Origin of the sequence: Skermanella aerolata KACC 11604, assembly GCF_000936425.1 — a bacterium.
Taxonomy (GTDB): domain Bacteria; phylum Pseudomonadota; class Alphaproteobacteria; order Azospirillales; family Azospirillaceae; genus Skermanella; species Skermanella aerolata.
This window is the reverse complement of sequence record NZ_AVFK01000007.1, coordinates 226906-269705: the sequence shown is the minus strand read 5'-3', so window position 1 is coordinate 269705 and position 42800 is coordinate 226906. Positions and strand designations below refer to the sequence as shown.

Annotated in this window: 42 protein-coding genes and 1 tRNA gene; 12 read left to right on the top strand and 31 right to left on the bottom strand. The window is 65.8% G+C overall.

Annotation, left to right across the window (positions count from 1 at the left end; translation table 11 throughout):
* From N826_RS12000 to miaB, 12 genes are all read right to left on the bottom strand, one after another.
* The coding region (locus N826_RS12000) for an IF-2-associated domain-containing protein (RefSeq protein ID WP_044428933.1) at nucleotides 1-675 on the bottom strand (675 nt) is incomplete at its 3' end.
* A 10-nt stretch (nucleotides 676-685) separates the two neighbouring features.
* Complete coding sequence (locus N826_RS11995) at nucleotides 686-1429, bottom strand: RNA-binding protein (protein ID WP_084720679.1); 744 nt, start codon at nucleotides 1427-1429, stop codon at nucleotides 686-688.
* Nucleotides 1430-1519: 90 nt separating this feature from the next.
* Complete coding sequence (nusA, locus tag N826_RS11990) at nucleotides 1520-3037, bottom strand: transcription termination factor NusA (RefSeq protein WP_044428932.1); 1518 nt, start codon at nucleotides 3035-3037, stop codon at nucleotides 1520-1522.
* Between the two features lie 60 nt (nucleotides 3038-3097).
* The gene (rimP, locus tag N826_RS11985; protein ID WP_044428931.1) at nucleotides 3098-3583 is read right to left on the bottom strand and encodes a ribosome maturation factor RimP; all 486 of its coding nucleotides are present in this window, start codon (nucleotides 3581-3583) and stop codon (nucleotides 3098-3100) included.
* A 284-nt stretch (nucleotides 3584-3867) separates the two neighbouring features.
* A complete protein-coding gene (gene trmB / locus N826_RS11980; protein WP_244619482.1) occupies nucleotides 3868-4605 on the bottom strand; it encodes a tRNA (guanosine(46)-N7)-methyltransferase TrmB in 738 nt (245 codons plus the stop codon).
* Nucleotides 4598-5767, bottom strand: a complete 1170-nt coding sequence (gene metK / locus N826_RS11975) for a methionine adenosyltransferase (protein ID WP_044428929.1) — start codon at nucleotides 5765-5767, stop codon at nucleotides 4598-4600. The genes trmB and metK overlap by 8 nt, the downstream gene beginning before the upstream one ends.
* A gap of 276 nt (nucleotides 5768-6043) precedes the next feature.
* On the bottom strand, nucleotides 6044-6523 hold the full coding sequence (locus tag N826_RS11970; RefSeq protein WP_044428927.1) for a helix-turn-helix domain-containing protein: 480 nt from the start codon (nucleotides 6521-6523) through the stop codon (nucleotides 6044-6046).
* 113 nt (nucleotides 6524-6636) lie between these two features.
* Nucleotides 6637-8253: an apolipoprotein N-acyltransferase gene (gene lnt, locus N826_RS11965; RefSeq protein WP_084720677.1), complete on the bottom strand. Its 1617-nt coding sequence runs from the start codon at nucleotides 8251-8253 to the stop codon at nucleotides 6637-6639.
* 42 nt (nucleotides 8254-8295) lie between these two features.
* Nucleotides 8296-9207: a hemolysin family protein gene (locus tag N826_RS11960; protein WP_044429065.1), complete on the bottom strand. Its 912-nt coding sequence runs from the start codon at nucleotides 9205-9207 to the stop codon at nucleotides 8296-8298.
* Between the two features lie 2 nt (nucleotides 9208-9209).
* Nucleotides 9210-9824 (bottom strand): rRNA maturation RNase YbeY, encoded by a 615-nt coding sequence (gene ybeY / locus N826_RS11955; RefSeq protein WP_044428924.1) that lies wholly within the window; start codon nucleotides 9822-9824, stop codon nucleotides 9210-9212.
* Nucleotides 9821-10870 (bottom strand): PhoH family protein, encoded by a 1050-nt coding sequence (locus tag N826_RS11950; RefSeq protein WP_044428923.1) that lies wholly within the window; start codon nucleotides 10868-10870, stop codon nucleotides 9821-9823. Before N826_RS11950 ends, ybeY begins: the two co-directional genes overlap by 4 nt.
* Nucleotides 10867-12264: a tRNA (N6-isopentenyl adenosine(37)-C2)-methylthiotransferase MiaB gene (gene miaB / locus N826_RS11945; protein WP_044429064.1), complete on the bottom strand. Its 1398-nt coding sequence runs from the start codon at nucleotides 12262-12264 to the stop codon at nucleotides 10867-10869. The genes N826_RS11950 and miaB overlap by 4 nt, the downstream gene beginning before the upstream one ends.
* A gap of 269 nt (nucleotides 12265-12533) precedes the next feature.
* Between miaB and N826_RS11940 the strand changes: the two genes are divergently transcribed.
* From N826_RS11940 to N826_RS42995, 3 genes are all read left to right on the top strand, one after another.
* Nucleotides 12534-14054: a helicase HerA-like domain-containing protein gene (locus N826_RS11940; RefSeq protein WP_044428922.1), complete on the top strand. Its 1521-nt coding sequence runs from the start codon at nucleotides 12534-12536 to the stop codon at nucleotides 14052-14054.
* 33 nt (nucleotides 14055-14087) lie between these two features.
* A complete protein-coding gene (locus N826_RS11935; RefSeq protein ID WP_044428920.1) occupies nucleotides 14088-15347 on the top strand; it encodes an MFS transporter in 1260 nt (419 codons plus the stop codon).
* 107 nt (nucleotides 15348-15454) lie between these two features.
* Nucleotides 15455-15607 carry a hypothetical protein gene (locus tag N826_RS42995; protein ID WP_157599338.1) on the top strand — a complete coding sequence of 51 codons (153 nt, stop codon included), beginning with the start codon at nucleotides 15455-15457 and terminating at the stop codon, nucleotides 15605-15607.
* Nucleotides 15608-15617: 10 nt separating this feature from the next.
* Here the strand turns inward: N826_RS42995 and N826_RS11930 are convergent, their stop codons facing one another.
* The 10 genes from N826_RS11930 to ccmD form a co-directional block, all read right to left on the bottom strand.
* Nucleotides 15618-16307 (bottom strand): ABC transporter permease, encoded by a 690-nt coding sequence (locus N826_RS11930; RefSeq protein WP_044428914.1) that lies wholly within the window; start codon nucleotides 16305-16307, stop codon nucleotides 15618-15620.
* Between the two features lie 4 nt (nucleotides 16308-16311).
* Entirely contained in the window at nucleotides 16312-17016 is a 705-nt protein-coding gene (locus N826_RS11925; protein ID WP_044428912.1) for an ABC transporter permease, read from the bottom strand.
* Nucleotides 17017-17055: 39 nt separating this feature from the next.
* Complete coding sequence (locus N826_RS11920) at nucleotides 17056-17904, bottom strand: transporter substrate-binding domain-containing protein (RefSeq protein WP_044428910.1); 849 nt, start codon at nucleotides 17902-17904, stop codon at nucleotides 17056-17058.
* Between the two features lie 58 nt (nucleotides 17905-17962).
* Nucleotides 17963-18772 (bottom strand): ABC transporter ATP-binding protein, encoded by an 810-nt coding sequence (locus N826_RS11915; protein ID WP_044428908.1) that lies wholly within the window; start codon nucleotides 18770-18772, stop codon nucleotides 17963-17965.
* Between the two features lie 147 nt (nucleotides 18773-18919).
* Nucleotides 18920-20347 (bottom strand): c-type cytochrome biogenesis protein CcmI, encoded by a 1428-nt coding sequence (ccmI, locus tag N826_RS11910; protein ID WP_044428906.1) that lies wholly within the window; start codon nucleotides 20345-20347, stop codon nucleotides 18920-18922.
* A gap of 4 nt (nucleotides 20348-20351) precedes the next feature.
* Entirely contained in the window at nucleotides 20352-20831 is a 480-nt protein-coding gene (locus N826_RS11905) for a cytochrome c-type biogenesis protein (RefSeq protein ID WP_044428905.1), read from the bottom strand.
* Complete coding sequence (locus tag N826_RS11900; RefSeq protein ID WP_044428903.1) at nucleotides 20828-21358, bottom strand: DsbE family thiol:disulfide interchange protein; 531 nt, start codon at nucleotides 21356-21358, stop codon at nucleotides 20828-20830. Before N826_RS11900 ends, N826_RS11905 begins: the two co-directional genes overlap by 4 nt.
* 27 nt (nucleotides 21359-21385) lie before the next feature.
* Nucleotides 21386-23374 (bottom strand): heme lyase CcmF/NrfE family subunit, encoded by a 1989-nt coding sequence (locus N826_RS11895; RefSeq protein ID WP_044428902.1) that lies wholly within the window; start codon nucleotides 23372-23374, stop codon nucleotides 21386-21388.
* 4 nt (nucleotides 23375-23378) lie between these two features.
* On the bottom strand, nucleotides 23379-23876 hold the full coding sequence (gene ccmE / locus N826_RS11890) for a cytochrome c maturation protein CcmE (RefSeq protein WP_044428901.1): 498 nt from the start codon (nucleotides 23874-23876) through the stop codon (nucleotides 23379-23381).
* Nucleotides 23873-24103: a heme exporter protein CcmD gene (gene ccmD, locus N826_RS11885; protein ID WP_044428900.1), complete on the bottom strand. Its 231-nt coding sequence runs from the start codon at nucleotides 24101-24103 to the stop codon at nucleotides 23873-23875. Before ccmD ends, ccmE begins: the two co-directional genes overlap by 4 nt.
* Before the next feature lie 397 nt (nucleotides 24104-24500).
* On the opposite strand from ccmD, the gene N826_RS11880 reads away from it, so the two are divergent.
* Nucleotides 24501-25547, top strand: a complete 1047-nt coding sequence (locus tag N826_RS11880) for an SDR family oxidoreductase (RefSeq protein ID WP_044428898.1) — start codon at nucleotides 24501-24503, stop codon at nucleotides 25545-25547.
* A 45-nt stretch (nucleotides 25548-25592) separates the two neighbouring features.
* On the opposite strand, the gene N826_RS11875 is transcribed toward N826_RS11880, so the two are convergent.
* On the bottom strand, nucleotides 25593-26312 hold the full coding sequence (locus tag N826_RS11875) for a heme ABC transporter permease (RefSeq protein ID WP_044428897.1): 720 nt from the start codon (nucleotides 26310-26312) through the stop codon (nucleotides 25593-25595).
* 326 nt (nucleotides 26313-26638) lie between these two features.
* Here N826_RS11875 and N826_RS11870 point away from each other — a divergent pair, with 326 nt between their 5' ends.
* Nucleotides 26639-27760, top strand: a complete 1122-nt coding sequence (locus N826_RS11870) for a porin (RefSeq protein WP_044428895.1) — start codon at nucleotides 26639-26641, stop codon at nucleotides 27758-27760.
* An 87-nt stretch (nucleotides 27761-27847) separates the two neighbouring features.
* Here N826_RS11870 and N826_RS11865 read toward each other — a convergent pair whose 3' ends face one another.
* A complete protein-coding gene (locus N826_RS11865) occupies nucleotides 27848-28285 on the bottom strand; it encodes a PAS domain-containing protein (protein WP_147040343.1) in 438 nt (145 codons plus the stop codon).
* A gap of 625 nt (nucleotides 28286-28910) precedes the next feature.
* Here N826_RS11865 and N826_RS44745 point away from each other — a divergent pair.
* A complete protein-coding gene (locus N826_RS44745; protein ID WP_211099262.1) occupies nucleotides 28911-29138 on the top strand; it encodes an IS1096 element passenger TnpR family protein in 228 nt (75 codons plus the stop codon).
* 34 nt (nucleotides 29139-29172) lie between these two features.
* On the opposite strand, the gene N826_RS11855 is transcribed toward N826_RS44745, so the two are convergent.
* Nucleotides 29173-29248 (bottom strand) — tRNA-Ala (locus N826_RS11855).
* 222 nt (nucleotides 29249-29470) lie between these two features.
* Here N826_RS11855 and N826_RS11850 point away from each other — a divergent pair.
* The 4 genes from N826_RS11850 to N826_RS11835 are packed head-to-tail and all read left to right on the top strand — an operon-like array spanning nucleotide 29471 to nucleotide 32016.
* Nucleotides 29471-29755, top strand: a complete 285-nt coding sequence (locus N826_RS11850; protein WP_044428892.1) for a YggT family protein — start codon at nucleotides 29471-29473, stop codon at nucleotides 29753-29755.
* Nucleotides 29755-30075, top strand: coding sequence for a DUF167 family protein (locus N826_RS11845; RefSeq protein ID WP_044428890.1), 321 nt, complete (start codon nucleotides 29755-29757; stop codon nucleotides 30073-30075). Before N826_RS11850 ends, N826_RS11845 begins: the two co-directional genes overlap by 1 nt.
* 40 nt (nucleotides 30076-30115) lie before the next feature.
* A complete protein-coding gene (gene folD, locus N826_RS11840; RefSeq protein WP_044429063.1) occupies nucleotides 30116-31015 on the top strand; it encodes a bifunctional methylenetetrahydrofolate dehydrogenase/methenyltetrahydrofolate cyclohydrolase FolD in 900 nt (299 codons plus the stop codon).
* Nucleotides 31012-32016 (top strand): magnesium transporter CorA family protein, encoded by a 1005-nt coding sequence (locus N826_RS11835; protein WP_044428888.1) that lies wholly within the window; start codon nucleotides 31012-31014, stop codon nucleotides 32014-32016. Before folD ends, N826_RS11835 begins: the two co-directional genes overlap by 4 nt.
* A 217-nt stretch (nucleotides 32017-32233) precedes the next feature.
* Here the strand turns inward: N826_RS11835 and N826_RS11830 are convergent, their stop codons facing one another.
* Nucleotides 32234-33004 (bottom strand): SDR family oxidoreductase, encoded by a 771-nt coding sequence (locus N826_RS11830; RefSeq protein WP_044428886.1) that lies wholly within the window; start codon nucleotides 33002-33004, stop codon nucleotides 32234-32236.
* A 213-nt stretch (nucleotides 33005-33217) separates the two neighbouring features.
* Between N826_RS11830 and N826_RS11825 the strand changes: the two genes are divergently transcribed.
* Both N826_RS11825 and N826_RS11820 read left to right on the top strand, forming a co-directional pair.
* A complete protein-coding gene (locus N826_RS11825; RefSeq protein ID WP_308518232.1) occupies nucleotides 33218-34690 on the top strand; it encodes a sigma-54-dependent transcriptional regulator in 1473 nt (490 codons plus the stop codon).
* A gap of 379 nt (nucleotides 34691-35069) precedes the next feature.
* Complete coding sequence (locus N826_RS11820) at nucleotides 35070-35279, top strand: cold-shock protein (protein WP_044428881.1); 210 nt, start codon at nucleotides 35070-35072, stop codon at nucleotides 35277-35279.
* Nucleotides 35280-35413: 134 nt separating this feature from the next.
* Here N826_RS11820 and N826_RS11815 read toward each other — a convergent pair whose 3' ends face one another.
* Genes N826_RS11815 through N826_RS11795 form a run of 5 tightly spaced genes read right to left on the bottom strand, consistent with a single transcriptional unit; the run spans nucleotide 35414 to nucleotide 42786 of the window.
* Entirely contained in the window at nucleotides 35414-38704 is a 3291-nt protein-coding gene (locus N826_RS11815; RefSeq protein ID WP_044428878.1) for a response regulator, read from the bottom strand.
* Between the two features lie 43 nt (nucleotides 38705-38747).
* Nucleotides 38748-39755: a metal ABC transporter permease gene (locus N826_RS11810; protein WP_147040341.1), complete on the bottom strand. Its 1008-nt coding sequence runs from the start codon at nucleotides 39753-39755 to the stop codon at nucleotides 38748-38750.
* Between the two features lie 10 nt (nucleotides 39756-39765).
* Nucleotides 39766-40971, bottom strand: a complete 1206-nt coding sequence (locus tag N826_RS11805; protein ID WP_044428875.1) for a metal ABC transporter permease — start codon at nucleotides 40969-40971, stop codon at nucleotides 39766-39768.
* A gap of 1 nt (nucleotide 40972) precedes the next feature.
* A complete protein-coding gene (locus tag N826_RS11800; protein WP_044429056.1) occupies nucleotides 40973-41791 on the bottom strand; it encodes a metal ABC transporter ATP-binding protein in 819 nt (272 codons plus the stop codon).
* Between the two features lie 5 nt (nucleotides 41792-41796).
* Nucleotides 41797-42786, bottom strand: a complete 990-nt coding sequence (locus N826_RS11795) for a metal ABC transporter solute-binding protein, Zn/Mn family (protein WP_052831091.1) — start codon at nucleotides 42784-42786, stop codon at nucleotides 41797-41799.
* Between the last annotated feature and the right edge of the window lie 14 nt (nucleotides 42787-42800).

Genomic DNA, 42800 nt, shown 5'->3' with positions numbered 1-42800 from the left:
GGGACCCCGGCGGCGGTCGTCGTCGCCGGACCGGGAGGCCGGGGCATCGCCGTCGGCCCGTGCCGGGCCACGGCCCGCCGGTGCCGCCGGACGCCTTGCGGCCTCGGCTTCCTTGCGCTTGGCTTCCTCTTCCTGACGCTTGCGCTCCGCCTCTTCGGCGATGGCGCGCTCTTCGTCCTGGATGCGCTTCAGCTCTTCCACTTCGCGCTGGCGCAGCGCCTCGGCGGTGAGTTCCGGCTCGGGAGCTTCCGCGTCCTCGATGACCGGCGGCTCTTCCTCGATCACGACGGCGCTGGCCAGCTCGGCTTCCATCTGGCGCCGTTCCTCGTCGGAACGGATCGCGTCCTGGAGCGCCTTGAGACGCGATTCGCGCTCTTCCTTGGTGAGCTGGCGCACCGCGGGCTGCCCGCGCTGGCCGCGTCCGCCGCCCGACCCCTTCGAAGGCAGGCCTTCGGCGGCACGGCGCGCGGCGGCGCCGCCGTCGGCGACACCGGGTGCTGCACCCTTCTCGATGGTCCGCTTGCGCTTGACCTCGACGGTCACGGTCTTCGACCGGCCATGGGAAAAGCTTTGCCGGACGGAACTGTCGGCAGCGGGTTTGTTCTTCAGTTCGAGCTTACCCTTACCGGAGAGGCTCAGAACTTTCTTGCGGTCCTGGTCGTTACTGTCAGTCATCTGTGTCCGACTAGCTCGTCGTTAAATCTGTTGCCCGGCCGGCCGATGCCGGACCGCAATTTCCATCACCCGAGATACTCTGGCGAAGACCCGCATACCGCCGGCAATCCTCCAGAAAGCGCTTGGCCAACCGGCCCGGCGCCAGCATCGCATGCACCGCATGGTCGCGACCGAAGGCGTGTCCCAAGTCCCCGGTGTCGAACAGGTCGATCACCGGAGCTTCGCCCGCCAGAGCCCTGACCTTCGCGCGTCCATCGTCGGCACCGTCGGATGCCGCGAGCAGGACGCCCGCCTTGCCGTGCTTCAAAGCCTCGCGGACCTTTTCGAACCCGGCCACTGCGATACCGGCGCGTCGCGCCAGACCGATCGTGTCCAGGCAGCGGCGCTTCAGAAGCGCTTCCACCAGATCGGGGAGGTTCCGATCGACCCTGACGGAGCGGCGGGCCGCTCTGCCGAAGGCGCTCTTCTTGAACGCCTTGATCAGGACGTTCCGATCCGCGGTAACCCAAAGCCCCCGACCCGGCAAGTCGCCTTCCAGATCCGGCACCACGAAGCCTTCCGGCGAAATGGCGTAACGGATCATGCCGGAACGGTCCTGGACCGTTCCGGTGACGATGCAGCGCCTGAGGGGGCTGCGGCGGCCGCCGATCGCCTCTTCCTCCAGGGCCTCGAGACCGGTGGTACCGGGATCGGGGTCCTGCTGGAAGGCGAATGGTTCCGGAGGCGGAGGTATATGGGTGTTCAGCGATATCATCCCTTGCTGGGTCGATCCTTGGTTGGAGGCTAAGTCGTTCGGGCCGAGGTGTGTCTCGGTTGGTGTCTAATATGGTCCGTCCGGTGACGCTTACTTGTCCTGTCCGGTATCGGCGCTTTCGGTGGCGCCTTCCTCGGTGAACCAGTGGGCACGGGCAGCCATGATAATTTCGTTGGCCTCGTCGAGGCTCATCGCGTCCTTGCCGAGGATCTCGCGAAGCTCGTCGCCGGCCAAGTCGGCAAGGTCGTCCAGCGTCTTGACGCCGTTCTCACCCAGCTTGACCAGCATGACCGGGGAGAAACCCTCGATCCCGGCGATCTCTTCCGAGACCCCCAGAGCCTGGCGGCGTTCCGTTAGTTCGCTGTTCTGCTGATCCAGGAACAGCCGGGCGCGGTCGCGAAGCTCTTCGGCGACGTCTTCGTCGAAGCCTTCGATCTCGGCCAGTTCATGGATCTCGGCGAAGGCAATTTCCTCGACCGAGGAGAAACCTTCGGCAACCAGCAGGTGGGCGATCACGTCGTCGACGTCGAGAGCGTCGATGAAGAGCTGCGAGCGGGTCTTGAATTCCTCGGACCGGCGCTCGGACTCTTCGTTCTCAGTCATGATGTCGATGTCCCAGCCGGTAAGCTGGCTGGCGAGCCGGACGTTCTGACCGCGGCGGCCGATCGCCAGACTCAATTGGTCATCGGGAACCACGACTTCAATGCGCTTGCTCTCTTCGTCCATCACGACCTTAGCGACCTCGGCCGGAGCCAGGGCATTCACCACGAAAGTCGCCGGGTCCTGGGACCACGGAATGATGTCGATTTTTTCACCCTGAAGCTCGCCGACGACGGCCTGGACGCGGCTGCCGCGCATGCCGACGCAGGCGCCGACCGGATCGATCGAGCTGTCGTGGCTCAGCACCGCGATCTTCGCGCGGGAGCCGGGGTCGCGGGCGACCGACTTGATCTCGATGATGCCGTCGTAGATCTCGGGCACTTCCTGGGAGAACAGCTTCGCCATGAAGGTGGGATGGGTGCGCGACAGGAAGATCTGCGGACCCCGGGCTTCCGCCCGTACGTCGTAGATGTACGCCCGTACGCGGTCGCCGTTCTTGAAGTGCTCGCGCGGCAGAAGCTCGTCGCGGCGCAGGATCGCTTCGGCGCGGCCCAGATCGACCGTGACGTTGCCGTATTCCACGCGCTTGACCAGACCGTTGACGACTTCGCCGATGCGGTCCTTGTATTCCTTGAACTGGCGCTGCCGCTCGGCTTCGCGGACCTTCTGGACGATGACCTGCTTGGCGGTCTGGGCGGCGATCCGGCCGAAATCGATCGGCGGCAGTTCGTCCGTCAGGAACTCGCCCAGGGCCGCGTCCTTCTTCATCCGCTGCGCTTCGCGCAGGGTGAGCTGGGTCACCTCGTTCTCGACGGTTTCGACCACTTCAAGATAGCGCATCAGGTGGATGTCGCCGGTCTTGCGGTCGATGCGCGCCCGGATGTCGTGCTCGTGCCCGTACTTGGAGCGGCCAGCCTTCTGAATCGCCTGCTCCATCGCTTCCAGGACTTCGTCCCGGTCGATGTTCTTTTCGCGGGCGACCGCATCGGCTACTTGTAGCAGTTCCATTCCAGAAGTCCCTGGCGTTCGTTTAGGTTCTAGACATCGAGACGTGAGGCGAAAAGCCGGCTACTGCTGCGCTGCCGTAGCGGCGATCAGCTCGTCGGTCAGGAGCAGCTTGGCACGCTGCACGGCATCGAAGGGGACGGAAGCCGGACCGGTGTCGGTATCGATCCGCACCGCCCCGTTTTCGACACCCTTCAGGATACCGCGAAACCTTTTGCGGCCGTCGAGCGGGAAGCGCGTCTCGATGCGCGCCTCGAAGCCGGCGAACCGTTCGAAATCCTTCAGCCGGGTCAACGGCCGGTCGATCCCCGGCGAGCTGATTTCCAGCGTGTAGGCGGAAGAGATCGGGTCTTCGACATCCAGCAGGGCCGAAACGGCACGGCTGATGTCTGCGCAATCCTCCACCGTCATCGCGGCATCGTCCTTCCGCTCGGCCATCACCTGCAAGGTGGGCTTTTGCGTGCCCGACACCTGCACCCGCACGATCTCGTAGCCCATGGCTTCGACCGAGGGGGCGATGATCTTTTGTATCCGATCGGTTGCGTCCATACCACCTGACTTGAAACAACGCCCCGGGTTTCGGAAACCCGGTGCGGAAAACGAGAAGAGCGAAATAAAAAAAGTGGGCCAGTGGCCCACCCGGATGCGAGCCGGCATGGCCCGTTTTGGCGGGACCGCCGGATCGTATGGGATCACGGAAGGGAATATAGCGAAGTTGCGGCACGTCGCAAGGATTTTCCACAATCTATTGCCAGACGTGTCCCGTGGACGGGTCTTCCCCTCCGCCTGCATTCCGGCGGGAACGGCAGGGGAGAGGAGTACCGGGACGCGCCTTACCCTGGAATGCGGGCCTTACGCCTGAAGCGCAGAAACACGGGGTTGCGCCCTGCTTCCACGCCTTTCTGCTCGTAGCGCGACTGCGGCCAATCGTCTGGACGGCTACGCCAGTCTTCCGGCGTGCGGGCCAGCCACTCGAAGTCGGGATGAAGCCAGGTATGCTCCAGCATCCACATGGCGACGCCCATGACATCGCTGGCCATCCGCAGTTCCGCGCCGTCCTTGAGAACGCGGGAGAGCCGCGCCAGATTTTCCGGGCCGATGAAGCGCCGCTTGTGGTGGCGGGGTTTCGGCCAGGGGTCGGGAAACAGCACGAAAGCCCTGCCGACTGAGGCCTCGGGCAGAGCGTCGAGCAGCGGGCGGGCGTCTTCGGCCAGGATGCGGATGTTGCGCTGACCGCCGGTATCGATGTGTTCCAGCAGGTTGGCCACGCCGTTCAGGAACGGTTCGCAGCCGATCATGCCGATATCGGGATTGGCTGCCGCGTGCGCCGCCAGATGCTCGCCGCTGCCGAAGCCGATCTCGACCCACAGGTCGCGCATCGGCTGTTCGAACAGACCGGCAGGGTCCAGGTGCGCGCCCTTGTCCGGCGGCTCGATCGCCAGCCGGGGCAGCAGGGTCTCCAGCAGGTCGGTCTTATAAACGCGAAGTCTACGGCCGCGTCGGCGGCCGTAGACTTTTTCCGGCAGATCGGTCGGCGCATCCTTGCGCGGACCAGGAGGACGATCAGGCAAAGGCGGACCGCAGATCCGTGACCAGATCCGTCCTCTCCCACGAGAAACCGCCGTCAGCTTCCGGCGCGCGGCCGAAATGGCCATAGGCGGAGGTGCGGGCATAGATCGGCTTGTTGAGACCGAGATGCTCGCGGATGCCACGCGGGCTCAGGTTGACCAGTTCCTGGAGGACCTTGGACAGGCGCTCCTCGTCCACCTTGCCGGTGTCGTAGGTGTCGATGTAGACGGCCAACGGGCGGGAGACGCCGATGGCATAGGCCAGCTGGATGGTGCAGCGCTCCGCCAGTTCGGCGGCGACCACGTTCTTGGCGAGATACCGGGCGGCATAGGCGGCCGAGCGGTCGACCTTGGTCGGGTCCTTGCCGGAGAAGGCGCCGCCGCCGTGGGGTGCCGCACCGCCGTAGGTGTCGACGATGATCTTGCGTCCGGTCAGGCCGGCGTCGCCATCGGGACCGCCGATCACGAAACGGCCGGTCGGGTTGACGTAGATGAACTCCGCCTCCGGCAGCCAGCCCTGCGGCAGCACGTTGACAATATGGGGCAGGACGATCTCGCGCACCTTATCGGTGTCGATCGAGGCGTCATGCTGGGTCGACACCACGATGGAGGTGGCGCGGACCGGCTTGCCGTTCTCGTACTGAAGGCTGACCTGCGTCTTGGCGTCGGGGCCGAGCAGCGGAGCGGCGCCGGAATGGCGCGCTTCCGCCAGGCTCTTGGCGATGCCGTGCGAGAAGTGGATCGGCGCCGGCATCAGCGCGTCGGTCTCGCGGCAGGCGTAGCCGAACATGATGCCCTGGTCGCCGGCGCCTTCGTCCTTGTTGCCGGCGGCGTCGACGCCGACGGCGATGTCGGCGGACTGCGCGTGGATCAGGATCTTGACGTCGGCCTTCTCCCAGTGAAAGCCTTCCTGCTCGTAGCCGATGTCCTTCACCGCCTGACGCGCTGCGGCTTCGATCAGCTCATGGGTGATCGTCTCGGGACCACGGACCTCACCCGCCAGCACGAGCTGGTTGGTCGTCGCCAGCGTTTCGACAGCAACGCGGGCATAAGGGTCATGGCCGAGATAAAGATCGACGATAGCGTCGGAAACGCGGTCGCAGACCTTGTCTGGATGGCCCTCGGAAACCGATTCGCTGGTGAAGACGTAGTTGCGTAGAGCCACAGGTAGCCTCGGCACGTTGCGGGTTTTGACAAAATACGAAGATATGCAGGTCTCACGAAAGATTGACCCGCCTCTTTCTCTTTTCGCAATCCGCGTACCTGTGGTCAAGCGACTTCGATTGGGAGCATGCCGCCTGATTACCCCGCGCGGCTAACTTGCAGGGCTATTATCGAAGTTTGATAAGGTACCTATCAATCCGAAATTAGATGCTTTCGGTTACCGGACGAGCCGGCCGGGACCACGTTCTCGAACGGGTCCGGCCAGCGGCCGGTCCATTCAATCGCCTTCGGCATTGGCCGCGTTCGCGACCGACTTGGTCAGCTCGAACAGCCGCTTGCGTACCTGCGGATCGGTGATCCGGTAGTAGGCGCGGACCAGTTCCAGCGTCTCGCGCTTGGCCATCGGGTCCGGTTCGAAGGAGCTGGACTTCTCTTCGCCGAAACCGCCGGCGGAACCTTCGGATGTCGGAATGCTGTCGGGATCGGCCGGCATGTCGTCGAAGAAGAAGGAAACGGGCACATCGAGCACCCGGCTCAGGTCGAACAGGCGACTGGCACCGATACGGTTCGCGCCACGCTCGTATTTCTGTACCTGCTGGAACGTCAGGCCGATCGCCTCGCCCAGTTTTTCCTGGCTCATACCGAGGAGAGTACGCCGCAGCCTTACCCGTGAACCGACGTGTACGTCGATGGGATTCGGCTTGCCGGTCTTCGGGCGCCCGCCGGTTCCACGCCGGCCTCGTGTCTGTGGTTGCATGCGCTCAAACCCCTGTTGAATGTTTAGGTTCTAATTAGCTATGCACGTGTATGCATTCAATAGTACGTATTACCGCATTCTTGTGCACGTGCATACAAAAATATGTGCGATATTTAGCGGGTTTGTCGAGCGATGGTTGTGACCAGCGAGAAACTCATGAGGAGTAATACCAAGATAATGTCACCGAACCGTCCGTAAGGCGTAATCGGAAGCATAACGGGTAGATCTGCATCCACCACGCCGCGTTCGCCCAGGCCGAGATATGCCGTAACGCGACCGTAACCGTCGAAAATTCCCGAAATGCCTGTATTGGCGGCGCGTACCAAGGGTAGTCCTTCTTCAACCGCACGCACGCGCGCGATCTCGAAGTGCTGATGGGGTCCGGCTGTTTTCCCGTACCAGGCGTCGTTCGTCACGTTGAGCAGCCAGTCGGGTCGGTTGTGGAAGTCCTTGACCGCTCCCGGAAAGATCACTTCGTAGCAGATCAGCGGGCTGAACGGCGGCAGTCCCGGCACGTCGAGGGTTGCCGGTCCGGGTCCGGACGAAAAATCGGTAGCGCCGGCCGCGATCCCGCCGACCGGCAGGATGCCGCGAAGCGGCATGTACTCGCCGAACGGCACCAGATGGAACTTGTCGAAGCTGGCGACGACGGCGCCGCTGCCATCGACCGCGTGCAGGCTGTTCCAGAACCGGTTTTCACCGTCCTCTTCCACTCGGATCCGAGGGGCGCCGGTGATGATGCTGCCGCCGGGCGGGGTGACCGATGCCATCGCCTGACGTGCGCCACCGTCCCGCTCCACGAAGAACGGCACCGCCGTTTCCGGCCAGACGACATGGGTGACCGGGGCGGTTCCGGCAGCGGCCGGTTCCGCCGTCAATTCCAGCAGCCGCTCGAAGTTGCGCGCCTTTTCAGACGGCACCCATTTCAGCGTCTGCGGGATGGCCGGCTGGACCACCCGAAGCCTGACACCCGGAACGGTGGCGGAGTCGGCCTGCGACAATCGGACCCAGCCCGCAAGACCCATTGCGCCCAGGAGAACAAGGCCGACGGCGACGCTCGCACGCGCCCGCATGACCGACTCGGATGGATCGGGGAGAAGCGCCGGCAGCGCCGCCACCGCCACGGTCAGCAATCCCAGCCCATAGATGCCGATCACCGCGACGCTTTGAAGCACGGGGAGGAAGCCGGTCCAGGAATAGCCGATCAGGTTCCAAGGGAATCCGGTGAAGACGTGGCCGCGCAGGTACTCGAACACCGTCCAGACAATGGCGAAGGCCAGGATGCGCGCAAGGCCCGACAATTTCAGGCGGCCGCAGACGATATGCAGGACAAGCGTCGCCAGCCCGATGAAGATCGCGAGCAGGGCTGGAAGGCCGGCTATGGCGAACGGCATCATCCACCAGAACTTCGCCACGTCGGTCAGCAGCGCGAAGGAGATCCAGTAGAGCCCGAGGACGAAATGCCCGAAGCCGAACCACCAGCCGGTGAAGAAGGCGGCTCGCCTGGTGGCCGTCCCCTCGAGCAGCCAGAGCAATCCCGGAAAAGCCAGCAGCAGTACCGGAACGGCACCGGCCGGCGGCAATGCGAAGGTAGCGAGACCGCCGAAAGCCGCAGCGGCTGCATAGCGGCGCCATCCGGTCAGCGTTGCCAGCCGGGATGCTAAACGATGTCCGGGGCGCCCGGCCGCGATGCCGCCTGCGCCCGCCGGGCGCAGGGTCGCGTCAGGCATGTGGTGTTTCAGTCATAATGAGTGAGTTCGGAGAGTATGGGATCAGGCATGGGCCGCCGCTGCCGCTTCCGGTAGGTTGCGGACGCGCAGGCGCTTGATCCGCCTGGGATCGGCGTCGATCACCTCGAACTCCATGCCGGAATAATGCTTCAGCAACTCTCCCCGGCTCGGCACGCGGCCGGCAAGGCTGAACACCAGACCGCCCAGGGTATCGAAGTCTTCCTGTTCCTCATCGTTGAGGACGGGGCCGACTTCGCTCAGAAACTCGTCGATCGGCAGGCGGGCGTCGGCCAGCAGGGTTCCGTCGGGCCGGGTCACGAGCATGGGAGCTTCCTCCTCGTCGTGCTCGTCCTCGATCTCGCCGACGATTTCCTCGACCAGGTCCTCGATCGTCACCAGACCGTCGATGCCGCCGAACTCGTCCACGACCAGCGCCATGTGCTGGCGGGACTGGCGCATCTGAAGCAGCAGGTCGAGTACGGGCATGCTGGGCGCCACAATCACGACGTCGCGGACGATATCGCTCATCTGGAACGGCTTCTGCTTCGCGATGCAGCTCAGCACGTCCTTTATGTGGATCATGCCGACGACGTCGTCGAGCGTCTCCCGGTAGACAGGCATGCGGGAATGGGCTTCCTCCGACATGCGCTCGATCAGCGCCGGGAGCGTGGTGTCGATATCGACCGCCACGATATCGGCACGCGGCACCATGGCGTCCACCACGGTGCGGTCGTGCAGCTTCAGGATATTGGCGAGGAGCACGCGCTCGTCGGCGGCGATCGATCCTTCGGCTTCGCGCCGTTCCTCGATCAGCTCCTCGATGGTGTCGCGCAGCGTCGTATCGCCGCGTCCCCCCAGGATCGTCCTCAACCAGCCGCGAAATTGACCGGTGAAGGAGTTTTGCTCGTCGGCCCCGTCTTCACGGGGCGATCTACTGCCGGATATGTCTGTCATTGTCATATGGGTTGGAGTGTGGTGGCGCCGTCCGCGCCAGTCTCCCCTTCAGCCGCGGCCGATCTGGCCGGGTTGGCGGAATAGGGATCGGCGATGCCCAGGCGGGCGAGGATGCTGGTTTCCAGTCTTTCCATGCGGTCGGCGTCGGGGTCGGATTGGTGATCATAACCTAGTAGATGAAGAACGCCATGAATTACCAGATGCGTCAGATGATCCTCGAAGGATTTTCCCTGTTCCAGCGCTTCACGCTGCACGGTTTCAAACGCGAGGATCACGTCGCCTATCAGTATAGGCATTCCCTCATCGCGCGCCAAGACATCATCGGTGCTCTCATCGGTATCGTCCAAATCGTCCAATAACGCGAAAGAAAGTACGTTGGTCGGCTTATCCTTGTCGCGGTAGTCGCGGTTCAGGGTCTGGACCAAGGCGTCGTCGGCCAGCACAAGACTCATCTCGACCGGGGTATCGCCACCCAGGATCTCCGGCTTTTCGGCTGCCTCGAAAGCGGCCCTGGCAGCCGCGTCGGTCAGTCGTTCGACGTCGGCTGCCGCCGTTTCCCAGTCACCGGACTCCAGGCTGAACGAGATATCGAGCCGTTCGGCAGGCGATGCGGTCATCGCCGGTATCCATCGGCCGACCGGCCGCCCTGGCGGTCCACCTCGTGCCGGGCCGCTTCCTGCCGGGCCGCGTCGTGCTTGTCATAGGCGCGGACGATGTGTCCGACCAGCGGGTGGCGGACCACGTCGGCGTCGCCGAACTGGACGAAGCTGACGCCGGGCACGCCCTGGAGGATCTCGATCGCGTCCTTCAGGCCGGATCGGGTGCCGCTGGGCAGGTCGATCTGGCTGGTGTCGCCGGTCACCGCCATGCGGCCGTTCTCGCCCAGCCGGGTCAGGAACATCTTCATCTGCATCGGCGTCGTGTTCTGCGCCTCGTCCAGGATGACGAAGGCGTTGGCGAGCGTGCGGCCACGCATGAAGGCGAGCGGTGCTATCTCGATCTCGCCATTGCCCAACCGGCGCGCCACCTGCTCGGCCGGCAGCATGTCGTAGAGAGCGTCGTAGAGCGGGCGCAGATAGGGATCGATCTTCTCGCGCAGGTCGCCCGGCAGGAAGCCCAGCCGTTCGCCGGCTTCCACGGCGGGACGCGACAGGACGATGCGGTCGACCTGACCGCTGGTCAGTGCGACAACGGCCTGGGCCACCGCCAGATAGGTCTTGCCGGTGCCGGCGGGACCGAGGCCGAACACCAGCTCGTTTTCCTGGAGCGCCTGGATATAGGCGGCTTGGGTCGGGCTGCGCGGCGAGATCGACCGGCGCTTGGTCTTGACGTTGAAGTCGGGCCGGGCGATGGCCTGCATGGCGAGCGCACGGGCGGCTCCGTCGCCGACGCCGGTCGCCATGCGGAGTGCCGCGTCAACTTCGGCCGATCCCACGACCATGCCGCGCTTCAGCCGTTCCCACAGGGCGTCCAGCGCCGCGCGGGCGCTTTCGGAGGCATCGGGAGGGCCGGAAACCGTCAGGGTGTTGCCGCGGCTGATCAGGGAGACGCCGAGCTGGGTTTCGATCCGGGCGAGATGGCTGTCATGCTCGCCGTAAAGCAGCGGCAACAGCCGATTGTCGTCGAAGGACAGGTCGATGCGACGGTCGGGGAGCCCCGTCAAGCAGTTACCTCACAAGCTGGGGGTTCGGAAAAGTTCATGGCTGGCGTGGTCCTGGTTTCGGCGGTCAGGCCGGTGACGCCGTCCGCCAGCACCAGTTCGCCGGCAAGGCTGTTGGCGTGGGCAGCGGTGATACGGACATCAACCACCGTTCCGGCAAGGCGTTGCGGTGCGTCGACCGGCACCGACTGCATATAAGGACTGCGGCCCATGAGCTGGCCGGGGCGCTTGCCCGAGCGGTCGAGCAGGACCGGCATCGTGCGTCCGATCGAGGACTCGTTGAAGGCGACCTGCTGGGCGTTGAGCAATTGCTGCAACGAGGCCAGCCGCTCGGTCTTCACGGCTTCCGGGACCTGGGTATCGTCAAGGCCGGCGGCGGGAGTGCCGGGACGGGCGCTGTACTTGAAGGAATAGGCCTGGGCGTAACCGATATCGGTGATCAGCCGCAGCGATTCCGCGAAATCGGCGTCGCGCTCGCCGGGGAAGCCGACGATGAAGTCAGACGACAGCGCCAGGTCGGGCCGAACCTTTCGCATCCGGTCGATGATGCGGCGATAGTCATCGGCCGTGTGCTTGCGGTTCATCGCCGCCAGGATGCGGTCGGAACCGCTCTGCACCGGCAGATGGACGAAGGGCATCAGGGCAGGCACGTCGCCGTGGGCGGCGATCAGGTCGTCGTCCATGTCGCGCGGGTGCGACGTGGTGTAGCGGATGCGGAGCAGGCCGTCGATCTCCGCCAACTCGCGGATCAGGCGGCCGAGGCCCCAGGTGGTGCCCGAAGCCGGGCCGTCGCCATGGTAGGCGTTGACGTTCTGGCCGAGCAGCGTGATCTCGCGGGCGCCGGCGATGACCATGCGCCGGGCTTCGGCGAGGATCTGCGCCGCCGGGCGCGAGAACTCGGCGCCGCGCGTATAGGGCACGACACAGAAGGTGCAGAACTTGTCGCAGCCTTCCTGAACCGACAGGAACGACGAGACGCCGGTGGCGGCGCTCTCGCCCGGCAGGAAGTCGAACTTGCTCTCGACCGGGAAGTCGGTGTTGAGCACCCGCTCGCCGGCGGCGCGGCTGGCTCTAGCGACCATTTCGGGGAGCTGGTGGTAGGTCTGCGGGCCGAATACCATGTCCACGAAGGGCGCGCGGGCCATGATCTCCTCGCCCTCGGCTTGCGCTACGCAGCCGGCGACGGCGATGATCATGCGGCGGCCGTCTTCCTCGGCGGACTGACGGTTCTTCTCGATACGCAGGCGGCCGAGTTCGGAAAAGACCTTCTCCGATGCCTTCTCGCGGATGTGGCAGGTGTTCAGGATGACCATATCGGCCCCGTCTGGGGCCTCGACCGGCTGATAGCCCAAGGAAGCCAGGACATCGGCCATGCGGGCGCTGTCATAGACGTTCATCTGACAGCCCCAGGTCTTGATGAACAGTTTCTTCTTGGTCAAATGCTGAACCCTGATGCGCGTGTCGATCCGCGTGACGCGTTGAGTGTGCAATGCATATAGGCGCTCCGGGCGAGTTATGCCCGTGCGGCGGCGGAAAAATAGCATTTTCAGGGGTGGGGGAGTCAACTGGGTGCTGTTTCGCCGATAACTCGATACGGTGGTATGGAATTCCCCACGATTGCTGGCATTCTCAATTCCGTCGAAACCTGGACTGAAGGAGCGGCTGCATGACGGCGGGTGATTCGATCTTCGTGGGCAAGGGTGGGGGAGAGGCACAGGCGCTCCTGCTGAAATACGCCAACCGGCACGGGCTGATCGCGGGGGCGACGGGGACCGGCAAGACCGTCTCGCTCCAGGTGCTGGCGGAAGGGTTTTCCAAGGCCGGCGTGCCGGTCTTCCTGGCCGATGTGAAGGGCGACCTTGCCGGTATCGCCCAAGCGGGCGGGGCCAATCCGAAGATCGCCGAGCGGGCCGCCTTGCTGGGGATCGCCGACCACGCGATGGAGGCCAACCCGACGGTGGCTTGGGATGTCTTCGGCGAGCAGGGGCACCCGATCCGGGCAACGATCTCAGAGATGGGGCCGTTGCTGCTGGCCCGGCTGCTGGAGCTGAACGACGTCCAGGAAGGCGTCCTGAACCTGACGTTCAAGGTAGCGGACGACGAAGGGCTGCTGCTGCTCGATCTCAAGGACCTGCGGGCGATGCTGGCCTATGTCGCCGACAACGCCTCCGACCTGGGGACGCGGTACGGCACGGTCAGCAAGGCTTCGGTCGGCGCTATCCAGCGGCAGCTGCTGGTGCTGGAACAGCAGGGAGCGGAGAAGTTCTTCGGGGAGCCGGCGCTGGAACTGGCCGACCTGATGCGGGTGACGCCGGAGGGGCGCGGCATCGTCAGCCTGCTGGCCGCCGACAAGCTGATGCGCTCGCCCCGGCTCTACGCGACCTTCCTGCTGTGGATGCTGGCCGAGCTGTTCGAGGAACTGCCGGAGGCGGGCGACCTTGCCAAGCCCAAGCTGGTGTTCTTCTTCGACGAGGCTCACCTGCTGTTCGACGATGCGCCGAAGGCGCTGGTGGACAAGGTGGAGCAGGTGGTCCGGCTGATCCGGTCCAAGGGTGTCGGCGTCTATTTCATCACCCAGAACCCGCTGGACATCCCGGAGGAGGTCCTGGGTCAGTTGGGTAACCGGGTCCAGCACGCGCTCCGCGCCTTCACGCCGCGCGACCAGAGGGCGGTACGGGCGGCGGCGGAGACCTTCCGCGCCAATCCGGAGTTCAACGCGGCGACCGCGATCCAGGAACTGGCGGTCGGCGAGGCGCTGGTGTCGCTGCTGGAGGACAAGGGCATCCCCGGCGTGGTCCAGCGCGTCATGATGGCGCCTCCGGGGTCCCGGCTGGGGCCGATCACGGCGTCGGAGCGGGCGGCGCTGCTGACGGGCAGTCCCGTCAATGGGATCTACGACCGTCCGGTGGACCGGCAGTCGGCCTACGAGCATCTGCGCGACCGGGCGGCGAAGCCTGCGGTGGAGGCATCCAGTTCGGGTTCGGCTTCGGGGTATTCAAGGCCGGGCGGTTCGTCTTCCAGGCCCGCGCCAGCGCCGAAGCCGGCACCCGCTCCGAAGCAGCCGCGTGCGGCGGCGCCGCGCCAAAGTCCGGGGGAGGCGATGGTCAACAGCGCGCTCCGCAGCCTTGGAACGCAGTTGGGCCGGCAGATCGCGCGGGGTATCCTGGGCGCCATCATGAAGCGCTGAGCCGGCGCTTCGGGCGGACGGGAGCGGAGTTGAGTGAAGAAGCGTGGCGCAATCCTGTCCTGGTGCTTCTATGACTGGGCCATGTCGGCCTACAACACGGTCATCGGTACCTTCATCTTCAGCGTCTATTTCACCCGGGGCGTCGCCGAATCGGAAGTGGTCGGCACGGCGCAGTGGGGCAGGGCGGTGGCGGTATCCGGCATCGCGGTGGCGGTGCTCAGCCCCTTGCTCGGCGCCATCGCGGACCGTAGCGGGCGGCGGAAGCCGTGGCTGGCGCTGTTCACGGCGCTGACCGTGGCGGGGACGGCGCTGCTGTGGTTCGTCAGGCCGGACCCGGCCTATGTGCTGCCGTGCCTAGTGCTGATAGCCTTGACCAACGTGGCGTTCGAACTGGCGAACGTCTTCTACAACGCGATGCTGCCCGCGCTGGCGCCGCCGGGATTCACCGGGCGGGTTTCCGGTTGGGGCTGGGGGCTTGGGTATATCGGTGGCCTGGGCTGCCTGGTGCTCTCGCTGTTCGGGCTGGTGCAGGCGGAGAATCCGTTGTTCGGCCTGATCGGGACGGAGGATCAGGCCAATGTCCGGGCCACCGCCCTGCTGGTGGCGCTGTGGTACGCGGTCTTCGCCTTGCCGCTGTTCCTGGTGACGCCGGACCAGCCTTCGACAGGGATCGGGCTGGGGGAGGCGGTGCGGGCGGGGTTGAAGTCGCTGCTGGACACGCTGCGGCACATCCGGCGCTACGGCAACATCGTCCGCTGGCTGATCGCCAGCGCGCTCTACCGCGACGGGCTGAACACGCTGTTCGCCTTCGGCGGGATCTATGCGGCGGGGACGTTCGGCATGTCGTTCCAGCAGATCGTCATGTTCGCGATCGCGCTGAACGTGGCGTCGGCGGCGGGCGCCTTCGGCTTCGCCTGGATCGACGACTGGATCGGGCCGAAGCGGACGATACTCGGTTGCTTGGTGGGGCTGATCGCGTTCGGCATTCCGCTGCTGTTCGCCGAGTCGCAGGCGGCTTTCTGGGGATTGGCGCTGGGGCTGGGGATCTTCGTCGGGCCGGCGCAAGCGGCGGGGCGGACCATGATGGCGAAGCTGTCGCCGCCCGCGATGGAGACCGAGATGTTCGGGCTATACGCCTTATCCGGCCGGGCCGTCTCGTTCGTGGGACCCCTGGCGCTGGCGTGGGCCACGGAATCGTTCGAGAGTCAACGGGCGGGGATGGCAACCATAGTCCTATTGCTGGTGTTCGGTCTCGTGTTGTTGTGTGCAGTGCGGGAAGAGCGCACAGTGTGACGAATGGCTGACCGATTGCCGCATCGGTCATTTCAGGCAAGAATCTTCTTGTTGCTGCGCAACATTTGGATTACTCCGCCGATCAGAGACGTAGATGGAGAGATACGATGCTGAGCTACCACGACCTGGAAGACTTCATGGGTATCAACGACGCTCTGACCGACTCCCGCGTCAAGCATCGCGAGACGGTGACCGCCTCCAAGCACGACCGGGGCGATGCCGCCGACGATGCCTCGGTCGACGAGGACGCGGAAGGCTGACGGCGCCTGCTCAGGCGGGACGCCGCAGATAGGGAGTGAGACGCCATTCCGCGTAGCGGATCAGGCGGGTGATCAGGAAGTTGATCACCAGATAGATCGCACCGGCGACGATGAAGACCTCGAACACCGCGAAGGTCTGGGAGATGATCCGGCGTGCGATGCCGGTGATCTCCAGCAAGGTGATCGTGCTGGCCAACGAACTGGCCTTCACCATCAGGATCACTTCGTTGCCGTAGGCGGGCAGGGCCTGCCTCATGGCGATGGGGGCGACGATCCTACGGAACACCAGGAAGCGCGAATAGCCGCAGGCGCGGGCCGCCTCGATCTGGCCCGGGGGCACCGACTGGATGCCGCCGCGGATCATTTCGCTGCTATAGGCCGCCGTGTTGAGCGTGAGGGCCAGGATGCCGCACCAGTAGGGCTCGCGCAGGATAACCCAGAAGATGCTGGACCGGACCTCCGGGAACTGGCCGAGCCCGTAGTAGATCAGGAAGATCTGGACCAGCAGCGGCGTACCCCGGAAGACGAAGACGTAGGTGGCTGCGAAGCTCGAGGCGATCCGGCTGCCGGACAGCCGCATCAGCGCGATAACCGCCGCCAGTACGAAGCCGAACAGCAGCGCCAGCGACACCAGCTGAAGGGTGACAGGCACGCCCGCCAGCAGCTTCGGCACCGCATCCCACATGATGGACAGGTTCATCGTCTCAAGCCCGCCTGACGCCGCGATTGGCGTGCTTTTCGGCACGGTCGAACGCGTATGTGGAGAGGGAAGTCAGCACCAGGTACAGGACGGCCGCCAGCACGTAGAACAGGAACGGGTTGCGCGTGACGCCGGCCGCGATCTGGGCGGAGCGCATCAGCTCAGCCAGCGCCGTGACCGAGATCAGCGCCGTGTCCTTCAGCGTGAGCTGCCAGACGTTGCCAAGGCCGGGCAGGGCATAGCGCAGGGTCTGGGGCAGCAGGATGCGGAAGAAGATCTGCCCCCTGCGCATGCCGACCGCCCGTCCGGCCTCGATCTGGCCGAAAGGCACGGCCTGGATAGCGCCCCGGATGACCTCGGTCGAATAGGCGCCCGAGATCAATCCTACGGACAGCACGCCGATCGTGAAGGCGTTGACCTCGATATAGCCCGTGTAGCCGAACAGGGAGGCGATCCCCATCACGGCGTTGCTGCTGCCGAAGAACAGCAGGTAGATCACCAGCAGTTCCGGCACGCCGCGAACGACCGTCGTGTAGACCTCGGCGATGGCGCGGGTGACGATGCCGCCGTTGAGCTTGGCGGTGGCGCCCAGCCCGCCGAAGACCTGCCCCAGCGCGAAGGAGCAGAGCGCCACCGCCAGCGTCATCAGCGTACCGCGCACCAGTTCGTCGCCCCAGCCGGTATCGCCCCAGGCGAGCAGCTCAAGCATGGGGCGGATACCGGCGGCCGAACCGGCGCGACTTCACGGTTACGACCCTGATTTGATCGAGATGTCGTAGCCGAACCACTGGGTGGAGAGCTTGCCCATCGTGCCGTCGGCGGTGGCGTCCTTGATCGCCTTGTCCAACTTGGCCTGAAGCTCGGTGTCGGCCTTGCGGACGCCGGCGCCGACGCCTTCGCCCAGAAGCCCTCGCGAGAAGGCCGGGCCGAACTTGGTGATGTCCTTGTTCTGATCGCTGGCCGCGATCAGGCCGTTGATCGCCGAGCCGTCGGCGACCAGCGCGTCGATGCGTCCGGACACGAGGTCGAGGCCGAGGTTGTCGACCTTGTCGTAGGTCCGCACCTCGACGCCGGGCATCAACTGCTCGACCATGTTCTGCTGGATGGTGGAAACCTGGACGCCGACGGTCTTGCCCTTGACGGATGCTGCGGTCTGGTCGATCAGCTTCTGCTCGTCCGGCGTGATCGTGGCCATGTCGACGGCGGTGGTCGGCAGGTTCAGGCCGAGCAGCGGGCTGCCCTTCATGGCTGCGAAACTAGTCGGCTCAGTCGCGTAGGGGCCGGCGAAGGAAATCACCTGCTTCCGCTCGTCGGTGATCGACATGCCGGCCATGATGACGTCGTATTTCCGCGACTGGAGGCCGGGGATGATGCCGTCCCAATCCTGGGCGATCACTTCGCAGGTGGCGCCCATGCGCTTGCACAGTTCGGCGGCCAGATCGATCTCGAACCCGATCAGCTTGCCGGACGCGTCCTGGCCGTTCCACGGCAGATAGGCACCTTCGGTCGCGATGCGGATCTTGGTCTGGGCCTGGGCGGTGCCGGTCACGGCGAAAAGAGCTAGTCCGGCCGCAAGGGCGGTGAGGGTCTTCTTCACTTTACTGCCTCCTGTTCATCGACGTTCGTCGCTGAGCTTTTTTTATTGGATTGATGGATCAGAGATTGCGGGCGAGGAACTGCCGGCACCGGTCGGATTGCGGATTGGCGAGCACCTGATCCGGCGGGCCGTGCTCCTCGATCCGGCCCTGGTGCAGGAAGATGACCTCGCTCGACACTTCGCGGGCGAAACCCATCTCGTGGGTGACGATGATCATCGTCATGCCTTCCTCGGCGAGCTGGCGCATGACGCGCAGGACCTCGCCGACCAGTTCGGGGTCGAGGGCCGACGTCGGCTCGTCGAACAGCATGACCTTCGGCTGCATCGCAAGGGCGCGGGCGATGGCGACCCGCTGCTGCTGGCCGCCGGAGAGATGGCTGGGATATGAGGATGCCTTGGCGGCAAGGCCGACCTTCTCCAGCAGGGCCTCGGCCCGCTCGATCGCTTCGCGCTTGGGCACGCCCAGCACATGGACCGGGGCCTCGATGACGTTCTGGAGCACCGTCATATGGGTCCAGAGGTTGAAGCTCTGGAACACCATGCCGAGGCGGGAACGGATGCGGTCGACTTGGCGGGCGTCGGCGGGAACGGCGCCGTGGCGGCCCTCCTTCATGCGGATCAGCTCGCCGTTGACCCAGACGCGGCCCTCGTCCGGCGTCTCCAGCAGGTTGATGCAGCGGAGGAAGGTGCTTTTTCCCGATCCGCTCGACCCGATCATGGAGATAACGTCGCCTTCGTGGGCGACCAGGGAGACCCCCTTCAAGACTTCAAGCTTGCCGAACCGCTTATGAAGGTCTTCGACGACGACGGCGGCCCCAGGGACGGGGCTTGGATTCAGGTTATCCGGCGAGGACTGGGAAAGGGCCATGCTTCCGTTCTGACTCGTGCCAAGGACAGGAAACAGGCTAGCCGCGCCGCAGGTGCGGCGCAAACCCGATTTTCGGTACGCCGATAATTTAACGAGAAAACGAACCGAAGGGTTGTGGCGGTACCCGTTCGGATATGTTTTTCAAGGTCACCCACCCCGCGCCAGGCCGTCTAGCCGGGACTGAACCTCGGCGTGCTCGGGGGAGCCGGGCTGAAGCTGGGTCAGCAGCTTGCCCCAGAGCTGGGAGGCTTCGCCCTTGTTAGCGGTCCGCGCGGCATCCAAGCCCAGGAACCAGAGCGCCTGCGGGTTGTCGGGCTGGATGGCCAGAACCTCGCGCAGGACCGCGACGGCGGAGGGGGGCGGGGCGTCTTCCTCGCCGCCGGCGACCATCAGGGCGTCGGCATAGGCCATCAGCACATCGACGCGGCCGGGGGCGGCCTTGGCGCCGGACGCCAGGGCCTCGACCGCTTTGTCCTGTTCGCCCAGCACCTTGTAAGCGCGGCCGAGACGCAGCCAGCCGTCGGCGTCGTTCGGGTTGTCGCGCAGGCGGGTGGCGAGGCCGTCCACCATGCTGCGGATCATCCCCTCGCGCTGCTCCGGCGTCATGTCGGCGGCGCCCGCCATCTGCTCGCGGGTCGGACCGGGTGCCGGTGCCGCGGCTTCGCCCTGCGGGGCGGCGGGGAGCGGCTGGGGCATGACGGAGGCGACGTCGATGCCGAGTTGCCCCGCCGTCTCCGTTATGCGCTGGCGAACCGTCGGCAGCCACGGCGCATCGGCCGGGCTCTGCGCCGCCAGTTCGACCCAGCGGTCGAGAGCGCCGCGCATGTCGCCGGCCTGTCCGCGCGCCAGCGCCAGATAGTAGCGGGCGCGGGCGTCGTTGGGATCGGACTGGAGCACCGCCTCGAAGGTACGGGCCGCTTCTTCCGGCACCATGCCCTGGTTGGCGGCGATCATCGCTTCCGCATAGGAGGAAAGGATGCCGGGCTCCTTGCCCTGGCTGATGCCGACAGCGTGGCGGTAGGCTTCCACGCTGTCGTCGAAACGGCTCATGCGGGTGTAGGTCTGACCCATCAGCAGCCAGCCCTGAAGGTCGTTCGGCTCGTCCTTCAGGTGCTGTTCCAGCTTGGCGATGGCCTGCATCACCTGGGCAGGCGCACCGTTCTCGGGCTTTGTTTCACGGGACGCGAAGGGCTGTCCGGGAAGGTTGGGCTCGCCGGTCGGGATATAGACGGCAAGCGCGCCGACGGGGATCACCACGCACAGCGCCAGTGCAACCGCCCGGCTGGCCTTGCCGGAAGAGGCGCCGGGCGATGCGGTCTCGCGCTTGCCTTCCTCCGCCACCGCCAGCATGCGGCGGCCGATCTCGGTCCGGGCGGCCTGGGCCTGACGGTTGTCGATGACGCCGCGCGCAAGGTCGCGCTCAAGCTCGGCCAGCTGGTCGCGGTAGACTTCCATGTCATAGGCGGCGCGCGGTCCGGGCAAGGCTCCACCGGTCTGGCGGTTGCGCAGCAGCGGGGTCAGCACCAGGGCGGTCACGGCCGCCGTCATCGCGGCGGCGACGATCCAGAACAGCATCTCTTCAGGTATCCTCGCGCAGCAGCTTGTCGAGCCGCGCGCGTTCATCGGGTGTCAGCGGAGCCTCGGTATCGCCGGCGGCGGCGGGGCGGTTGCGGCCGCGCAGGAACAGCGCCGCTCCCACGGCTCCCAGCAGCAGCACGACCACCGGACCGATCCAAAGCACATAGGTGCTGGCCTTGAACGGCGGACGCAGCAGGACGTAGTCGCCGTAGCGAGCCGTTATGTAGCCCAGCACGCCGGAGTCGTCGTCGCCGGCCACCAGTCTTTCGCGGACCAGCACGCGCAGGTCGCGGGCAAGGGGAGCGTTGCTGTCGTCGATCGACTGGTTCTGGCAGACGAGGCAGCGCAGTTCCTTGCTGATCTCGCGGGCGCGGGCCTCCATCGCCGGGTCCTTCAGGACCTCGTCCGGCTGGACCGCGAAAGCCGGGGAGGCGAGGCCCAGGAAGAGGGCAGCGGCTGCAACGCCAAGGAAGCGTTTCATCCCTGAAGCTCCTTGATCAGCGGCAGGATGTGGCGCTCGACCTCGTCCGGCATGACGGGGCCGACGACCTTGTAGCGGATGCGGCCCTGGGCATCGATCACGTAGGTTTCCGGCACGCCGTAGACGCCCCAGTTGATCGAGACGCGGCCATCCTGGTCGGCGCCGATGGCGCTGTAGGGATTGCCGCCCTGGTTCAGCCAGCGGACGGCGTCCTCCGGCTTGTCCTTGTAGTTGATCGCCTTGACCGTGATGCCCTGCTCCTTGGCCAGCCGCATCAGCACGGGATGCTCGATCCGGCATGGCACGCACCACGACGCGAAGACGTTGACGAGCTGGACCTTGCCCTTAAGGTCGGCGCTCGCCAGACCCTCACCGTCCTTGAGCAGTGGCGGCAGGGTGAACTCGGGCACCGGCTTGTCGATCAGGGCGGACGGCACGACGGACGGGTCGCGCGTCAGCCCCAGGGCGAAGTAACCGGCCAGCACGGCGAACAGTACAAGCGGCAGGATGAAGATCAGGCGGCGCATTTCACTGGCACTCTGCTATGGGTCGGCTCATTCGGCGGGCAGGGGAACCGGCTGCCGGTTGCGCTTCTTCTCCGGCACGCCGATCCGGAAGCGCCGGTCGCTGAGCGAGACGCAGCCGCCGACCACCATGACCACGCAGCCGATCCAGATCCAGGGAACCAGGGGATGGTGGTATAGGCGGGTGGCGTAGGCGCCGGTGCCCTGCTGCTCCTGCCCGAGCACGACATAAAGGTCGGACACGAAGTTGGTCCGGATCGCGGCCTCCGTCGTGGACATCCGGGCAACCGGGAACCAGCGCTCCTCGGGGTGGAGGGTGGCGACGAACTTGCCGTCGCGGCTGACGGTGAAGGTCGAGGTCTTGGCCTGATAGTTGGCGACGGAACGTTCGTGGACCTCGTCGAAGCGGAGTTCGTAGCCCGCGATCTGGGTCGTGTCGCCCGGCCGCATCAACTGGATGCGCTCGGTCATCCAGGCCGCCGAACCGGTCATGCCGGCAATCGCGATGCCCATGCCGGCATGGGCGATGGTCATGCCCCAGGCGGAACGCGGCAGCCCGCCCGCCCGGCGCAGGCTCTCGCCCAGCGGCGCCCGGAACAGGCGAATGCGGTCGGCGAACTCGGCGAGCGCGCCGAAGAAGGCCCAGGCCGCCATCGCCACGCCCAGCAGCGCCAGCACCGGGCCGCCCTGATACATGTACAGGGCGCCCAGCACGCAGATGACGGTCAGGACGGCCGCGAACTTCAGGCGCGACAGGGCGCCGGCCAGATCGGCGCGCTTCCAGGCCATCAGGGGACCAACCGACATCGCGGCGATCAGTGGCACCATCAGCGGGATGAAGGTCGAATTGAAGAACGGCGGCCCGACCGAGACCTTGCCGGCGTCGATCGCATCCAGGAACAGCGGGTACAGCGTGCCGAGGAAGACGGTGGCGGTCGCGGTGGACAGCAGCAGGTTGTTCAGGACCAGCGCGCCTTCCCGGCTGATCGGGGCGAACAGACCGCCCATCTTCATCGACGGCGCGCGGATGGCATACAGCAGCAGCGCGCCGATGGTCGCGACCGACAGCAGCAGTAGGATGAAGACGCCGCGCGCCGGATCGACCGCGAAGGCATGGACCGAGGTCAGCACGCCGGAGCGCACCAGGAAGGTCCCGATCAGCGACAGCACGAAGGTCAGGATGGCGAGCAGGACGGTCCAGCTCTTCAGCGCGTCGCGCTTCTCCACCACGATCGCCGAGTGCAGCAGCGCGGTCCCTGCCAGCCATGGCATGAAGGAGGCGTTTTCGACCGGGTCCCAGAACCACCAGCCGCCCCAGCCGAGTTCATAATAGGCCCACCACGACCCAAGGGCGATGCCGAGGGTCAGGCCCGACCATGCGGCCAGCGTCCAGGGCCGCACCCAGCGCGCCCAGGCGGGGTCGATACGGCCTTCGATGAGGGCGGCCACGGCGAAGGAGAACGCCATCGAGAAGCCGACATAGCCGAAGTACAGGAACGGCGGGTGGAACGCCAGACCGGGGTCCTGGAGCAGCGGGTTGAGGTCCGTGCCGTTCAGCGGCGCCGGATCGACCCGGATGAAGGGGTTGCTGGTGGCGATGATGAACAGCAGGAAACCGACGCCGATCATCGCCTGGACCGACAGTACGCGGGCCCTCAGGGTCGGCGGCAGGTTGCTGCCGAACAAGGCCACCGCAGCGCCGAACATCGCGAGGATCAGCACCCACAGGACCATCGATCCCTCGTGGTTGCCCCAGACGCCTGCCACCTTGTAGAGCATCGGCTTCATCGAGTGGCTGTTCTGGACCACGTTCAGGACGCTGAAGTCCGACACCACAAAGGCATATGTGAGCGCCAGGAAGCTGACGAGGATCATGGCGAACTGGCCGATCGCGGCCGGTTTCGCCACGTCCATCCAGGCGGCGTCGCCGCGCGCCGCCCCCACCAGGGGTATGACCGACTGAACCAGCGCCAGGAAGAGCGCCAGGACGAGGGCGTAATGGCCGATTTCAGGGATCATGGCGCTATTCCTTGGCCGTCTTGGAGACAGGCTCGGCAAGCGGATTGACCGGCTCCGCAAGTGATTTCGTCGCGTGCTGCGGCGCGCCGGCGCGGTTGAGCGCATCGGCCACTTCCGGCGGCATGTAGTTCTCGTCGTGCTTCGCCAGCACCTCGCGGGCGACGAAGACGCCGTCGGGCCGCATCCGGCCTTCGGCGACGACGCCCTGGCCTTCGCGGAACAGGTCGGGGACGATACCGGAATAGGTCACCGGCACTGTCTGCGCCGTATCGGTGACGCGGAACTCGATCGTCAGGCCGTCGGGCAGCCGCTTGACGCTGTTCTCTTCGACCAGGCCGCCCAACCGGAAGCTGCGTTCGCCGACATGCTGGGCCGCGATATCGGACGGGCTGTAGAAGAAGACTAGGTTGTCCTCGAACGCGGTCAGGGCCAGGGCAGTGGCGGTGCCGAGGCCGAGCAGGGCCAATCCCAGCATATAGAGGCGGCGTTTCTTGCGGGTCATCCTTCGTGTCCTTCAGCCGCCGGCACTGTCCCGGATGCGGACACGGGAGCGCGTCGGCTCCGCTCCCTCCGGCGCGGCCGGCTCGTTTCCAGGGTTTTCAGCAGCGCTTCGTGCCGTCGCAGGCCGCGCAGGCTGACGATCAGCATCGCCACCAGAATGACCGCCGCGACGCCGTAGGCCGGCCATACATAGGCGGCGTAGCCGCCCATCGAAAAGAACTCAGCCATTGTCCCGCCAGATGATCCTCAGCACGACGCCCAGCCGGTCGATCCGGTCCGCCGTCCTCTCCGCCAGTCCTTGCACCAGCAAGTCCTCCCACCAGAATGCGCCGAATAAAGGGCAAGGTGCCCCGTTCGGTCTATTGTCAATTTGGCCCTGCATACCGGTGGGACACCTTATCGCGACGCCTTGCCGCATGCGTCGCGCCGATGCGAGTCGTTTGCACACCGCTACCCGGCCGTCTGCGGCCAATATGACAGCGCGGCAGATGGTAAACAAGGCGGGCCGCTGGGCGGACACGGGAACTTGACAGCGGGAACCGTCCCGGCCCTTCCCCTGTTGGCGCGACGGAGAAAGCCGTGGAAGCATCACGGCGACCCTGTCCGCATCATCGAAAGGCACTCCATGCGCGTGCATCTGAAACCCGTTGAAGACCAGATCATCGTCATCACCGGAGCCACCAGCGGCATCGGCCTCGTCACGGCGAAGATGGCGGCGAAGCGCGGCGCGCGACTCGTGCTGGTCGGGCGCGACGAAAAGGCGCTGAGGGAGGTCGAGACGGATATCCGCCGCGACGGCGGCGAAGCGATCTTCGTCGTGGCGGATGCCGCCGACGAGGACGCCATGATGGCCGTCGCGGAGACGACGTTGCGCGAGTTCGGCGGGTTCGACACCTGGATCAACAATGCCGGCGTCTCGATCTACGGCAAGGTGCAGGACACGCCGCTGGAGGACCAGCGCCGACTGTTCGAGACCAATTACTGGGGGGTCGTGATCGGGTCCCGAATCGCCGCCACCCATCTTAGCCGCCATGGCGGCGCGCTGATCAATTTGGGCAGCGTCCTGTCCGACCGCTCGATCCCGCTCCAGGCGGCCTACTGCGCGTCCAAGCATGCGGTCCAGGGCTTCACCAACGCGTTCCGCATGGAGCTGGAGGCGGAGGGAGCGCCCGTGTCGGTCACCCTGATCAAGCCCGCCGCGATCGACACCATGTTCGAGGAGCATGCCCGCAGCCTGACCAATGCCGAGCCGCTCAACCCGCCGCCGGTCTATGCGCCGGAAGTGGTCGCCCGCGCTGTTCTGCACACGGCCGCGCATCCGACGCGCGACCTGATCGTCGGCGGGGCCGGCAAGCTGATCTCCCTGTCGGAACGCGTGGCGCCGCGCCTGACCGACCGGATCATGGAAGCGATGCTGCCCGTCCTGCAAAAAGCCGGCGGCCCGCTGCGCCGTTCCAGCGACAACCTGTATCACGGCTTCCGCGGCGGCCAGGACCGGAGCGGACGCCATGCGCTGGTGCGCGAACACAGCGCCTACACCACCGCCGCGATGCATCCGCTCGCGACGGTCGCGGCGGTCGCCGGGCTTGGCGTGCTGGCGGCGGCGGTCATCGGCGGGGGTCGCTACGCGTCGCGTCCGAGTCGCAGCAGATCTTTCGATCCCAGCATCTGATGGCCGGCATCTTACGGGCAAGCGCCAAGCGGCGCCTGCCCGTCTTTACCCCTGCGCCTGGGTCAGGCGCAGGGTCTGGATCTTGCGGGCGGCGATCTCGCTGCGCACGCGCAGCAGGACGACCGTCACGAAATACCCGGTGAAGGCGAAGCCCATTATCAGGAGCGGCCACAGCATGCTGGGGTCGATGCTCGGGCCGCCCATGCGGACGACGCTGGCCGGCTGGTGCAGCGTGTTCCACCAGTCGACCGAGAACTTGATGATGGGTACGTTGACCACGCCGACCAGGACCAGGATCGCGCCGGCCTTGGCGCCCCGGATCGGATCGTCGAAGGCGTTCACCAGCGCCATGTAACCGAGATACAGGAAGAACAGGATCAGGACGCTCGTCAGCCGGGCGTCCCAGACCCACCACGTGCCCCACATCGGCTCGCCCCACAGGCTGCCCGTTATCAGGCAGAGCGCCGTGAAGCCGGCGCCGATGGGTGCCGCGGCCTTGGTGAACAGGTCGGCCAGCGGGTGCTTCCAGACCAGACCGACGGCGGCCGCGATCGCCATGTTCGTATAGATGAACAGCGCCATCCAGGCGGACGGCACGTGGATATACATGATCCGAACCGTGTCGCCCTGCTGATAGTCGGCCGGCGACGCGACCAGCGACAGATATAGCCCGGCGATCATCAGGACGACGGTGATGCCCGCCGCCCACGGCAGGACGGCGTTGGATATCCGCAGGAAACGCGCGGGATTTGCAAAGCGATGCATGGCTCGGTCAGGCCTCTTGTTTCCCTGGAATATGACGCGTCGGCGGCTCGGCTGTCAAACGCCGTGACCCGTATATGACTGACCCGGATCAGGTGATATACATTAAGTCAATTATGACTTATGGCCTGAACGGCCGTTCTATTACCCTAAAAGAAATAACCCAATAGAATTATGTTACTAATTAATCACGAATACCCGGATTTTAGAATGTCACGAAAATTCGGACTTTTAGATTTTTGGATATTGCGCATCAATAAGGCGACCGACGCGGAAGTAATAAACTCAATGGCCGCGACGGGATAACAAATTTTGGACGGGGCAGACACATGAAGCGTATCCTTCTCACTGGTACCGCGCTTGCGGGCGGTATGCTGTTCGCGTCGGTTGCACAGGCACAGATCACCGTGTCCCTGGGCGGTTACACTGAGTTCTTCGCGGGCTTCTACGACGACGACTCATCGAACCGTACCAACCGCGAGTTTGAACTCGAGACCGAAATCGTCGTCCGTGCCGACGGCAAGGCCGACAACGGCCTCCTTTACGGCGCCAAGATCGAGCTGCAGAACAGCACTGGCGGCGGGGGTGCGACCGGCGTCGGCACCGACGAGGCTTCGGTCTATCTGGGCGGCACCTGGGGCCGTATCGAACTGGGCGACTTCGACGGCGCCGCCGACACCCTGAAGATCTATGCTCCGCTGGTCGGCATCGAGCAGATCGACGGCGACTACGGCGACTTCGCGTCGGTCACGGACCCGGTTTCGGGCCTCGACTTCGGCGGTCAGCCCGCCTTCGGCATCCACATCCCCAACTCGGGCGATGCGACCAAGGCCATGTACCTGACCCCGCGCTTCGCGGGCTTCCAGGCCGGCATCAGCTATACGCCGGAAAGCGACAGCCAGGCGCAGAACGTCGTCCAGTTCAAGGATACGGTCGGCTACAAGGACTGGCTCGAAGGCGGCGTCAACTATACCGGTGAGTTCTCCGGCTTCTCGGTGGCCTTGGGCGCCACTGTGTCGAGCGCCAGCGGCAAGGGCGACGCGGTGGCGGGCACCGAGCTGGAAGACTTCACGGCTTGGAACGTCGGCGCCCAGGTCGGCTTCGGCGGCTTCCTGGTCGGCGGCGGCTATGTCGATGCCGACGACTTCAACGTGACGACCGGCAGCACCGGGGCCGACCAGTCGGTCTGGCACGCCGGCATCAGCTACACCGCCGGTCCTGTCGCGGTCGGCGCCAGCTACATGGATGCCGAGGGCTACAAGGGCGCCGGCGGCACCTATGCCAGCGACTACCAAGCCTACGGTGTCGGCGCCGCCTACACCCTGGCGCCCGGTCTGGTCGTCCAGACGGAGTTCATGTACATCGACGAGGAACTCCGCGCCGCTCCCAACACCGCCTCGGTCAGCAACGAAGGCTATGTCTTCATCGTCGGCACGCGCCTGGACTTCTGATCCACGCATATAGCGCCGGCTGCACGAAGCGCCGGGTTCTTCCGTCCCATCAGGGGCGGCGGAGCCCGGCGCTTCGTCTTGTGGGGCTCAGAGTTCCGAGGGATCGAAGGCCACGGTTCCGCCGTCCCGTTCGTAGTCCTGGATGGTCGCCCGTTCGTCCGACCATGGATCGATGAAGGACGCGTAGAGGCATACGAAGATGTGCGACACCGTCTCGCCGCCGTCGGAGAACGGCAGGAACAGCTTGTCGATGCCGGCTTCGAAACGACCGAAGCCCGAAGTCCGATAGCTGAACGCCATGGGCCGGCCCGATTCGGCGCAATCCTCGTACTGACGCAGCACGACCTTGTCGACGGGCGGCTTCAGGACTTCGTCGAGATAGCGTCCCGTGAAATCGGCACCGTCATAGGCGACGATTTCCAGTCCGATCAGACGCAGGCGGAACCGGAGCGGACCGCGCTCGACTCCGGAATCGCGTTCGACCCTGGAGTCGCGCTCGACTCCGACGATCCCGATATTTCCCATCCAGGGCTGAAATTCTTCAGGGCTGAAGGCCGTGCGCTTGGGCAGCCGGTCTTGTTCGAGTCGCGACTTCCAGAATCCGAAAAGTGACCGCAGTTTCCTTCTGGAGGGAAGATCACGAGACTGCATAGGCTGTTTTCATGAGAAGCCAAGTTGTATCGTCGTCGTGACGTCGGTGCGAGCCACGGCGGATCCGGAAAATTGCTCGGTCATTGTCGTTCCGTTCTCAATCGACAATACAGACGTATGTAACCATTAGCTATCAACATAAACTCGGGATGAACTGCGGCCGGACGATCGCCGATATGAAGCGCACACAGGCTTCCTGGCACCGTCACCAAATGACGGCCGACGCATTCCGATGAAATCACCGTCCCTTGCTCCGGGGATTGGTAAGAGCTTAGACAGGAGGGTGACGATGGCTGAAACCGGCACGTGCATATTCCGTGTTTCGCTGGAGCCGGAGCTCTACCGGGACATCGAGCTTCCGGCCGACCAGACGCTCTACGATCTCGCGGGAGCTATCGTGTAGGCCTATGGCTTCGACCTCGACCACGCGTTCGGCTTCTTTCCCAAGCTGACCGGCAACATTTTCGATGCGAAACCCCGCTACGAATTGTTCGCCGATTTGGGTGAAGCCGACGGTTCCCTGAGCGTCAAGCGTACGACGGTGATTCAGGGATTCCCCAAGGTCGGCCGAAAAATGACCTTCCTGTTCGACTATGGGGACGAGTGGCGCTTCCGCGTCGAGCTGGTCGGCATGGGGCAGAAAGTGCCGAGAGCCCGGTACCCGAAGATTCTCGCTTCGGTCGGTCAGGCTCCAGAACAGTATCCCGATATGGAAGACGAAGACTGAGAGGTTTTAGCGTCGCCAGTGGACGCTTGAGGATTGGTGGAGCCGAGGAGGATCGAACTCCCGACCTACGCATTGCGAACGCGTCGCTCTCCCAGCTGAGCTACGGCCCCACACCCGATCCTTCACCGCACAGGGTCAAGCGGTGAACGGGGCGCATATTGGTAGGCGGAAACCGTGCTGTCAAGGACTGTATGACGAGGTTCGGATACCGGCTTCCGGTGGGCTCTCCGGCATGGGACCCAGCGAAGGCGAGTCCTAGCGCAACGCTTGCCTCCCGCTGGCCGTAAGGGTAGGGTGCAGCGCATTTTTTTGACCCCTTGGCCCGGTAGACCATGCAATCCTTCTTCATGCTGATCGACACCATCCTGGGGCTGTACGTCTGGATCCTGATCGCCTCGGCGATCCTGAGCTGGCTCGTCGCCTTCAACGTGGTGAACACCCGCAACCGCGCGGTCTACGTGATCGGCGACTTTCTCTATCGCGTGACCGAGCCGGTTCTGGCGCCGCTCAGGCGTATCCTGCCCAACCTGGGCGGGCTGGATCTCTCGCCGATCATCGTCATCCTGATCATCTTCTTCATCCGCAACCTGATGCGCGAGTACGGGTTGCTGTTTTGATGCCATTCAAGCCGGTCGCCGACGGCGTCCGGATAGCGGTCCGGCTGACGCCCAAGGCGTCGCGCAATGCCATCGCCGGCATTGCCTCGTCGGGACAGGGCGAGACGGTGCTGAAGGTCATGGTGACCGCCGTACCGGAAGCCGGCAAGGCGAACGAAGCGCTGATCAAGCTGTTGGCGAAGGAGTGGGGGATTGCCAAATCCTCCATTTCGCTGGTTGCCGGAGCGACCGACCGCAACAAGATCGTCCATGTCGCCGGCGATGCCGCCGACCTGATGGCCCGGCTGAGCCATGGCGGCGTCATCCGAACCGATACCTGAACCGCCCAGTTACCTGACGACCCTGCCGGAAGACGAAGACATGACCAAGGCACGCATCATCGACGGCAAGGGCTTCGCCCTCGACCTCCGTACCCGGATCGCCGCCCAGGTGGCGGCCCTCAAGGAATCGCATGGGGTGGAGCCGGGCCTCGCGGTCGTGCTGGTGGGCAACGACCCGGCCAGCCAGGTCTATGTCCGCAACAAGGGACAGGCGACGCTGGCCGCCGGAATGCAATCGTTCGAGCACAAGCTGCCCGATACGGTCGATCAGGCGACGCTGGTGGCGCTGGTCGAACGACTGAACCGCGACCCCGCCGTCAACGGCATCCTGGTGCAGTTGCCGCTGCCCCGCCAGATCGATCCGGCGGTCGTCATCGCGACGATCGACCCGGCCAAGGACGTCGACGGTTTCCATGTCGAGAACGCCGGCCGGCTGGCGCTGGGGCTCCCCGGCCTGGTCCCCTGCACGCCGCTTGGCTGCATGATGCTGCTGCGCGACACGGTCGGCGACCTCAGGGGGCTGCGGGCGCTGGTGCTCGGCCGCTCCGGCATCGTCGGCAAGCCGATGGCGAGCCTGCTGCTGGCGGCGGACTGCACGGTCACCGTGGCCCATTCCCGCACCCGGGACCTTGCCGCGGAATGCCGGCGCGCGGACATCCTGGTGGCGGCCGTCGGGCGGCCGGAGATGGTGCGCGGCGACTGGATCAAGCCGGGTGCGACCGTCATCGATGTCGGCATCAACCGCGTGGCCGGTGCCGCCGAGGGCAAGACGAGGCTGGTCGGCGACGTCGATTTCGCCGGTGCCGCCGAGGTGGCGGGCGCCATAACGCCCGTGCCCGGAGGAGTCGGCCCGATGACCATCGCCTGTCTGCTGCTTAATACGCTGACCGCCACCCGCCGCCAGAACGGCATCGCCGCACCCGACGACGCAGAGGCATGATCACCACATACGGACAGGATGGCGGCAGGTCGTTCGGGCGGACGATCGATACCGGACAGATCCTTCCCGCCGGCACCGTCTGGATCGACATGCTGCATCCGACCGAGGAGGAGCGGGCCGCCATCGCCGGCATGGTCGGCATCGACCTGCCGACCCACGAGGAGATGAAGGAGATCGAGGTCTCCAGCCGTCTCTATGTCGAGAACGGCAGCATCTACCTGACCACGCCGGTCATCACGCGGGCTGATACCGAGTATCCCGGCCTGGGGGTGGTGACCTTCATCCTGACCAACGGCACCACAAAGGGCGGCTACTTGGTCACCGTCCGTTACGTCGAACCCAAGAGCATCGAGACCTTCGCCAGCCGGCTCAACCGCCAGCCGGAACTGATAGCCGGCGCCGAGGCGGCGCTGCTGGGACTGCTGGACGCCGTCGTCGGCCGGGTGGCCGACCTGCTGGAGCTGATCGGCAGCCGGCTGGACGGCATCGGCCGGCGGGTCTTCGACGACCCGCTGCCGGCCAAGTCGAAGGAAGCGGCGAAGAAGCCGGATGCGCTGCGCGAGGTGATGCGCGACATCGGCAGGGTCGGCGACCTGACCAACAAGGTCCGCGACAGTCTGGCAGGGCTGGACCGGCTGGCTACATATCTGGCGACCATCAGCACCGGGCGCCTGAACAAGGAACAGAAGGCGCTGCTGAAGAGCCTGAACCGAGATCTGCGGTCGCTGGGCGAGCATGCCGGCTATCTGAGCCAGCAGACCAACTTCCTGCTCGACGCCACGCTGGGCGTCATCAACATCGAGCAGAACGCGATCATCAAGATCTTTTCGGTCGTCGCGGTCGTCTTCCTGCCGCCGACCCTGATCGCCAGCATCTACGGCATGAACTTCCACTTCATGCCGGAACTGGACAAGCCCTGGGGCTATCCGCTGGCGCTGGGCCTGATGGTGCTGTCGGCGATCCTGCCGCTGCTGTACTTCCGCCGCCGGGGCTGGCTTTAGGTTTTGGGCGAGGCCCTTATACCAGGGGCCGAAGACATTGACTTGTATGGTCAGTGTTTGTTGGGCCACGGCCCAACCTACAGGCTCCTGCTTCGTAGGTTGGGCCGTGGCCCAACAATTTCCGGAGCGCCGGTCAAACTCTTCGGCTCCGGGTTTTACAGGGCTCTCGCGGGGCTTTCATGCGGGCCGGCGCAAGCCGGCCTGCATGGGTCCAGGCCTAGACGCAGCGTCCGCCATCCACCTCCAGCGCTACGCCGGTGATGAACTCGGCCTCGTCCGAAGCCAGCCACAGCGCGGCGTTGGCGATATCGTCGGGGCGGCTCATGCGGCCGAGCGGAATGCCGGAGATGAACTGGCGCCGCTTCTCGGGCGTATCCTCGCCCATGAAGTCGCCGGTCATGCCGGTTTCGCCGATCACCGGGCACAGCGCGTTGACGCGGATCTTCAGGGGCGCCAGTTCCACCGCCATGCTCTTGGTGGCCGTTATCGCGGCCCCCTTGGAGCTGTTGTACCACGTCAGCCCGGGCCGGGGCCGCAGCCCCGCCGTGGACGCCGTCGTCAGGATGACGCCGCCGCCCCGCCGCCGCAGGGCCGGCACGGCATGACGGGCGGCCAGGAACAGCGCCTTCACGTTGACAGCGAAGATGCGGTCGAACTCGTCGTCGGTGACTTCCAGCATCGGCTTGTTGCGATGGGTGTAGCCGGCGTTGTTGACCATGATGTCCAGCCCGCCGAACCGGTCCTCGGCGGCTGCGACCATCGCCGCGACCGCGGGGTCGTCGGTCACGTCGGCGCCGAAGAACATCGCTTGGCCCCGACCGGTCCCGTCGCCCGAACTATTTATCGAGTCGGCCACACTGCGGCCCTTTTCCTCGTCCAGATCGTTGATCAGGACCTGCGCGCCCTCGCGCGCGAAGGTCCGGGCGATGCCCTCTCCGAAGCCCGAACCGGCCCCGGTAACGATGGCGATCTTGTTCGTCAGACGCATTCTTCCACCCTGAACTTGTTGTATTTGCCGCTTTTTGTGTCTTTTGAGACTCTCTCGCAAATAGGTATCGCATGAGCAGTTCGATGTCTAAACGAAGTATCCGTCAAGGATGCCGCAGCCTTGGAAGATTGCTCCCGATCAGCAGAATCAGGTATTCTCCGATTGCATCAATCTTAGTTTTCGGGACCGAAAATTATCGCTAACGCAAAGGTTTTGCTGGTTGAAGATACGCCGTCGCTGGCGCGTGTCTATACCGAGTACCTCAAGAAGGCGGCTTTCACGGTCACTGCCGTCGAGACCGGCGCCGCCGCTCTCGACGCGCTGCGGGAGGCACCGCCCGAGGTCGTGCTGCTGGATCTCCAACTGCCCGACATCAACGGCATGGAGATCCTGAAATACGTTTCGGGCCAGCAGATCCCGACCGCGGTCGTCATCATCACCGCCCATGCCTCCGTCAACGTGGCGGTCGAGGCGATGCGCTACGGCGCCTACGACTTCGTCGTCAAGCCGTTCACCGCCGACCGGCTGATGGTGACGGTACGCAACGCGGTCGAGCGGCTGCGGCTCGCCCAGATCGTCGACACCTACGCCGAGGAACTGGCGCGCAGCCGCTTCCACGGCTTCATCGGCAGTTCGCTCGCGATGCAGGGCGTCTACCGGATCATCGACAGTGCCGCGTCCAGCCGGGCCACCGTCTTCATCACCGGCGAGTCCGGCACCGGCAAGGAAGTCTGCGCGGAGGCGATCCACCGGCAGAGCCCCCGCCGCGACAATCCCTTCGTGGCGATCAACTGCGGCGCCATCCCGAAGGAGCTGATGGAAAGCGAGATCTTCGGCCATGTGAAGGGAGCCTTCACCGGCGCCGTGGCCGACCGTGAGGGGGCGGCGGCGCGGGCCAATGGCGGCACCCTGTTCCTGGACGAGATCTGCGAGATGGAGCCGGGGCTTCAAACCAAGCTGCTCCGCTTCATCCAGACCGGCACCTTCCAGAAGGTCGGCGGCACCAAGCTGGACAAGGTCGACCTGCGCATCCTGTGTGCTACCAACCGCGACCCGCTGCGCGAGGTCGAGGAGGGCCGCTTCCGCGAGGACCTTTACTACAGGCTGCACGTCATCCCGGTCCACCTGCCGCCGCTGCGCGAGCGGGAGGACGACGTCCTGTCGATCGCCCATCAGTTCCTGCTCGATTACGCCGCCGAGGAGGGCAAAAGCTTCAGCCGCTTCCACCCCGATGTGGAACAGGTATTCCGGGCCTATTCCTGGCCCGGCAACGTCCGCCAACTCCAGAACGTGATCCGCAACGTCGTCGTCCTTCATGACGGCGATCAGGTTATGCTGTCGATGCTGCCGTCCCCCCTGAACCAGTCCGCCCAGAGCCTGTATCCGCAACAGCGGGCGCTTGCCGCGGTGGCCCACGGGGCCGGACATGGCGGCGGACCGGGGCTGGCGGAGCAGGGCGGGGTTTTCGGCCAGCATGCGGCGGGGCAGCGCGGCGTCGCCGTCATGACCCATGCGGCACCCGAGCCGCGTCAGGTCCGGCCGCTCTGGCAGGTCGAAAAGGAAGCCATCGAAGAAGCCATCGCCGCATGCGACGGCAATATCCCGCGCGCGGCGGCGCTCCTGGAGATCAGCGCTTCGACCATCTACCGAAAGCGGATGGCTTGGGAAGCCGAAGGACGCGCCTGACCAAGGTCAGTCTGCAAATTCCCGTTCAAACCATGTGTTCGTTTAAATTTTAATCCAACTTGTAAATCCAGGCATTTCATGCAACGCAGTCGATCACTATACATGGTCTGTGTTCTTTAGACATAGATTGACCACTCAGTACTATACTTTATAGACGAAAAAGATATATCCATGAATTCTGGTCTTGTGCGGCTAAGATTGAATCGTTAGCGTAGTCTTAAGTTATCCATGGTTTGGATCTTTGCTACGTCAATTCAAGTTCTTGCGACGGGCTGCTCCACCATCGACTACGACGTCAGGCTTCGGCCCGACACAACAGCCGGAACGACTGAAAAAAGATCCGGCATTACTGGCCTAGGACGATCAGGGAGTTTCAGTCATGGCGACTGGCACGGTGAAGTGGTTCAATTCGACCAAAGGTTATGGATTCATCGCTCCGGAGAACGGGGTCAAGGATGTCTTCGTCCATATCTCCGCTCTTGAACGTTCAGGTATCCGCAGTCTGAACGAAGGCCAGAAAGTCAGCTATGAACTGGCGCGCGGCAATAACGGCAAGGAAGCGGCCGTGAACATCAGTCTGGCTGATTGAGCCGTATCGAGTTTTCCGCATCGACTCCATCATTGAAATCTACCGCCGGATTCAAACTGTAGAATACAGTTATCGGCAAGCAGGGGGGAGGGCCGGCGCCTTCCCCCTTTTCATATGCCCGGATGATCTGAACCTCAGGTTTGCCTGTCCTGAGTGCCGCTTTCCACGGCGTCCCCGGCCGCCACCACCCCCAGGGCCCGGTAAGCGCCGGCGGCTTCCTCGACCAGTGCCAGGATCTCGCCGCACAGCAGGTTCGTCTCCGCCGGTTCTTCCGATCGGCAGGTCCGTTCCAGCGTCTTGACCGCCTCAGCCAGACGTGCGGCGCCGAAGGTGCTGGCGGAGCTTTTCAGGGTATGGGCCTCCCGTTCGATCACGGTCATGTCGCCGACGGCCGCGGCATCGGCCATGCGCCTGCTCCGCAGCCGCGCTTCGGCCAGGAACGCCTCGATTAGGTCGGGCAGGACGATGTCGTCCAGGTCGTGCCGCAGCTGTTCCAGCACGCCGATGTCCAAGGCCATGTCGAGCGGGGAAGCGGCGCCCGCGGCGGTACCCTGATCGGAAGCGGAACCTTGCGGCCGTACCACGGCCGGCGCGGCCGGTAGCCAGCGGGCTATGGTCGCGAGTAGGTAGGGGCGCTCGATCGGCTTGGGCACATAGTCGTTCATGCCGGCTTCCAGGAAGCGTTCGCGGTCGCCGACCATGGCGTTGGCCGTCATGGCGATGATCGGAATCCTGCCTGCGGGCGCCGGCAGGGCGCGGATCGCCCTCGTCGCGGCGATGCCGTCCATTTCCGGCATGGCGATATCCATCAGCACCAGATCGAAGGGCTTGGACTTGACCGCGGCAATGGCTTCCATGCCGTTCGACGCCACTTCCACCCGGAAGCCGGCGATCTTCAGCAGGGTGCCGGCCACCAGTTGGTTGGTCACGCTGTCTTCAACCAGCAGCAGTCTCCGCGCGTCGTCCGTGGCCTTTGGCGCATCGTCCTTGCCCGGATCGCCGAAGCCGTCCCATCCCGGCCCCGCACGATCCGCGTGGGCGGCGTCCGGCAGCCCGAGTTCGATCACCCGCTCGCCGCCCAGCGCCGCCGCCAGCATCGCCTGCCTCGCCGGCTTGCGCAGGACGGATGAGAAACCGGCCGCTTCCAGGTGATGCCATTCGACCGGGTGGCCGGGCGGGCAGAGCAGGATCAGGTGAACGATGCCCGCGTCGCGCAGGCGGCGGGCGAGTGCCGTGACCGGCAGGTCCGCGTCATGGCTGTCGATCAAGGCGACATCGAACGGAGTGGGCCGGACCGTCCCCTCCCCGGTCGCCGAAGCTGCGGGGATCAAGGTTGCGGCGGCCAGGGCCGCGGCCCCATCCGGTACGGCCTGGACGGCGGCGTTCCAGGAGGCGAGCTGCCGCGTGAGCGCCTTGCGGCTGGCGCCGTTGCCCTCGATCAGAAGAACGCGCAGGCCGCTGAAGTCGTGGCCGCCGTCGCCGTCCTCAGTCCTGCATTCCAGGGTGACCACGAACCAGAAGTGGGTGCCGATGCCGGGAGCGCTGTCGAAGCCGATGGTGCCTCCCATCAGCTCGATCAGGCGTCTGGCGATGGCAAGCGCCATCCCGTTGCCGGCGGCTCCGTCCAGGATGCGCGCGTGGTTCGCGGCCGTGATGCCGATACCCGTGTCGGCCACGTCGAAGCGCAGCTCCGTCATGGCGCCGCCCTCGGCCCTGGAGGCGGTCAGGCTCAGCGAGACGCCTCCCTGTTCGGTGAACTTGACGGCGTTTCCGATCAGGGTCGTCAGCACCTGGCGCAGCCGCCCGGCATCGCCGCGCACCGAGCGGGGGACATCGGCCGCCACCGACGATACCAGATCGATGCCCTTGGCCGTCGCCTGGGCCGCCTGCGGAGCCACGACGCTCTCGACCAGATCGATCAGGTTGAAGTCGTTGTCGGCGATCTGCCGCGCGCCGCTCTCTATCCGGGCGAGATCCTCGACTTCGGCGAGGGTGGCGGCCATGGTCTGGACCGACTTCCGGACCGCCTGGACCCGGTCCCTCTGGTCGGCGGCCAATTGTCCTTCCGACAGCTGGCGAAGCACGTCCAGGACGCCGCGCAGCGAAGTCCGCAGTCCCTTGCCGACGACGGCCAGGAAATCGGAGCCGGCCCGTCTTTCCGTTTCCGCCCGCTGCCGTGCCGCCCTCAGCTGGTCCTCGACCCAGCGGTAGCCGGTTATGTCGTGGAAGGTCAGGATCCCGGCGAAGCGCCCGCTCTGGGGAACGAGCCGCTGGGAAACCTCGCATAGGATGCGGCTGCCGTCGGGCCGCAGGAACCACGCCTCGCGGTGCTGCATCCTGCCGCACTCGAAGGTCTCGCGCAGCGCCGCGTAGTCGGCCGGCGCGATCAGCCGTTCGGCGGAGCGCCCGATCAGGTCGGCGAGCGGGCGGTCGAGCAGAACCAGAGCCGCGTCGTTGGCGTCGATGATGACGTTCCCGTCATGGACCAGTACGCCTTCCCGCGTGGCCGAAGCCAGGCGGCGGAACCGCTCCTCCGCCTCGCGCAGGTCGCGTTCCACCCTGCGGTAGGCCGTGACGTCGCTGTAGCAGACCATCCGGCCACCATCCGGCATGCCGGCGCCGAACACGTCGAGCACGTGGCCGTCCGGGCGGACATATTCGTACCGGACCGGAATGCGCGGCGACTCGGACGGCGCCGGCTCGGCGGCACCGGCCAGGGCCTCCTCGCCGCGCGCCGCGAGGAATGCCTGGAACTCGGCGAAGGGGCATCCGGCCGTCAGCAGGTCGGCCGGCAGGTCGAGCAGGCGGGCGGCCTGTGCGTTCGACATCGTCAGGCGGCCGTCGGCGCCCCAGATGCACACGCCCCGGTCGGATGCGTTCAGCGTCATCTCGAGCAGGCGCGACCGCCGGGCCAGTTCCGCCTTCTGGCGCTTCAGCTCGGTCACGTCGCTACTGACGGCGATCCGGTAGCCGTTGCGGGTGCGGTGCCCGTCCATCCTGATCCAGCGCCCGTCCGGCAGTGAACGCTCGCCATCGCCCGCCGTGTCAGCACCACCGGAAAACGGCGACAGCGAGCCTTGCAGCTCGGCATAGCGCTGGTTGACGAGCACGGGACGGTCGGCGGGATCGAAGACCGCGATGGCCTGGGGCAGTACGTCGAGCGCTTCGGCCAGCAACTGCCGGGTATGCTCGGCCCGGCGTTCCGCCGTACGGGCCTGCCGGACCCGGTGACCGGTGACGGCAAGCTCGATCAGCACGATGGCCCACAGGGCGATCGTACAGCCGATCTTCAGCGCAAGCTGGACAGGACCCTCCTGCGAAGGCAGCCAGACGATGCCGATAGCCAGGATACCCGCGACGGCGGCAAGGGCTGAGCGGCGCAACAGGCGCCGGGATCGGCTGTACTGCTCGACTAAACTGGTCATAGATGGTCAGGTTGTTCAACCGTCGGTCTGACGGCACCACAGCCTAACGGGTCACCGCATTTGAGACAACATCGTTGCGCTCCGCGCCATGGGGATCGTCGGGACCGAGGCGAAGGGCAGAGCGCCGCCGGCCGAGGATGCCGTGACGCGGGGCGAACAGGATGGCCGCCGTCAGCAGGACGCCCGCCAGCGTGGCGATCATGCCCGCCGCGTTCAGGGCATCGGCCGGCTCTCCCATCAGGACCGTCGGACCAAAGGCGCCCAGCAGATAGCCGCCGGCGCCGGTGGCGCCGCCGATCCCGACGCTGAGCCAGAGCTGGACCGGCAGCCGGTCGGTCAGCAGCCGCGCGGTCGCGGCGGGGCAGATCAGCATGGCAACGACCAGAATCGACCCGACCGCTTCGAACGAGGCGATGGCCGCGACCGCCACCAGCACGACGACGCCGTAATGGAACAGCCCGGCCGGGTAGCCCAGCGTCGTCGCGAGGTGTGGATCGAACGAGGTCAGCGCCAGTTCCTTGTAGAACAGGGTGACGCAGACGACGCACAGCAGCGTCACGGCCGCCAGGACGACGACCTGATGCGGCAATTCGGTCCAGACCGCGGGATCGGCCAGATCGGACCAGCCCGACGGCGCCAGCCACAGGATGGCTTCGAGCTGGCCGTAGAGGACGCAGTCGGCGTCCAGGTCGACCGCGCGGGCGGCGCCCTGCTCGATCAGAACCACGCCGCCCGCGAACATCACGGTGAAGACCACGCCCATCGCCGCCCCGCCGTCGAGCCGGCCCAGACGGCGGACCGCCTCGATCAGGACGCCGGCGAGCACGGCCGCCGCCAGCGCGCCCAGGATGACCGGCAGGCCGGCCCGGCTACCGGTGACCAGGAAGCCCATGACGATGCCGGGCAGGATCGCGTGGCTGATGGCGTCGCCCATCATGCTCTGGCGCCGGAGCACCAGGAAGTTGCCGACCAACGCGCAGGACACGCAGGCGAGCACCGCGGCCGTCATGGCCGGCAGGTCGATCTGGAGGAATTCCTGTGAGGTCATCATGGCAGGCTCATCATGGCGAAAGCTGCTCCGGAAGACTTTCCAGCTCGAGGACGAGGTCGCGCGGCAGCACCCGGTCGATCGGGTCGATGCCCCAGTTGGCCCGTCCCGGCACCAGCGTCGGGTAATGGATCAGGAAACGCTCCCACAGGCGGCGGTTGCGCTCGGATGACCGGGCGGCATCCCGTCCGCGCGCCGTCAATGCGCTATCCCGGACCATGCCCCGGACCCTGAGCCACGTGTCCATCCCGCCGGACGCGGGGGGCCGGCCGTGCAGCAAGCCGGTGAGCGCCGCCTGCTCGGCATAGGCGAGGCGCAGGCGGGCCTGCCGCCATGCCGTGGCGACGACGCCGCGCGCCGGGGCGAACAGGAAGCTGAACAGGAACAGCGAGCCCGCCACCAGCACGATCACGGCGCCGGCCGGCAGGCGCGGCACCAGCGCCGACAGGCTGGCGCCGAGCCAGCCGCTGATGCCTCCCAGGACGGCCGCGATGACCAGCATCGCCCATAGCTTCTCGGTCCAGAAACGGGCCGCCGCCGGCGGCACGATCAGCAGGGCTATGATCAGGATCAGGCCGACGGTCTGGAGCCCGATCACGGTGACCAGGGTCGTCAGGCCCATCAGCGTCAGGTCGATCCGCACCGTCGGCCAGCCCTGGCCGGCGGCGAAGCCGGGATCGAAGCAGAGCAGCCGGAACTCCTTGAACAGCAGCACGCAGGCCGCGAGCGCCGCCAGCGCCAGCCCGGCGATGGCCATTGCCTCGTTCCGGTTCATGGCGGCGGTCTGGCCCAGGATGAAGGTCTTCAGCCCGGCCTGGTTGCCGGTGGCGAGCGTCTGGATGTGGCTCAGCAGGACGACGCCGACGCCGAAGAAGACGCTGAGCACGGCCCCGATCGCGGCGTCTTCCGGCAGTCTGGTAAAGCGCGAGATCGCCTGGATCGCCAGCACGCCGAGCACGCCCGAGAACAGCGCCCCGGCCAGCAGCACCGGCAGGCTCCTGCCTTCCATGCCCAGCGCCGTCGCGATCAGGAAGGCCAGCGCTATGCCGGGCAGCGTCGCATGGCTCAGCGCATCGCTGACCATGGCGCGCTTGCGCAGCAGCATGAAGCTGCCGATCACCCCGGCCGCCACCCCCAGGCAGGCCGTTCCGGCGACTACCACCGCGGAGTTGAAGCCGGCGCGCAGGGTCAGCGTGGCGAGGATCTCGTCGGGGATCATGTCACGCGGCCCCGGCTTCCGCCACGTGTTTGCGCACGCCCGGCACGTCGGCGGGGCCCAGCCGCCCGCCATAGGTCCGGTGCAGCGTCTCGGCGTTCAGCGTCGATCCGACCGGTCCGGCGGCGACCACACGGGTATTGAGCAGTAGCACGTGGTCGAAGTAGTCGGCGACCGTCTGGAGGTCGTGGTGGACGCAGATCACCGTGCGGCCGGCGGAGTCGAGGTCGCGCAGGACCTGGATGACGGCCCGCTCGGTCGCGGCGTCGACGCCGGCGAAGGGTTCGTCCATGAAATAGATCCGCGCTTCCTGGGCCAGGGCGCGGGCCAGGAAGACGCGCTGCTGCTGGCCGCCGGAAAGCTGGCCGATCTGGCGGTCGGCGAAATCCGCCATGCCGACGCGGTCCAGGCAGGCCCGGGCCGCTTCCCGATGGGCGCGGCCGACCGGCCGGCACCAGCCGATCATGCCGTAGCGGCCCATCGCAGCGACGTCGAGGGCGGAAGCCGGGAAGTCCCAGTCCACGCTCTCGCGCTGGGGGACGTAGCCGATCAGCGAGCGGCGCTTGCCGAGCGGGCTGCCATAGACCTTGACCGAGCCGGAGACCGAGGGCACCAGCCCCAGGCAGGCCTTGACGAAGGTGGACTTGCCGGCGCCGTTGGGGCCGACGATGGCGATCAGCCCTTGCGACGGGGCGGTGTAGTCGACCGACCACAGGACCGGCTTGCGGTTATAGGCGACGGTGAGGTCGCGGACCTCGAGCGGGCTGGCCGGCGCCGCCGGTCCGTCGCCGGGCTTCTGTCCGGAGCGAAGGGAGAACAGCATGTCCATCACCGCGCCAGCGCCGCGAGGCGGCCTTCGAAACCCTGCGCCGGAGGATTGCCGCCGAGCGCCTGGGCGATGGTCGTGACGTTGTGGTCGATCATGCCGACATAGGTCCCTTCATAGGTTCCGGGCGTGCCCATAGCATCGGAATATAGCGAGCCGCCGATCGTCACCCGATGGCCGCGCGCCGCGGCGCCGTCGATCAGCGCCCGGATATTCCGTTCCGACACGCTGGTCTCGATGAAGACGGCGCCGATTTTTCTATCCACCAGCAGGTCCACCAGCCCTTCGATCTCGCGCAATCCTGCTTCCGACTCGGTGCTGATACCCTGGATGCCCCGCACCTCCAGGCCATAGGCGCGGCCCAGATAGTTGAAGGCGTCATGGGCCGTGACCAGCACGCGCGACCGTTCGGGGATGCCGGCGAGCGTTTCCTTCGCATAGGCGTCGAGCCGCGCCAGCTTCGCGGCGTACCCGGCGGCGTTCTCCCGGTAACGGTCGGCGCCGGCGGGATCGAATTCGATCAAGCGGTCGCGGACCAAGTTCAGCGCCATGATCCACAGCGGCACGTCCATCCAGACATGCGGGTCGGCATTGCCGTCGAAACCGTCGGGCGTCAGCAGCCTTGCCGGATCGAGCCGGTCGGCCACGGCATGGACCGGCTTGCCGGAACCGCCCATCCGGGTCAGCGCGTCGATGATCTTCCCCTCCAGCAGCAGCCCGCTGTAGAAGACGATATCGGCCGCCGCCAGCTTCGCTACGTCGGAACGGGTCAGCTTATAGGTGTGCGGGTCGACCCCTTCGCCCATCAGTCCCGTGACCGAGGCACGGTCGCCTGCCGTCATGCGGACGAGGTCCGCCACCTGCGAGGTGGTCGTGACGACGGCGAAGGGGATGTTTGCCGGCGGCGCCGCGGCACGCGCCGCGTAGGGGAAAACGAGGGTTGCGGCCAGCAGGGGGACGATCAGGAACCATCGCATGATCGATCTGGTCATGCCGGCACTCCGCT

Coding starts and splice junctions, on each gene's coding strand:
- N826_RS42995 (WP_157599338.1), top strand. CDS start 15,455: ATGCTGAGCTACCACGACCTGGAAGACTTCATGGGTATCAACGACGCT.
- ybeY (WP_044428924.1), bottom strand. CDS start 9,824: ATGACCGCATCGCCTGCCGAACGGCTCGATATCTCGTTCAGCCTGGAG.
- N826_RS11880 (WP_044428898.1), top strand. CDS start 24,501: ATGCGCGTGCATCTGAAACCCGTTGAAGACCAGATCATCGTCATCACC.
- N826_RS11960 (WP_044429065.1), bottom strand. CDS start 9,207: ATGACAGACATATCCGGCAGTAGATCGCCCCGTGAAGACGGGGCCGAC.
- N826_RS11845 (WP_044428890.1), top strand. CDS start 29,755: ATGCCATTCAAGCCGGTCGCCGACGGCGTCCGGATAGCGGTCCGGCTG.
- N826_RS11900 (WP_044428903.1), bottom strand. CDS start 21,358: ATGCGCCGCCTGATCTTCATCCTGCCGCTTGTACTGTTCGCCGTGCTG.
- nusA (WP_044428932.1), bottom strand. CDS start 3,037: ATGGAACTGCTACAAGTAGCCGATGCGGTCGCCCGCGAAAAGAACATC.
- N826_RS11865 (WP_147040343.1), bottom strand. CDS start 28,285: ATGGGAAATATCGGGATCGTCGGAGTCGAGCGCGACTCCAGGGTCGAA.
- N826_RS11995 (WP_084720679.1), bottom strand. CDS start 1,429: ATGATATCGCTGAACACCCATATACCTCCGCCTCCGGAACCATTCGCC.
- N826_RS11830 (WP_044428886.1), bottom strand. CDS start 33,004: ATGCGTCTGACGAACAAGATCGCCATCGTTACCGGGGCCGGTTCGGGC.
- N826_RS11915 (WP_044428908.1), bottom strand. CDS start 18,772: ATGGCCCTTTCCCAGTCCTCGCCGGATAACCTGAATCCAAGCCCCGTC.
- N826_RS11925 (WP_044428912.1), bottom strand. CDS start 17,016: ATGCTTGAGCTGCTCGCCTGGGGCGATACCGGCTGGGGCGACGAACTG.
- N826_RS11930 (WP_044428914.1), bottom strand. CDS start 16,307: ATGAACCTGTCCATCATGTGGGATGCGGTGCCGAAGCTGCTGGCGGGC.
- folD (WP_044429063.1), top strand. CDS start 30,116: ATGACCAAGGCACGCATCATCGACGGCAAGGGCTTCGCCCTCGACCTC.
- N826_RS11905 (WP_044428905.1), bottom strand. CDS start 20,831: ATGAAACGCTTCCTTGGCGTTGCAGCCGCTGCCCTCTTCCTGGGCCTC.
- ccmE (WP_044428901.1), bottom strand. CDS start 23,876: ATGACCCGCAAGAAACGCCGCCTCTATATGCTGGGATTGGCCCTGCTC.
- ccmD (WP_044428900.1), bottom strand. CDS start 24,103: ATGGCTGAGTTCTTTTCGATGGGCGGCTACGCCGCCTATGTATGGCCG.
- N826_RS11810 (WP_147040341.1), bottom strand. CDS start 39,755: ATGATGACCTCACAGGAATTCCTCCAGATCGACCTGCCGGCCATGACG.
- miaB (WP_044429064.1), bottom strand. CDS start 12,264: ATGAACGTCTATGACAGCGCCCGCATGGCCGATGTCCTGGCTTCCTTG.
- N826_RS11895 (WP_044428902.1), bottom strand. CDS start 23,374: ATGATCCCTGAAATCGGCCATTACGCCCTCGTCCTGGCGCTCTTCCTG.
- N826_RS11835 (WP_044428888.1), top strand. CDS start 31,012: ATGATCACCACATACGGACAGGATGGCGGCAGGTCGTTCGGGCGGACG.
- N826_RS11815 (WP_044428878.1), bottom strand. CDS start 38,704: ATGACCAGTTTAGTCGAGCAGTACAGCCGATCCCGGCGCCTGTTGCGC.
- N826_RS11970 (WP_044428927.1), bottom strand. CDS start 6,523: ATGCAACCACAGACACGAGGCCGGCGTGGAACCGGCGGGCGCCCGAAG.
- N826_RS11940 (WP_044428922.1), top strand. CDS start 12,534: ATGACGGCGGGTGATTCGATCTTCGTGGGCAAGGGTGGGGGAGAGGCA.
- lnt (WP_084720677.1), bottom strand. CDS start 8,253: ATGCCTGACGCGACCCTGCGCCCGGCGGGCGCAGGCGGCATCGCGGCC.
- N826_RS11820 (WP_044428881.1), top strand. CDS start 35,070: ATGGCGACTGGCACGGTGAAGTGGTTCAATTCGACCAAAGGTTATGGA.
- N826_RS11805 (WP_044428875.1), bottom strand. CDS start 40,971: ATGATCCCCGACGAGATCCTCGCCACGCTGACCCTGCGCGCCGGCTTC.
- rimP (WP_044428931.1), bottom strand. CDS start 3,583: ATGGACGCAACCGATCGGATACAAAAGATCATCGCCCCCTCGGTCGAA.
- N826_RS11800 (WP_044429056.1), bottom strand. CDS start 41,791: ATGCTGTTCTCCCTTCGCTCCGGACAGAAGCCCGGCGACGGACCGGCG.
- N826_RS11870 (WP_044428895.1), top strand. CDS start 26,639: ATGAAGCGTATCCTTCTCACTGGTACCGCGCTTGCGGGCGGTATGCTG.
- ccmI (WP_044428906.1), bottom strand. CDS start 20,347: ATGCTGTTCTGGATCGTCGCCGCCGCGATGACGGCGGCCGTGACCGCC.
- N826_RS11850 (WP_044428892.1), top strand. CDS start 29,471: ATGCAATCCTTCTTCATGCTGATCGACACCATCCTGGGGCTGTACGTC.
- N826_RS11875 (WP_044428897.1), bottom strand. CDS start 26,312: ATGCATCGCTTTGCAAATCCCGCGCGTTTCCTGCGGATATCCAACGCC.
- N826_RS11795 (WP_052831091.1), bottom strand. CDS start 42,786: ATGACCAGATCGATCATGCGATGGTTCCTGATCGTCCCCCTGCTGGCC.